A 57,671-nucleotide genomic window follows, 5' to 3' on the forward strand; every position below is an offset into this window, starting at 1 on the left:
ATAGAAACCAGAAGACAGATAAGAAAAAATATTATTTTCCTTAAAGTCACTATCTTTAAAGTAGTTTTGTACATAATTTACAGTAGGTATTTCAAATAATAAATTGGGGCGAAATAATAAAATAAAACAACATTTTTTTTCGTACAAAAAGCACAATACAAAATGAAGGAATTTTATTAACAATATTTTGTGCAAAACTAAAAAAATAAAAATGAAAAAAAATTAAATTCCTTAAAATACATATATACTCGATTAAATGTAAATAAAAGCAGGTATTTGATTACACGCAAAATAGCAATTAATACGGGACTAACTCATTATTAACTTTCTTACAAAAAACCGACCTGAGAATTCCTTAAAATTTATGCCTTTATAATGCAAATACAATAAAAATATCCGTATTAAAAAACTGAATTTTGTAAGAAAAAAAGCTAAGAATTCATTACAATCCCTTACATTTTACATTATTCCATCTTAACTTACCATCATCTGTTAAATTAAAAAGCCAAAAATAAAAATTCGAGTCGCTATTACCTTTCATTTCCTAAAACACTAATCCCAAATGACTGCTTCCTTAATCATTTGGTAATATTTAAATCAATTCAGAAGTAATTCACTTTATGTACCTTTAAAAAAGCAAATAAAATGATTTTAAAAAATGATTGACTACTCTTCAGCTTCCCATAAAACAATATTAATCACACCTCTAAATTGGGGTTTAGGACACGCATCAAGGTGTATACCAATTATAAAAGCGCTGCAAGAAAACAACTATATCCCAATTATCGCTTCAGATGGGGCAGCATTGCACTTATTACGTAAAGAATTTCCCTATTTAAAAATACTTGAACTACCTTCTTACCAGATAGAATACCCTAAGAATAGTACTTATTTTAAATGGAAGCTTTTTCTTAATTCTCCAAAAATGATCCTCGCCATTTGGAATGAAAAAAAAATAGTGGCTAAATGGATAGATCAATACGAAATTGATGGCATTCTATCAGATAATAGATTAGGATGTTATTCGAAAAGAATACCATCTGTTTACATTACACACCAAATAAATGTATTGACAGGCAAAACAACTTGGATAACTAGTAAACTGCATCAAAAAATAATCAAAAAATATTCAGAATGTTGGATTCCAGATGTAGAAAAAATACCAAATTTAGCAAGTAAATTAAGTCATTTAAAAAAATCAAATCTAAATTTGAAATATATTGGCCCACTTAGCCGAATGATAAAAAAAGAGCTTCCAACTAAATATGATTTAATGGTGATCCTTTCTGGTCCTGAACCTCAAAGAAGTATATTGGAAGAAAAAATAAAAGTCGAACTTAAACGATATAAAGGAGAAGTTATATTCATTAAGGGAATTATTGAAAAGGAACAAACAAAGGAGAAGATTAAAAACATACTCTTTTATAATTTCATGAATAGTCGCCAATTAGAGCAAGCTTTCAATGAAAGTGAGATCATTCTTTGTCGTTCTGGCTACACAACAATTATGGATTTAGTAAAACTTGGAAAGAAAGCTTTTTTTATTCCAACACCAGGACAATACGAACAAGTTTATCTAGCACAAAAATTAAAAGAGGAAGGGCTCGCTCCATTTGCCAATCAAGACGAATTCAAAATCGAAAACTTATTCGAATTAAACAAATATAGCGGACTTCAAACTATTAATAATAAAATAGATTGGGAGAACTTATTTGAAGTTTTTCAATAAAAAAAGCTGACTTTTACATCTAAGATAGATACAAAAGTCAGCTTTCAATTATAAAAATAAATTATTTTTTGTCGTTTAATTTTTCATGCTTAATGGTTTTAGCATTAATCATAAAGTAAACAGACTCAGCAATATTAGTACAATGATCTGCAATTCTTTCAAGATGTTTTAAAGCCATGATAAGATTGGTCCCAGATACAACTGTTTTAGAATTGTTCTTCATTTCACCAATAATATTTTCAATAGCTTCCCCACTTTTATCTTTAATACTATTATTCAAGAAGAATATATCATCAATTTTAGACTCATCCAAAACTTCAAAACATTGATTCGTTTTCAGTATTATCATTTCAACTTCACCAGTAATTTCAGCAATATTAAATTTAGATATTAATTCATGCTTTTCCTTTATACTTTTTGACAACTTAATGATACTCATCGACAAATCACCAATTCGTTCAATCTGATTGCTCATTTGCATTGCAGACATAATAAATCTTAAATCAGAAGCAACTGGTTGTTGTAACGCAAAAACACTTTGACAAATATCATCAATTTTGACATCTAGTTTATCAATTTTACTTTCCGTTTTTTTTACTTCTTTACTTTCAGAACCTGGTTCAGATAGTAATGATTTTACAGCTTCACTCACTTGAGACTCCGCTAAATTTCCAATTTTTATTATGATGCTTTTAAGCTTACCTAATTCTGTTTCTAAGTGTGATGCCATTTTTTAAAGATTTAAAGATTTAAAGTTAAACGATTCTGAAATCAAATCAAAATCAATCTTATCCAAATCTTCCTGTTATATAATCTTCTGTTTGCTTAATTGCTGGTTTAGTGAAGATTGTCTTTGTTTTATCATACTCAATCAATTTACCCATATAGAAAAAAGCAGTATTATCACTAACACGACCTGCTTGTTGCATGTTATGGGTAACAATAACTATAGTATATTTATTTTTTAATTCATAAATAAGCTCCTCAATTTTTGAAGTCGAAATTGGATCTAATGCAGACGTAGGTTCATCCATTAACAAAACCGAAGGTTGAATAGCTAAAGCTCTAGCAATACAAAGGCGCTGTTGTTGTCCTCCTGAAAGTTCAAAAGCAGACTTTTTAAGTTTATCTTTCACTTCATCCCAAAGTGCTACTTGCTCAATAGATGTAATTACTCTTTCTTCAATTATTTTTTTATCCGTAATACCATTAACTCGTAATCCATAAGCAACATTTTCAAAAATTGTTTTTGGAAAAGGGTTTGGTTTTTGAAAAACCATTCCAACATTTTTACGCAAATCATCTACGTTTGTTTGTTTTTCATAAATATCAACTCCATCAATAAGAATACTCCCTGTCATATGAGTATTATCAATCAAGTCATTCATTCTATTTAATAGACGTAAATAGGTAGATTTCCCACAACCTGAAGGACCGATTAATGCTGTAACGGTATTTTCCTTCATTGAAATTGTAATGTCGTGCAACGCTTGAAATTCCCCGTAATTAAAATTTACGTTTTTTGATTCTATTTTATGCATGTTAATTCGTTTTTACTTTTTTTCCATAATATTTACGAAGTGCATTCGCTAATAAATTAGAAATTAATACAATTATAATTAAAACAAGTGCTGTACCATATGCCATAGCTCTTGAAGCTTCTATATTAGTTCCACTAGTTGAAATCACATATAAATGATAAGGCAAAGCCATTGCTTGGTCAAAAATTGACGTTGGTAATTTTGGTAAAAAATAGGCTGCTACTGTAAATAAAATTGGAGCAGTTTCTCCAGAAACTCTTCCAACAGATAAAATTAATCCAGTAATAATGTTTGGGAATGCTATAGGAAATACAATCTTACTTGTCGTTTCCCATTTACTTGCCCCTACTCCATAACTCGCTTGTCTAAAAGTATCTTCAACTGCTTTCAATGACTCCTCAGTAGTTCTAATAACAATTGGTAAAACTAACAATCCTAATGTTAATCCACCTGCTAAAATAGAATCCCCAAAACCCATTTTATTTACAAATAATGACATTCCAAAAAGTCCAAAAACGATTGACGGTACACCTGCAAGATTGTTTGTCATTTGTTTGATTATTTTCTTTATCCAGCCATCTTTTACATATTCATTCATATAAATTGCTGCCAAAAGACCAACTGGAAAAGCAAATACCATACTTACTAAAACTAAGCAAAGCGTACCAACTATTGCTGGAAAAATTCCGCCTTCTGTCATTCCATTTTTAGGCATTTCAGTAATAAACTCCCAACTGATTACACCAATGCCTTTTACCACAATAAAAGCTAATATTACGAATAAAAGAGCAACTATCGCATAACTAGTAACACTAAATATACCAAAAGCAATATTTTGATTTCTTCTTTTCCTCTTTGCTAAACTACTTTGTTGACTCATTTTAATGTTTTTTATGAGATTTTCTATTTGTAACAACCTCTACTAGCATATTTATTATAAAAGTGATAATAAATAAAATACAACCCAAAGCAAATAAAGCCTCATAATGCAAACCACCATTTGGAGCCTCACCTAATTCAGCAGCAATAGTTGCAGGGATAGTACGTACTGGTTCAAGAAGCGTATGAGGAATTACAGCTGCGTTACCTGTAACCATCAAAACAGCCATCGTTTCTCCAATGGCACGACCAATACCTAATATTGCGCCCGCAGTTATTCCCGAAGCGGAATTTGGAATTACAATTTTATAAATGGTTTGCCACTTGCTTGCACCCAAAGCTAAACTCGCTTCTTTCATAGCACGAGGCGTATTGCGCATAGCATCTTCAGAAATAGTAATAATAGTTGGCAAAGCCATAATAGCTAGAACTACACTACCTGCCAGTCCTGTTTCTCCAACAGGTAAATTAAAAGTACTTTGAATTAACGGAACAATGATTACCAACCCAAAAAAACCATAAACAACTGATGGAATCCCTGCAAGTAACTCAATAAGTGGCTTTAGAAGACTACGTGTTCTTTTCTTAGCAATTTCACTTAAGTAAATAGCTGCCGCTAATCCTATAGGCAAAGCCAATAAAATAGCACCAAAACTAACCCACAAAGTACCGTATATTAATGGCTTTACTCCCATTTGTGCTATAGGCTGTGCCGTAGGAAACCACTCTTCCCCTAATAAAAATTCAGAAACCTTAATTTTATCAATATCTAACTCTCTTCCCTTAAAATCTTTTGCTTTATACTTATCAGAAAAAAATGCAATTATACCTGGTGTTTTTGCTATAAGTTCATTGATTTTATCAGGAAAGAATTCAAAGTTTTTCCCTAATTCTTCATCAGTATAATAATCAGTTATATCTCCCGCTCTAAATAAAACAATTGGTTCATTCTTGCCTCCAAGCTGACTCCAATTGGTGATTTTTTGATCATAAATATCTTTTATCTCTGAAGGTTTTAGTTTTTTAACTGGATTATCAACTGACACTGCTAATAAAAATCCATCATCAATGGGTTTTTTACTAAAAACTCCAGCTCCTTCAATAAATAGAAAAAAGACAATCAAAATAACTGTAATACTAGTAGCAGCACTACTTAGCATTAAAATTGTTTCAATAACCTTTTCTTTAATCTGTTTAAAATTTGTTTTCAAATCAGTATATTTTATTTTTAGCAAAACTACGCTAGGTAAACGTCCCTAATGTTTTCACATCATTATCCTTATGTTAACTTAATGTTAAGCGATTGTAATGGCTTTTAAAAGTACAACTCTTTTTTTTAATAAAAAAAGGCCGTCTTAAATAAGACGGCCGTTCTTCATTTATAAATTAACCTTTATTAATTCAATGGTACATAACCTACTTCTGAAACCACTTTTTGTCCTTCAGGTGAAAGTGCAAAATCAACAACAGACTTTACTTTTGCAGCATTAGTTTTATCAAACATATAAAACAATGGTCTAGAAATTGGATATGATTTATCTTTCGCACTTGCTACAGATGGCTCAATAAAAGTTTTACCTTGGTCATAAGAAACAGCCAATTGTTTTACTTCTTTAGTCTCATAAGCTAATCCAATATACCCAATAGCTCCCTTAGTTTGACCAACCGCTTGAACGATAGCCCCAGTAGCTGGTAAACTTAAAATGTTTGTTGCGTAATTTTTCTTTTCCATTACTTCCTCCTTAAAGAACTCATACGTACCAGAAGAAGATTCTCTTGAATAAGCTACAATTTTCGCATCTTCACCACCTACTTCTTTCCAGTTTTTAATTTCACCTGTAAAGATTTTTTCTAATTGCTCACGTGTCAATTGAGAAACTTTGTTAGCTGGATTTACAATAACAGTTAATGCATCATAAGCAATAACCACTTCTTCAATATCTTTTTTTAATTCAGCGAATTTTAATTTCTCTTCTGTTTTCATGTCTCTTGAAGCCATTGCAATATCAGTAGTACCATCAATCAAAGCTGTCAAACCTACACCTGAACCACCACCTACTACAGTAACACTAACATCCGAATTTGATTTCATCAAATCTTCAACTTCTTTTTGAGCTAAAGGTAAAACAGTATCACTTCCTTTCATTGTAATAGACACACTAGCTGCTTTAGCTTCAGTTCCTTTATCTTCAGTTTTTGCTTTACCGCAACTTAACATCCCTATTAAAGGTAACATTAAAAATAATTTTGTGTTATTTTTCATAATGGTTTTTTTAAATTTTTGACAAATGTACTAACTCTATGTTAAGCTAATATTAAGTCAGTATTATCCAATCTTTATATTTTTTACCCTAAAAATACAATTGAAAACTAAAAAACCGCTTAAAAACGGTTCTTTAAATAAAATAGCTATATTCCTATCTCCACTTGTACACGAGCATACCAGCTACCAGAAGTATTTCCCGTATAAAACTTTTCATTTTCATATGAAAATTCAGTCTGAATTTTTAATTTGTGATCTAAAATATATTTAGACAAACTGACTGCATATTCATCTACATTTGGACTTATTGTTTCAATATCTGCACCCACTTTTTGAGTAGAATACCTACCTGCTAATGAATATTTAGAAGGAAACACATAACTTAATTGCGTATCAACTCCATGACCTACAAAAACTGCTTGTTTTTTAGTGACATCTAAAGGATTCACCGTAATAGCGTTATCCGTCATTCTAGACATATAAGCTGTTGATGCCGTCCATCCATTGTATTTAAACATCGCATCAAAAAATACTGATTGTAAAGTTCTCGCTTCGAATAGATCATTACCTAATTGACCTTGAGATCTACCCGCATTATTGTTTTGACTAAAAGCCCCAGACAGCATTAATTTTGGCGTTTTCTCTCTTAATAAATCCCCTTCAAAATGAGATCCGTTTTTTGTAAAAGAACCTAGAGGAAACAATTCAACTTTACCTGTTAAGGAAATACCATCATTTAAACTTTTAGTATAATTTCTACCTTCCCCTTTTGTAATAGCTCCTTTTAATGCATACGAAAAGTGATTTGCATCTTCTTTTGAATAATCAAGAAACAAACCAAAATCACGATCTATGTTAAACTTTGAATTGTTAATTGTACGATCTGTAAATTCCAAAGATCCTGAAGAAACTACCCTTTGATTGTTTCCTGGTAACTTTGTTTGTCCAAATCCAATTGTCCAATTTTTTGCAGGTTTGTAAAAAAGCACTCCATCAAGAATTACATTTCCACTATTTCCAGATAATGCCATGTCTCTTGCAGAAAATCCAAGTTCCACCTTATACCCGAACTTAGGATTATACACAAAACCATCTAGTTTTAATCTCATTCTTCTAATTTCTCCCTCAACAACACCCGTTTCTCCTTCACTTTTATGAAACCCTGCTCTACTTTGAATTCTAAAGCCTATATTCACCTGAAACAAACTATCTTTTGCGGTAAACCCTAGTTTTTTACCCGAATTTAGGTATTGTGTAGACTCTGTTTTTTTGTCTGTTATCTTTTTTTCAACTGTACCTTCCTGAGCTGATGCAATAAAAGAAAACACTAGCATGATACTTAATAAAAAATTTTTCATTTTAACAATTTGTTATTTTATTATTATTTTGGTGCAAAACTAATGTTAATTAAAGCCTCAGATATTAAGACAAAGTTATCTTAATGCAAACTAATCGTGACATAAGTGCTCAAAAACACTAAAAAAATAGCATTACGACAACTCCGCACCACAAAAAAACTTAGCGAAAACAGGACTTAACAAACTATATTTTAGTTAACAATATGTTAACATTGTAAAAAAAAACACTTGATTTACCTGTTTTTAATTATAAGTATTTTCTTTAATAAACCGCAAAAACAAGAAAAGTGTGTAGTTTTAAACAACTACACACTTTTTTAAAAGTAATAAAAACCTTATTAATCTATTGTTTCTATTAATTTGACAAAGGTCAATTTACACAACACTCCTTCTTTTTAAATAAATAGAATTTTAAATTTCTTTGCAACTTTTCCATTGCAGAAATAAATTTAAAAAGTCACCAACAGCATTTTATAAAATGCTGTTGGTGACTTTTATATAAAACTAAATTTAAGCAACACTGATTAAACAGCCTTAAAAAAAGAGATTTTTTATAAAAAATTATAAATTAAACTCTGCATTTATAAATACTTTTGATTGTGAAGGCGCACCAGATTGCTCAAAATTATACCCTTGATAATCTAATGCCAATTTCAATCCTTTAGAAGGAGCATATTGAAAACCCGTAATCATTAAATTACCATCTTTAGCTGCATTCCAAACCGTTGTTGCTCCAGATAACATATTTGATTTCTCGTGATCAAAACGACCAAATATTTCGATTTTCTTGTTTATTACATAAGTTGAATAAAAAGACACAACTCTTAATTCATGGTCAACAGCAGGAACTGCAAAAGATGTACCGTTTAACAATTGATTGTATTCCGCACCAAATCTAAATTTACCCGTATTATATCCTGCAAATAACGCCATTGTTGTAACTGCTTTAGATCCAGTTGCGCTTTGAGTATCGAAATATACTTTTGTTATCAAACCTTTTATCGGAGTATAAACTAAACTACTCCCAATTCTTTGATTACCATTAGTATCCTGTATGTTTCTAAAACCTTCACCATTAACAACAAGAACATTCCATTTCAAATTTTTAGTTAAAGTAAATTCAGCATTAACACCTAAATCAGCACTACTACCTATTCCGTCTAGATCATCAGAAACTCTATATATATAACGGTAACCCCAAAAATCTTCTTGATCATTAAATTGTTTCAAACCAATCATACCCATACTCAGTTTTACACCAGTGGCTACTTTCCAGTCTAATTGTGCTATTTTCAAAAACGCAGTATAAGCACTACCTGCTGTATTATTTCCTACATCAAATATAACTTTAGCAGCTATTTTATCGCTAAAATCATACTTATACCCCAAATAGGCTCTGTCTAATGCAAAGGCACTTTTTTTGACTGCATTAGGAGTAAAATCTTGGCTGTAATTCCAAAATACTTTGAAAATAGGTGCGCCACTTGGGACAAAATCTTTATCAGCAGTTTGAGCCATTAATGACAATGACGAAATAAAGAAAACACATAAAAATAACGAGATATTTTTCACAATAATTTTTTTTGATTTTATTGTGCAAATATCCTATTTTATGTTAAGCTAATTTAAAATTTATGTTATTTTATTACGTTCTAAATGTTATTAAATTGTTACCAAATTTTTATAACATACTTACGTACAAAAATTTAGCACACATTAAAAAATTTAGATCAAATAATAAAACCCAATGTTTATACTAATTAAGTGACTAAATATTTCATTATGAAAAGGGATTATTTAACCTGTTTTACTACTTTTTCAAGGGTAAAAGAAAATTCAGATCCAATACCAAATTCACTTTCCACATAAATTTTTTCTTTATGTGCTTCTATGATGTGTTTTACTATTGCTAAACCTAAACCAGAGCCACCCTCTGAACGAGAACCACTTTTATTCACTCTATAAAAACGTTCAAAAAGTCTAGGGATATTTTGTTTTTCAATACCTTCTCCATCATCACTAACACGAACCAACACTTTTTCTTTAGTCAAGTTCACTACTGCAACTTCGGTGGTACCATTTACTTTTCCGTATTTAATTGAATTAACAATTAAATTTTCAATGATTTGTTGAATTCGATCTTTGTCTCCTCTAACTAAGTTAGGTAAAATATGATAGTTTTCGAAAGCCAAAGTAATCTTCTTCTTTTCAGCTTTCATTTCTAATAAGTCAAAAACATTTTGAATTAATTCTACAATATCAAATTCAGAATATTCAAGATTAAGATCCCCAACTTCCAATTTGGTAATCATATCTAAATCTTCTACAATATATATAAGACGTTCCACTCCTTTTTCGGCACGCTTTAAATATTTTTTCCGAATCGCTTTATCATCCATCGCTCCATCCAGCAATGTAGATATATAACCCTGTACTGTAAATAATGGTGTTTTAAGCTCGTGCGATACATTTCCCAAAAATTCTCTTCGGTATTCCTCTCTCACTTGAAGTAATTCTATCTCCAATTTTTTATCGGTGGCAAATTTTCGTACCTCCCTAGTCAGGGTTTCCATATCTGTGGTGATAGGCTGATTGATAAAGCTGCTGGACTCTAATAATGACACTTCATCATAGATCTTTTTTACACGTCTATAAATAAAACGTTCTACCCTATATTGCAAAACAATAAATGAAAAAACATAAAGTATTAAGGTAAAAATAAAACCAAACAACCACAGCTTTTGTAACGTATAATTAAATATAGAAGTCACCAAAAGCATTACAAATCCTGTTGAAAAAAGACTGATATATAAAGCAGATTTTACGGCAAACTTATAGGTTTTTTTAAAACTTAATTTCATTTATTATTTGCATTGTTTTTTTAACTAAGAATAGAATTGAGATTACTACAATTAATAACCACTCTAACTATACTTCAAACTTGTATCCAACTCCTTTTATTGTTTTAAAAAGATCTTCTCCAATTTTTTCTCTAAGTTTTCTAATATGTACATCTATTGTTCTACCACCTACTACAACTTCATTTCCCCAGACTTTATCCAGAATTTCGTCGCGCTTAAATACTTTTCCAGGTTTAGAAGCTAATAAATAAAATAATTCAAATTCTTTTCTAGGCAAAGCAATTTCAATATTGTCTTTAACTATTTTATATTCTTCTCGATTTATTTCGATTCCACCTACATTAAGTGTTTCGCTATTTTGCTCTTTTTCTTTCAATCGACGCAATAAAGCTTTCACTTTACTAACCAATAACTTTGGTTTTATGGGTTTTGTTATATAATCATCAGCTCCTGCGTCAAATCCAGCAACCTGAGAATAATCTTCACTCCTTGCTGTTAAGAAAGTAATGATTACATTAGATAATTCTGGAATCTTTCTAATATTCTCACAAGCTTCCATTCCATCCATTTCAGGCATCATCACATCCATTATGATTAAGTCTGGTAATTCTTTTTTTGCTTTTGCAATTGCTTCTTTACCATTTGAAGCGGTAAAAATTTGATACCCTTCTTGATTCAGATTATATCCTACGATTTCTAAAATATCCGGTTCGTCATCAACCAATAAAATCTTTGTGTGTTTTTTCTTCATTTGAGCAAATTTACGCTTACGAATGTAAATATAACAATAAATGAATTGTTAAAAATAACTATTAACCGTAATTTAATTTGGTAACTATTTAGTAATACTCTGGAAACAAAATCTTAATAACCCAGTAACACGAACTTTACAAAGACACTATTACTTTGCAAAAAATTAAACACAATTATGAAACTGAAATTATTCATTTTAACGCTTTTTATCAGTACCCTAACTTTTGCACAAACTAAAGGTACTATTTCTGGAGTACTAACTGATAAAGATTCAAACAACGAAACATTACCTTTTGCTAACGTATTATTAAAAGGCACATCTATAAATGCAACGACCGACATTGATGGAAAATACACTGTAAATGCACCAGCAGGAAATTATGTAATACAATTTAGCTTCATTGGCTATGAATCTATAGAAATTCCAGTTATCGTTAAAAGTGGCGAAACTATTGCACTTAATCAAGCACTTGGTTCTTCTAGTTACAAATTAGACGATGTTGTTATTACAACAAATGTAAACAAGCAAAAAGAGACCGCTCTATTATTAGATCAAAAGAATGCTGTTGAGATAAAACAAAGTATTGGCTCTCAAGAACTAGCTAGAAAAGGCGTTAGTGATGTTGCTACAGCTGTCACAAAAACTACTGGAATAACTAAACAAGAAGGATCTGGAAATATTTTTGTAAGAGGATTAGGAGACCGTTACAATTCAACTACAATGAATGGATTACCTATACCATCAAACGATCCTGAAAAGAAAAACTTAAATCTTGAAATTTTCTCCACTGACATCGTTGAGTATATTTCAATAGACAAGGTATATAATGGTAAAATCTACGGAGATTTTGCGGGTGGAAACGTAGATATTATTTCAAAAGATTACAAAGGAAGTGGTTTTTTAAAATTAGACATTGGGACAAAAGTAAATACGAATGCTTTAGCCGAAAACAATTTTAAACTTCAAGGTGGAATGAGCAGAACGGGTTTTACAAAAAAAGGAATCCCTACCAATGCATTAACACAATATAACTACAGCTCTCTAAAAATGCAAGACTATACTCCAATTGCAAGTTCATTTGGAATTTCTGGAGGAAAATCATTTGATGTAGGTTCAGAAGGAAAACTTAGCTTTTTTGCAACAGCATCATTCAATAACGATTTCTCATCTAAAAGTAATGGAACTGCAAAGGCAAGTGTAAATGGTAACGGAATCGCTAATAAAAACTTCGAAAAATATAGCGAAATGAAATATGAAACCAATACTACTGGAATGGCTAATATTGGTTACAAAATAAACAATAATAACAAAGTAAGTTTCAATACACTTTATATCAATACTTCTACGCAGTCAAAAGAAGAGTATTATGGGTACATTGTAGATATCGCTAACGATGGAAACGGTTTAATTCGTCGTTTCAATTATGAGAAAAATAGTTTATGGATTAACCAAATATTAGGAGACCACAAGATTGGGGATCGTTCTCAATTAAATTGGGGTGTTTCATACAACATCATTGACGGAAGCATGCCAGACAGAGTTCAAAATATTTTCAGAAAAGAAGCTACTGGATATCAATTATCAAGTATTTCAGCTCCAGACAATCACAGGTATTTTCAAAAATTAAAAGAAGACGAACTAGCTGCAAACGCATCATATGATTATAAATTCAGTAAAAATGCATCAGGTGATTTTCTAGGAAAAATTACAGTGGGTGCAAATGAAAGAATTAAATCAAGAGGTTTTCAAGCAACTCAATTCAACTTTAAGGCTAACAATGGGTACACCAATACTGTTGTAGATCCAAATAACCTAGATTTGTTTTATAACCAAGATAATTTCAATAATGGCTATTTTTCTATAGCAACATTTCGTGGTAATTCACAAGTATTTAATGCATTAGATCCTCAAACTTACGGTGGCGACCAGATAATCCATGGTGCTTTCTTAAATACGGAATATAAATTCAATAAGTTAACTGCAATAGTAGGCTTGAGAGGAGAGCAAATTACTCAAAAAGTGAATTGGTACACTCAGTTAGGTGGTATTGGTAATGATAAATTGGAAAAAACAGCGTTTTTACCAAGTGTAATCATGAAGTATGAATTAAACGATAAACAAAATTTACGTTTAGGAGCAAGTAAAACGTACACTTTACCTCAGTTTAAAGAAAGAGCATTATTTGTTTACGAAGAAGTATTACAAGTAAAAGTAGGAAATCCATTCTTGTATGAATCTGATGATTATAACTTAGACCTTAAATGGGAAATGTTCCCTAAAAGTGATGAACTAATTTCGGTTACAGCTTTTGGAAAATATATTTTGAACCCAATGAATGAAGTAACAATTTCTTCTTCTTCAAATGATATCTCTTTTATCAATACAGGAGATTATGGCTACGTTGCTGGTGGAGAAATTGAGTACAGAAAACAACTTTTTAATTTCGATACTGAAAATTCTAAAAAACTATCCGCTGGTATTAACGCTTCTTATTTATATAGCAACCAAGAACTAAATGCTGGAAAGGTAAATAGTGAAACCAACTACCAAGTTGACTTTACAAATAAGAAAAGTAAATTTACAGGAGCATCTGATTTACTATTAAATGCCGACTTAACTTTATTTAACGAGTGGAATAATAAAAACAGCAACCTAAACACAACATTAGCCTACTCTTACTTTTCAGACAGAGTAAATGCTATTGGAACAAATGGTAAGGGAGATTTAGTAGACAAAGCATTTGGTTCGCTAGACTTTATCGCAAAATCTAAACTTAGTGAAAAATTAGGACTAGGATTAGTAGTAAAAAACATTTTAGACCCGTCAATCAATAGAGTACAAGAAAATGCTACTGGTGATGTAAATGTACTTTCCTATAAAAAAGGGATGACATTAAGTCTAAGTCTGAACTATCAATTTTAATTAAAAAATCAAAATAAGGAACTTATAAAGAACAGCTAATTGCTGTTCTTTTTTTTTGCTCAATTCTTTAAGAAATCACAAAAGCAACAAACCATAAGGTTACTTAAATAACATTGGCTTAATGTTCAATTGTCCTTTTATTAAACAAACAATTACATTTAGATAACATCCAAAAAAAGTTCTTATTGCATCTTTGTACCAACAAAATAACTAAAATATTATTTAAAGAATCATGAAAAAAACAACTTTAAAATTATTCGGATTTTTAGCATTAACTGCAGGTTTAATGACTAGCTGTTCATCTAATGACACTCCTACACCTACTACACCTCCTTCTTCAACTTTTGTTGCTGACGCAACAAATTTCCAAGGAACGATATCTGACGGTGAAGTAACTTTAGACGCGACAAAAACATACAAATTAACAGGTAAAATTCAAGTAAACAGCGGAGCAACATTAATTATTCCTGCTGGAACAGTTATCGAAGGTACAGGTGGAACTTCTGCATATATAGCAATTGCTCAAGGTGGAAAACTAAATGTAAACGGTACAGCTGCTAAACCAGTTGTTATGACTAGTGGATTAACTACTAAAAAAGCTGGAGACTGGGGTGGATTAGTAATCTGTGGTAAAGCACCTATTAATCGTGTAACTGGTGGAACAAGTACTGCTCAATCAGAAGTAGCCGACTTAAGTTACGGTGGAACTGTTTCTAATGACAATTCAGGATCAATCAAATACCTTAGAATTGAATATGCTGGAGCTGCTTTTAACAGTGAAAAAGAATTTAACGGACTTTCATTATTTGGAGTTGGTTCAGGAACTACAATTGACTATGTAGAATTTTTCCAAGGAGCTGATGATGGAGTTGAATTTTTTGGAGGAACAGTAAATACTTCAAACTTAATCTCTATCGGTAACGAAGATGATCAATTTGACTGGACTGAAGGATGGTCTGGAACAAACACAAACTGGTACGGAAAATTAGATTTTGGAAAAGGGAATAGAGGAATCGAAGCAGATAACTTTGAATTAGGGTACTCTAACACACCTATTGCAAACCCATCTATCACTAACTTAACTCTTGTAGGTCCTGGAAGTGCTCCAACAACTGGAACATGGTTAGAAAATGATGCAATGAAATTAAGAAGAGGAACTAAAGGGATTTTTACAAACTTAGTATTTAGCGGATGGGCTGTAGGTTTCAACGTTGAAAATGACGAAACTATCGCTTGGATTCCTACTGCTTTAAAAGCAGTTAATGTTAACTTCATTGCAGATGTTGCTGTAAAAACTAAAGGAAAATTAAATGCTGTAGCACCTGCGACTAGCGGAGTTAGTGTTGATGTTTCTGCAATTGTCACTGCACAATCTACAACTGCAACTGGAGCTGGAAACGGAGTTGGAATGCCAGCTTGGGCTGCTGGATGGTCTGTAGGTTTCTAATCTAAAAAGAACCAAATTTATATTAAAAACACCTTTCAATATGAAAGGTGTTTTTTTTGGTATAGTATTTGTATTTTTTTAGTATATTTACTAATCAAAATTAAGCTGATGGCAAAAAATTACTTTTATACTATACTCTTATTGGTTTTTTTCTTTTCCATGAGCACTAACGCTCAAGAAGTAAAGCAACAACCAAAAACTCAAGAAACTTCAGTTATTGAGGGTTTAAACTTGTATCCAAACCCAGTGAGTAATGGTAAAGTATACATTTCTACAAAAAACGACCTAGAAAAAGAAGTTATCATTTTTGACCTCCTTGGAAAAAAAGTACTTCAAACGATGATTAGTTCAAGAGAATTAAACATACCTAACATTTCACCTGGTGTTTACATTATTAAAATAAATGAAAATAATGCTTCGGCAACAAGAAAGCTCATCGTAAGATAAAAATTACTTTCTAAATATAATTTAAAAGCTTCAATTCAAATTGAAGCTTTTTTTATTTTACAGCCTTACCCATTTAGAATTATTAAAGCCTTTGTAAAATTTATACCTTTGTAAAAAAAAACTTGATTACAACTGACACTATATTTGCAATTTCTGGTCAAAAGCAATTTGAAAAAATAGCTTTAAAAGTATTTCGTTTTCAATATGAGAATAACTTGGTCTATACAGAATTTTGTAACTTATTGAATGTTGATGTTTCAAAAGTAAAATCAATACAACAAATTCCATTTTTACCTATTCAATTTTTCAAAAGCCACCAAGTTCTATCCAACACAAATGCTATTGAAGAAACATTTACAAGTAGTGGTACCACAGGAATGATAACTAGTAAACATTTAGTGACAGATGCTTCAGTATATGAAGAAAGTTATCGAAAAGCGTTTTCGGAATTTTATGGAAACATTGAAGACTATGTTGTCTTAGCTCTATTACCTTCTTACCTAGAAAGAGAAGGCTCTTCACTGATTTATATGGTCGAAGATTTAATTCAATTATCAAAACATCCTGAAAGCGGTTTTTACCTTCATAATCATGATGAATTAATCCAGAACCTCATCACATTAGATCAATCAGGTCAAAATGTCATCTTGATTGGTGTTACCTATGCATTATTAGACTTAATAGAAAAACAGTCCTTTCAATTACAGAATACAATTATCATGGAAACGGGCGGGATGAAAGGGAAACGCAAAGAAATGATTCGCGAGGAACTTCATGAACAACTGTGCAACGGATTTGGAGTACCTGCAATCCATTCTGAATATGGTATGACAGAATTACTCTCTCAAGCTTATTCGTTGGGTAACGGAGTCTTTGAATGCCCTTCTTGGATGCAAATCCACATTCGTGATACCGAAGATGCTCTGACTTATATTGAAAACGGAAAAACTGGCGGAATCAACGTCATTGATTTGGCTAACATTAATTCCTGTTCCTTTATTGCCACACAAGATTTAGGCAAAAAAAATCCCAACAACTCTTTCGAGGTATTGGGACGTTTTGACAATTCAGATATTAGAGGTTGCAATTTAATGGTTTTGTAAAAGTTGATTCGGTTATTTGTTTAATCGGTTAACTGAATAAACAGTTAAACAATCCTTACCACAAAATAATTTTTCTTCCCACTTTGCAACAATACAAATTGATTGTTAATTAAATCTTTTGAAGACAAAACAAAGTCCTCTTTTACTTTTTCTTTATTTACTGAAATTGAATTTGCCGTTAAAGCGCGTCTGGCTTCCCCATTCGATTTAAAAAACCCTGTTTTATCATTTAAAACAGTGATAATATCAATTCCAGCTTCCATTTCATTTCTCGCAATTTCAGCTTGAGGAACCCCATAAAAAACTTCCAAGAAAGTAGCTTCATCTAGTTCCTTCAAATCATCAGCAGTCGCGTTTCCAAATAAAATAGCCGATGCTTTTATCGCTTTCTCTAGGTCTTCTTGAGAATGAACAAAAACGGTTAACTCTTCAGCTAATTTGCGTTGTAATACTCTTAAATGAGGCGCTGTTTTATGTTCTTCAATTAAGCTATCGATTGTATCTTTATCTAAAAATGTGAAGATTTTAATATATTTCTCCGCATCAACATCAGTCGTGTTCAACCAAAATTGGTAGAATTTATAAACCGAAGTTTTATCAGTAGTCAACCAAACATTTCCACCTTCGGATTTTCCAAATTTAGAACCATCTGCTTTCGTAATTAAAGGGCAAGTCATGGCGTATGCTTTAGCTTCCTCCCCTACATTCATGCGACGAACTAGCTCCGTTCCTGTAGTGATATTTCCCCATTGATCAGAACCTCCCATTTGTAACAAACAGTTGTACTCTTTATGTAAATGGTAAAAATCATACCCTTGAATCAATTGATACGTAAACTCCGTAAATGACATCCCTTCTCCTTCACCCGCTAATCTTTTCTTAACAGAATCCTTAGCCATCATGTAGTTTACTGTAATTCTTTTACCTACATCACGAGCAAAATTAATAAAGGATAAATTTTTCATCCAGTCGTAATTATTTACTAAAACTGGAGCATTTATTTCATTCGAATTAAAATCCAAAAAACGTGATAAAACATTTTTTATACCTTCAACATTATAATTTAACGTGGTTTCATCTAATAAGTTTCGCTCATCCGATTTTCCTGATGGATCTCCAATCATTCCAGTTGCGCCTCCAACTAAAGCAATAGGTTTATGTCCAAAGTTTTTTAAATGTACTAAAAGAATTATTGGAACCAAACTCCCTATATGCAATGAATCTGATGTAGGATCAAATCCGATGTAAGTCGTCGTCATTTCTTTCAAAAGTTGTTCTTCTGTTCCAGGCATGATATCGTGAACCAATCCACGCCATTGTAATTCGGAAATAATATTTTTCATTTTCTAAAAATCAATTTTCACAAAGATAGTTTTAATTGCATAATTTGAAAATCAATCGGTCTAAAAATCAAACAATCTATTTATCTTTACAAAATGGTATTAGTAACAGGAGGAACAGGGTTAGTAGGAGCGCATTTACTGCTGCATTTAATAGAATCTGGAAGCACAGACAATAAAAAAATACGCGCCACTTATCGTGAACTAAAAAGCATCCAAAAAACAAAATCTTTATTTGAAAGTTACAATAAAGCCCCTTTATTTGATGCTATCGAATGGATAAAAGCTGATATTATAGACGTTCCTTCGTTAGAAGAAGCCTTTCAAGAAATTGAATATGTATATCATTGTGCTGCCGTAATTTCATTTGACCCAAAAGACGAAGCCCTTTTACGAAAAACCAATATCGAGGGGACTGCAAATGTGGTTAACTTATGTCTTGTCAATAAAATTAAAAAATTATGTCATGTAAGTTCTACCGCTGCACTTGGTGATTTAACTGGAAATGAATTAATTATTACTGAAGAAACGGAATGGAATCCAGAAAAACCCCATAGCGATTATGCTATTTCTAAATATGGCGCCGAAATGGAAATTTGGCGTGGTCAACAAGAAGGACTAAACGTTATAATAGTTAATCCGGGCGTTATTATTGGCCCTGGATTTTTAAATCAAGGAAGCGGACAACTATTTGAAAAAATAAGAAACGGATTGTCATTTTACACCAACGGTTCCACTGGATTTGTCGCCGTAAGTGATGTGGTTAAAATCATGACACAATTGATGAAAAGTACTATTACAAACCAACGGTATACATTAATTTCTCAAAATATAATTTTTAGAGATCTACTAAATATGATTTCGGACGCTTTGAATACAAACAGACCTAAACATCATGCCAATCCTTTTTTATTAAGTCTTGCTTGGAGAGCAGATTGGTTTTTATCAAGTATTTTTCAGAGCAAAAGAAAAATCACTAAAGCAACTGCCAAAGCATCTTATTCCATAAATGAATATTCGAATGAAAAGGTAAAAACTGCCTTAGAATATCATTTTCAAGAAGTGGAAGAGTACATTAAAAAAATTACTCCTTTATTTTAAAATGTGATAATCCGTTAAAACAGTATCTCTTCGAGTGTTGTTTTTATTAACGGTACTGATTTTCTTTTTCAAGGAATCTCCTTTTTTAGACAAAGGATTCGTTATGCCTTTTATGGAATCTAATTTTATTTTATTCTTGTTCTCCACCTTTACTAGTGAATCTACAATTACTTTCCTACTGTCAATTCGCTTAATTACTTGATCAAACATCCCTTTATATTCCACATAATTTGAGGCATAATAGACATTACTTTGCGCAAATTGAAGACTGTCAATTTTATATTTTTTATAAATATAATCTGGAGCGTTTATTTTATTAGTGTTTAAAGACGTCGGGTTTTGGTACTTAATCGCTTCTAAAAGTGCCAAATCATACATAATATTCACCATCTTCCCTTTTTCAATAAGACCCTCCGGTTTAGTAATCACTTCCTCTTTACAACTCAGAAATGTGACTACAATTAATAAAAATGACAGCAGCTTTTTCATCTATTTTCTTTTAACGATCAAATAACAATCTTTTTCCAGCACGAATCTCTTTCACTTTAAAAGCGGCATAAACTAATCTTCCATTTACAAAAGTATGGGTAACTCTTGACTTAAAAGTAAAGCCCATAAACGGAGACCAACCACATTTAGCCAAAATATTTTCTTTCTTTACACTCCAAGGAAGGCCAGCATTTACAATAACTAAATCCGCATAATATCCTTCTTTTATAAATCCGCGTTTCTCAATTTTGAAAATTTTTGCCGGATTATGGCACATTTTTTCCACAATCTTCTCTACACTTATTTTTCCTTGATGAAACGCTTCAAACATAGCCACAACAGCATGTTGAACTAAAGGACCTCCCGAAGGTGCTTTTAAGTACGATTGTTTCTTCTCCTCCAATGTATGTGGTGCATGATCCGTAGCAATCACATCAATTCTATCATCGAGTAACGCTTCCCAAAGTACTTTTCTATCATTAGCAGTTTTTACTGCAGGATTCCATTTTATAAGATTTCCTTTGGTTGCATAATCATCATTGGTAAACCACAAATGATGCACACAAACTTCGGCAGTAATTTTCTTTTGTTCTAATGGAATTTTATTGGTAAATAAATCCATTTCTTTTGCAGTCGAAAGATGAAAAATATGCAAACGAGCACCCGTTTTCTTAGCTAAAGCAACTGCTTTAGAAGAAGAAATATAACAAGCCTCTTCTGATCGAATAAGGTGATGTGCCGTAACAGGTACATCGTCGCCATACTCTGCTATATATTTTTCCAAATTATTCTTAATTGTCGCCTCATCTTCACAATGAACAGCAATAAGCATCGGAGTACTTGAAAAAATCTTTTCTAAAGTAGCTTCGTTATCTACCAACATATTTCCTGTTGAAGAACCCAAAAATATTTTTATTCCAGCAACATTCTTAGGATTTGTTTTTAAAACTTCTTCCAAATTATCATTGGTAGCCCCCATCATAAACGAATAATTCGCATAGGACTTTTCAGCAGCAATTTGGTATTTTTGTTCTAATATTTCTTGAGTAACTGCATTAGGAACCGTATTAGGTTGCTCAATGTAAGAGGTGATTCCTCCCGCAACAGCTGCTCTGGATTCCGATTCAATATCCCCTTTATGAGTCAATCCTGGCTCTCTAAAATGAACTTGATCATCAATAGCTCCAGGCATCAAATAGTTGCCTTCAGCATCGATAATAACATAATCAGATGACTTGGCACTAATGCTTTCTGAAATCTCAACAATTAAGTCATTCTCAATTAAAACATCGCCTTCAAAAATTACCCCTTCATTTACTATTTTGGCATTCTTAATTAAAACCCTATTCATTGTATATTTTTCTTATAAACTATTAACTAATTTTTTTAATCGCAGAGAAATCACTCCAAACACAGCTTCAACAATAATTGAATTACTCATTTTGGATTCTCCTTTTGTTCTATCTGTAAAAATTATCGGCACTTCAACGATGCTGAATTTTTTACAAAAAGTACGGTATTTCATTTCAATTTGAAAGGCATAACCAACAAATCTTATCTTATTAAGATTAATTCCCTCAAGGACTTCTCTTTTATAACAGACAAAACCCGCAGTAGCATCATGAATTTTCATTCCCGTGATAATACGCACGTAAACAGAGGCAAAATAAGACATTAAAACTCGGTTTAAAGGCCAGTTAACCACATTTACTCCAGTAACATATCGAGATCCAATAGCTAAATCTGCGTTGCCAAAATGACAGGCATTATATAACTTTTCTAAATCATTTGGGTTATGAGAAAAATCAGCATCCATTTCAAAAATAAAGTTGTATTTTCTCTCCAATGCCCATCTAAAACCATGAACATAAGCAGTTCCTAAACCTGATTTCTTTTTTCTATTTTCCAAAAATAATCGACCATCAAACTCTTTTTGCAGTAAAACAACTTTGTCTGCAGTACGATCTGGAGAATTATCATCAACAATAAGAATATGAAAAGGCTTGTGCTGTGAAAGCACCGATCTGATAATGCTTTCGATATTTTCAATTTCGTTATAGGTTGGAATTATAACAATACAATCGTTCATATATCTCGTAATTTCACCGCAAAAGTAACCTTTTTATGCGATTTGATTCATAATAAATTTATAATAAAAAGATTGATATAAAAAATTAGTAATTTTGCACCATTATGATTGATCACTTACTTCATCCAAGGATAACTGAAAACAAAGATTGGGCAACTGCTTTGTTTGTTTTGGCTTTTGCTATAATTGCCTTTACCAAATCTGTTTACGAAAACCGTTTTGAGGATTTTATGAATTTAATCTTCTCTGATAAATACTCAAAGGTCTACAGAGATAGTAGCAACTTAAATAGCAGCTTTACCATTTCATTATTCTTTGTACAAGTAATTTCGTTTGCTTTTTTCATCCAGCTCTCACTAAGTGTTTTAGGCAATGCATCAAAGACGGATTGGCTCCTGTACATCCAAATAGTGACTTTTTTAATTTTCTTTATTTTAGCCAAATATTTAATTGAAAAAATCATTGCTACCGCATTCAATATTGAAGAGTTTGTCGAACAATTTAACTTGCAAAAAGTAACTTATAGGACCTATATTGGCTTAATTATACTTCCTATCAGTGTTATTCTGTTTTATTACGATACAATCTCTAGAAATATTTTACTAATAATAATGCTCATTTTCTTGATTTTCAATGTATTAGCTTATTTGATTTCAATAAAAAACTATCAAAATTTAATATTCGGTAAGTTGTTTTATTTTATTTTATATCTTTGCACTCTCGAAATAGCCCCTTATTTTTTTATGTATTATTGGTACACAAAAAGGGGCGCTTAGAAAACGTTAATATATGAAAGTGAAAACAATTTTGGTGTCACAACCCGAGCCTAAAGTAGAGAATTCTCCTTACTTTGAACTCCAACAAAAGCATAAAGTTAAAATTGATTTCAGACCTTTTATCCATATAGAAGGAGTTAATGCCAAAGAGATTAGACTTCAAAAAATCGATCTCAATCATTATACTGCAATTATTTTAACTAGTAGAAATGCGGTTGATCATTTTTTCAGAGTTGCTGATGAAATGCGTTACAAGGTACCTGAAGGATTGAAATATTTTTGTCAATCAGAAGCCGTTGCTTTTTACCTACAAAAATATGTCGTTTATAGAAAACGTAAAATTTATGTTGGACCTAAAGATTTCGCAGATTTATCTCCATTGATTAAAAAATATAAAGACGAAAAGTTTTTACTACCTGCTTCTGATCAATTGAATGCTGACGCGCCTATCACTTTAAACAATTTAAAAGTGGATTGGACTCAAGCTGTTTTTTACAAAACGGTAATGAGTGACTTATCTGATCTTGCTGATGTTTATTATGATGTATTGGCCTTTTTTAGTCCAACAGGAATTAAATCATTATATAAAAACTTTCCAAGCTTCGAGCAAAACAACACAAGAATTGCTGTTTTTGGTAGCACAACTCAAAAAGAAGCTTTGGATCACGGATTAAGAATTGATATTCTTGCTCCTACACCTGATACCCCTTCCATGACAATGGCCTTAGAAAAGTACATCATCGAAGCCAACAAAGGAAAATAAGATACTTTTATTTTACATACTACAAAAAGCCGCTACATTTGCGGCTTTTTGCATTTTAAATTAAAACCGAGCTAACACGAAACATATTCTTTTTTTATTTAATTTTGATTTACAATTATAACTAAAAATGACTTTTTGATTATAAAATTAAACTTATGAAAATAAATTCCCTTCAAGTTGAAATAGACGGTATAGACAAAGAGATTCTTAGAGATTTAATGAATGACGCCCGCAAACCCATTCTTCAAATCGCTAATAAAATTGGGATTTCAGGAGCAGCCATTCATCAACGATTGCGAAAATTAGAGCAGTCTGGTGTAATATCTGGTTCTAAATTTACAGTGAACCACAAAATATTAGGATATAACACTATGGCCTTTGTCGGAATATACCTTGATAAAGCGGCACGCAATCCAGAAGCCGTAAAAGATTTAAAAAAAATTCCCGAAGTACTAGAATGTCATTACACGACAGGAAACTGGTCCATACTAATAAAAATGATTTGCAGAGATAACGAACACTTAATGCAATTATTAAATACTAAAATTCAAGCTATCGAAGGGGTTTCAAGAACAGAAACCTTCATTTCTTTAGACCAACAAATCGACAGACAGATTCAACTTTAAATTAAATTACAGCAAAAAGCGCCTTGTTTAATAAACAAGGCGCTTTTTTTATTTTCGAGAAAGACATTAATTCCTTCTACTTCCTCCCATATAAATGGAGACATAATATAATAAAGTTGCAATAGAACCTAAAGCTGCTACCACATACGTTCTCGCAGCCCATTTTAACGCATCTTTTGCCCCTGCTTGTTCTTGCTGTGTAAGCATTCGTTTGTTCTCCAACCAAGCCAAAGCTCTATTACTCGCATCATACTCAACTGGCAATGTAATTATCGAAAATACAGTAGTTGCCGCAAACAATACGATTCCAACCAATAATAATTGTGGAAAGGTTTTCATCATTAAAATCCCTCCTAGTAAAATCCACTGCATATAGCTTGATGCCACATTTACAAATGGAACCAATTTAGAGCGCATGGTTAACCATTGATATCCTACAGCATGTTGTACCGCATGCCCACATTCGTGAGCAGCAACAGCTGCCGCAGCGGCATTGCGCTGATTATAAACTGCTTCGCTTAGATTCACTGTTTTATCCATCGGGTTGTAATGATCTGTTAAACGACCCGAAACTGATATTACTCTCACATCGCGAATTCCGTTATCAGCTAGCATTTTCTCAGCAATTTCAGCACCTGACATTCCGTTTTGCAAATGCAATTTTGAATATTGTTCAAATTTACTCTTTAGTCTTGAACTTACTAACCAGCTGAAAAGCATAATAGCTCCTGCAAGAATTAAATAACCCATTCCCATATTTTAGTGTTTTAGTTTTTCATAATTTACAAATGAAATAGCAAAATCTGAACCAAATTTAAAAAATGTCAATTTGACATCCGTTAAATAAAATCTAAATAAAAAATCCAAATTCCAGCAGATGTGGAATTTGGATTTTAATATACAATCAATTTATGTAACGTAATAATAATTTACCCAACCAAATTAATAATTTTACCAGGAACAATAATCACCTTGTTTGGCGTTCTCCCTTCTAATTGCTTTATTGTTCTTTCGTCTTTCATAACGATTTCTTCAATTTGCTCCTTAGTTAAATCTAAAGGTAAGACGATTGTGAAACGCATTTTCCCATTGAAAGAAACGGGATATTCTTTTTCTGATTCTACTAAATATTTCGGCTCGAAAACAGGAAAAGGAACCGTAGCAATAGAACCTGTATTTCCTAATAATGACCATAATTCCTCAGCAATATGCGGCGCATAAGGCGAAATTACAATTGCTAATGGTTCTAGAATCGCACGAGAATGACATCCTTGAGTAGACAATTCATTCACACAAATCATAAATTGAGAAACCGAAGTGTTGAAAGAGAAATTCTCAATATCATCTGCTACTTTCTTGATGGTTTTATGCAATGTTTTTAAGTTGTCTTTCGTAGGTACTTCATCCGTCACAATCATTGTATGTTCATCAAAATACAAACGGCACAATTTTTTCAAGAAACCAAACACTCCCGAAATACCAGCTGCATTCCAAGGTTTCGCTTGTTCTAATGGTCCTAAGAACATTTCATACAAACGCAACGTATCCGCACCATATTCATTACAAATATCATCTGGAGTAACTACATTGTATTTCGATTTAGACATTTTCTCTACTTCGCGACCCACAATGTATTTGCCATTTTCATCACAAATAAACTCAGCATCTTTATAATCTTCTCTCCAAACTTTGAATTTTTCAATATCTAATTCATCTGAAGAATTAACAATTGAAACATCTGCATGGATTGGTTGCACATTTTGTCCTTCGATTTTATTTTTAGAAACAAAGGTATTCGTTCCCTCCACTCTATAAACAAACGCACTCGTACCCAAAATCATCCCCTGATTGATCAGTTTTTTGAACGGTTCTTCGGTTGGTGCAAAACCTTTGTCTTTTAAAAATTTATTCCAAAAACGAGAATATAACAAATGTCCTGTTGCATGTTCGCTTCCGCCTATGTATAAATCTACGCTTTCCCAGTAGGCTAATGCTTCCTTGCTTGCAAACTCCTTTTCATTGTGCGCATCCATATAACGCATCCAATAAAACGAACTTCCCGCCCAACCTGGCATCGTGTTCAATTCTAATGGGAATATCGTTTTATGATCTACTAAATCCGTATTAACCACTTCATTTGTTGCTGTATTCCAAGCCCAAACCAAAGCATTTCCTAAAGGTGGTAAACCATCTTCAGTTGGTAAATATTTCTCCACTTCTGGCAAAACAATAGGTAAATGTTGCGTGTCAATCATTTTCGGCAAGCCATTTACATAATAAACTGGGAATGGTTCTCCCCAATACCGTTGTCTAGAGAAAACAGCATCACGCAAGCGGTAATTGATTTTTCCGTATCCTTGATTTAATTTTTCTAAAGCTTCAATTGCTTTTTTAGTTCCTTCTTTATATCCCAATCCTGTTAAGAAATCAGAATCAACTAATTGAAAACCGTCTTTAGATCCAAATGCCGCTTCTGAAATATCTTTATCAAAAATATTTTTTATTTCCTGCATTCCGCTTTGACCTTTAAAGAAATTAGCAAAAGCATAATCTCTTTCGTCTCCACAAGGAACCGCCATTACAGCACCTGTTCCGTATCCTGCTAAAACGTAATCCCCAATCCAAACCGGAATGGCTTCTTTGGTAAATGGATGCTCTGCATAGGCACCAGTGAAAACTCCCGAAATGGTTTTCACATCCGCCATACGCTCTCTTTCGGAACGTTTTGATGATGCAAGAATATACTCATTTACTTTATTTAAATATTCTGGAGTGGTGATTTCTTGAACCAAAGGATGTTCTGGAGCTAATGTCATAAACGTAACTCCAAAAATAGTATCGGGACGTGTTGTAAAAACTTCAATCCCTCTTTCTTCTTGGCTCATGTCTCCCGCTATCACCTTGAAAGTAACCATTGCTCCAACCGATTTTCCAATCCAGTTGCGTTGGCTTTCTTTGATGCTTTCACTCCAATCGATATCATTTAATCCTTGTAACAAACGTTCCGCATAAGCTGAAATACGCATGCTCCATTGTGTCATTTTCTTACGCACCACAGTAAACCCACCACGCTCTGAAACACCATTTACAATTTCGTCATTAGCTAGAACTGTTCCTAATCCTGGACACCAGTTTACTTCGGTTTCTGCTAAATAAGTTAATCTATATTGTAATAGGATTTTTTCTTGTTCGCCTTTTGAAAAAGCATTCCATTCAATTGCAGAAAAAGGAACAATTTTATCATCACAAACGGCATTGACAGTTGCATTTCCTTCTTTTTCGAATATAGCAACCAAAGTCGAAATATCTTCTGCTTTATCTGAGTTTTTATTGTACCAAGAATTGAATAATTGGATAAAAATCCACTGGGTATGTTTGTAATAATCAGGATTTGAAGTTCGCACTTCTCTACTCCAATCGAATGAAAAACCTATTTTATCCAATTGTTTTCTATAACCCGAAATTTGGTTTCCTTCTTTATCAAATCCACCGTCAATATTAACGCGAGTGGTATCTTCTGGACGTTGACCAGTTTGAATTGCATATTGTTCCGCTGGTAATCCAAAACTATCATAACCCATTGGGTGCAATACATTAAAACCTTGATGTCTTTTGTATCTTGAATATACGTCAGAGGCAATATACCCCAAGGGATGCCCTACGTGTAATCCTGCACCAGATGGATAAGGAAACATGTCTAAAACGTAATGCTTTGGTTTTACAGAATTATTTGAAGCGGCAAAAGTTTGATTTTCTGCCCAATATTTTTGCCATTTGGCTTCTATTTCGTTCGGATTGTATTTCATACTAGGAATTACTGAGTTACAAAGTAACTGAGTTCTATTTTTTTGTTATTATGAATCTTTTCAGGTGCCAAATTTACGTTTATTGTACGAAAGTTGAAACTTTGGGCGTTATTAACTTCAAATAAAGAAATTCTTTATTATTTTTACCCCATAATTAAAGTAAACTATGAGTTCTTCATTTGATAAGTTTCAAAAACGCAGGTTAATTTCTTCTTATTTTTCGGTAGTACTAAGTGTATTCTTAGTTTTATTTCTACTAGGAATTTTAGGATTGTTCATTATAAATTCTCAAAAATTAGCCAATGATTTTAAGGAGAAAATTGCCATGACGGTCTTCTTTAAAAATGAAGCTAATGACAGTATCCTAAAATCTTTTGGAGGTGAACTGAAAAAAGCACCTTATGCAAAAACAACTGTTTATGTAACCAAAGAGCAAGCTGCAAAGCAACATACGGATATAATTGGCGAAGATTTCATGACATTCCTAGGTGAAAATCCTTTACAAAACTCGTATGACATTCACCTTAAAGCGGATTATGTAGAAAAAGATAGCATTGCTAAAATTGAAGCCAAACTGCGAAAAAATCCTATGATTTCTGATATTGTTTACGACAAACAGCTAGTAAACCTTGTTAATGACAATATTAAAAAAGTGAGTATGTGGATTTTAATAATCAGCGGATTCTTGACTTTTATTGCTGTGTTATTAATCAATAGTTCATTACGCCTTTCGATTCATTCTAATCGATTCATCATAAAAACCATGCAAATGGTAGGAGCTACAAAATCATTTATTAGAAAACCATTTGTGATGCGTAGCATTAAACTAGGTATGATAGGTGCAGTACTAGCCATTTTATCATTAATTGGTGTATTGATTTATGTAGAAACAAGTTTTCCAGATCTTGGAATTCTAGATAATAAAGTACTTATCGCACTTGTTTTATTAGGCGTTTTAGGAATTGGTATTTTAATTACTTGGCTAAGTACCCATTTTGCAACACAACGCTTCTTAAACTTAAGAACAGACGACCTTTATTAATTTTGGATTGCATCCTAGCTCTCCATTTAGGCTCGGCTACAGATTAACTATTTTGAATTTAGAATTTAAAAAAACAGCATGAAAGATAACAGCCCAAAACACGAATTCCTTTTTGATAAAATAAATTATAAAATTCTATTAATTGGAATTGGAGTAATTGCACTTGGATTCATACTAATGTCAGGTGGTGGAAGTGACGATCCAAATGTGTTCAGCGAAGCAATTTTTGATTTTAGAAGAATCCGTCTAGCGCCAACAACCGTTTTAATTGGTTTTGGAATTACTGTTTATGCCATATTAAAAAATCCAAAAAAAGCATAAATGAATACATTACAAGCTATTGTTCTTGCCATAATTGAGGGAATTACTGAGTTTTTGCCCGTTTCTTCTACAGGACACATGATTATCGCTTCTTCCTTTTTCGGGATTGCTCATGATGACTTTACTAAACTTTTTACTATTGTCATCCAGTTGGGAGCAATTCTTTCAGTAGTAGTTTTGTATTTCAAACGCTTTTTTCAAACTTTTGATTTTTATTTTAAACTTCTAGTTGCTTTTATACCTGCAGTAGTTTTAGGACTACTATTAAGCGACAAAATAGATGAATTATTAGAAAGCCCACTGACTGTTGCTATCTCCCTTTTGATTGGAGGAATCGTTCTTTTAAAAGTGGACGATTGGTTCAACAATTCTGAAGATACTGAAATCACTTACATGCGAGCATTAAAAATTGGGTTTTTCCAATGTTTAGCGATGGTTCCAGGAGTTTCACGCTCTGGAGCGAGTATTGTAGGTGGAATGTCACAAAAACTTGCTCGTACATCAGCAGCTGAATTTTCGTTCTTTTTAGCTGTTCCAACCATGCTAGGAGCTACTGCAAAAAAATGCTATGATTATTATAAAGCTGGCTTTGTACTAAGTCACGATCAAATTAATTTACTAATCATTGGGAATGTTATTGCTTTTATAGTAGCACTTTTGGCTATAAAAAGTTTTATTGATTTTTTAAGCAAAAAAGGATTTAAAATATTTGGCTACTATAGAATAGCAGCCGGAATTATTTTATTGATTATCCATTATTTCATACATCCCTTGACAATTATTTAATGACTGAAGAAGACTACTTAAACGGACAAATTTTATTGATTGACAAACCCTTGACATGGAGTTCTTTTCAGGCGGTGAATAAATTAAAATATGCTCTAATCAACAAACTAGGTCTTCCAAAAAAATTCAAAATTGGTCATGCTGGCACTTTAGATCCGTTAGCAACTGGATTATTATTAGTATGCACCGGAAAATTCACCAAACGAATTACGGAACTTCAAGGTCAAGCCAAAGAATATACTGGAACATTCTTTATAGGAGCTACTACTCCATCTTACGACTTAGAAACTGAAGTTGACGCCACTTTCCCAATAGAACATATTGACGAGGCTTTAATTCACGAAACTGTAAAACAGTTCCTTGGGGAGATTGACCAAAAACCACCCATTTATTCGGCTATAAAAAAAGACGGAGTTCGCTTATATGAACATGCTCGTGCTGGAGAAACAATTGAAATCGCCTCAAGAAAAACGACTATACACGAATTTGAAATTACTCGAATTGCGCTTCCTGAAATTGATTTTAGAGTAGTATGTAGTAAAGGAACTTACATACGTTCCTTGGCTTTTGATTTTGGTTATGCTATGCAATCTGGCTCTCACTTGACCGCTTTAAGAAGAACCAAAATTGGTGATTATAATGTGAATGATGCTATAGATGTCACTTTATTTGAAGAAAGCTTAGAATCCTAAATGTTATAAAAAGCAAAAACACATGACAAATACATAAAAGAATTTGCGATGTGTTTTTCTTAAAAGTAAAGTACTTTTATTCCATACTTTTTTTGTCTAAATGGCTTTCACCATTGGTTTAATAATTAGTTATATTTTCTCCACCAAAAAGTAAAGTTGACAAATAATCATAAAACCTTTCAAATAGCTTTTTCATAAGGATGTTTTTTAAATTGTGATACAATATTTAAACACCAATAAAAAAAGTAAATCAAATAATAGACCTGGGTTGGCACTGGCCAAAATACGAATTTTTTATTAAAACACAAAAAAAATAAAGTTAATTATTACCCTAAAATGATGTGTAAGTTCTTGTGCTTTAATTCATAATAAAAAAATTGATCAAGCTAATGTTTTCAAGTACTGTGAGAAAAATTACTTTGTAAAAAATAAAAAAAGATACTATTCTACATTATTTTAAGCTTATTTTCAACCCACAAAACTTTGTTTTTACTTTTAATACCATCACAAAAGTGTCGTCAACTTTCATTTAATAATTTTTTTTTCAAAATAAAACAGCAAGTATTGCTTTCAAAAATCTTATTGATCTAAATCTATCATCATATCAATAATTTCAGATTGAGTAGACAATCCCTTATCATGCAAATACCACAATTGCAAATCAGCTTTAGCAGTTTCATCTATTGCTCCATGTTCTTTTTTATAATTAGCGATTAAATCCGTGGCACCCTTAGGCCTTGGCCCCCAATGCGCAAGTGCCGAACCCGTTTCTCTATTTATCAAAATTAATTTTGGAATTGCTTTTGCTTTATTAGTTAAAAACAAATTCATTAACTCTTCATTTTCATCACGCAAAACGATTCTTAGCTCAACGTTCCCTTCGGAAGCTACTGCCATTTTATCAAAAATAGGAAGCAATTGTGCTGCATCACCGCACCAACCTTCGGATATAACCAACCAAAGGTATTCTCCTTTTAATTCTTTTAATTTAATCGAAACTTCTGTTGGTATTTTCAATGTTTTTTCTAATCGATTCATTCGAGTTTCATTCAAAATACTATAATGTGTCAATTCTTTGGATTGCTCATTACCTGTAGATTTTTCTTCTCGTAATAAATCAGTAACTAACTTTCTATATTCTAAATAAGAATGACTATTAAATAATGCTTTAGCTATTGTGGATTTCATAATTCTTTTGTTTACGTAAAGTTACCATAATTTACTTGTTATAAATAATACAATAAACCTTTTTTAAAAGGCAAAAAGTGTATTTTTATATCAAAGAAAAAAAGAATGAATTTAAAAACACAATCACTTGGTCTTGTCCTTTCTGGAGGCGGATCAAAAGGATTAGCACATGCTGGCGTTATTAAATTTTTGGAAGAAAAAAACATTCGACCTAATCGCATAGCAGGTACAAGCGCAGGATCTATCGTAGGGGCATTATACGCTTGGGGCAAAACACCCGAAGAAATACTAGAATTTTTCAAATCAATATACTTATTTCATTGGCGACACTTAACTTTTACAAAGCCCGGTTTCATAGACTCAGAATCTTTTAAATCTGATTTTCAAACCATCTTCGAGGACGCCGCTATTGGAGACATGAAAATTCCAATTCAGATTACGGCAACTGATATGGTAAAAGGAAGATTGAAAATTTTTGAACCAGAAACGAAAATTATTGATGCCATTTTAGCATCATCTGCATTTCCAGGAATAATATCACCTTACATCATCAAGGGAGAGCCGTATAGCGATGGCGGTATATTGAATCATTTTCCTTCAGACATTTTACAAGGGCAGTGCGAAACCATCATAGGTGTTTATGTGAGTCCTATTCAAAAAATCGTAGCTAGTGACCTTCATTCGATAAAAGCTGTTACTACAAGGGCTTTTGATATCCTTTCGGCAAATTCAAATGTTCATAAATTCAACAACTGTGATTGGGTCATAGAGCCCGAGGAATTAAGCCTGCATAGTACATTTGAAATGAATAAAATAAAAATGGATACTATTTTCAACATAGGATATGAAGCTGCAAAAAGTTCTTACGAGAAACTTAATTTATAAAATTTAAGCCACAGTATTTCAAAAAAAAAAGTATATGACTATATTTGCACTAAATAACTCAACAAACACATGAAATATAAAAGAATTCTTCTGAAATTAAGTGGCGAAGCATTAATGGGAGATAGACAATACGGAATTGATCCTGTAAGACTTGCTGAATATGCTGAAGAAATCAAAAAGATTCACGATAAAGGAGTGGAAATTGCCATTGTAATTGGTGGTGGAAATATTTTTAGAGGAGTTGCTGGAGCCAGTAACGGAATGGATAGAGTTCAAGGTGATTATATGGGAATGCTTGCTACTGTAATTAACGGAATGGCATTACAAGGCGCACTGGAAGACAAAGGAATGCTGACTCGTTTACAAACAGCATTAAAAATTGAAGCTATTGCAGAACCTTATATCAAAAGAAGAGCGGTACGTCACTTAGAAAAAGGCAGAATCGTAATTTTTGGAGCAGGAACTGGAAATCCGTATTTTACAACTGATACCGCTGCAGTACTTCGCGGTGTTGAAATTCATGCCGACGTAATCCTGAAAGGAACACGTGTGGATGGTGTTTATGATTCAGATCCTGAAAAAAATCCTACTGCAGTAAAATTTGACACTATCTCTTTTGTTGATGTAATCAAAAAAGGGTTAAATGTAATGGATTCGACAGCTTTCACTTTAAGTCAAGAAAATAAATTACCAATTGTAATTTTTGACATGAACAAAAGCGGGAATCTGGAAAAAATCTGTGAAGGCGAAAACATAGGAACCGAAGTAAATATATAAGTTAATGGTTCAACATTTTACTTTTAGAAAATCTAAATGCTAAAACTTGAATCCCAAAACCTAAAAAAATGACTGAAGAAATTGAATTTATATTAGATAGTGCCAAAGAATCCATGACGGGTTCTATTGCTCATTTAGAAAAAGAATTTTTGAATATCCGTGCTGGAAAAGCATCTCCAGCAATGCTTGGAAGTGTTTTTGTTGATTATTACGGATCAGCTACACCGCTTTCTCAAGTGTCAAAAATCAGTGTGCCTGATGCACGAACAATTACACTGCAGCCTTTTGAAAAAAACATGTTGCACCCCATTGAAAAAGCAATTATGATTGCTAACATTGGCTTTAACCCAATGAATAATGGTGATTTAATCATTATTAGCGTTCCGCCTTTAACAGAAGATAGAAGACGTGATCTAGCTAAACAAGCCAAAGTAGAGGCTGAAGATGCAAAAATTGGTATTAGAAATGCTCGTAAAGATGCCAACACCGATATTAAAAAATTAGAAAAAGACGGAACATCTGAAGACATTTGTAAAAGTGCTGAAGAAGAGGTTCAAAACATCACTAATAGTTTCATAAGAAAAGTAGACGAACTTCTTGTAACAAAAGAAGCTGAGATAATGAAGGTATAAGCTTACCTAATATTAAAAATTAAATCCGTCTTGTTTCTAGAAATAAGACGGATTTTTTATTACTACTTTTGCTCTAATAAAAAAGGATAATATCCGTTTTTAAATAAACCGTTTTTATGAGGCAAATTTGTTTTCTTTTTTTCTTTATTAGCATATCACTTCATGCGCAATTTCAAGCAAATGGAATTGTAAAAGACTTTTCAACAAACAAACCATTGCCATTTGCAACAATTACTACTAATGAGGAAATCAATTTTATTTCGGATGTAGATGGCAAATTTAGCATTTCATCGAAAAAAGAAATTAGTAGTTTTACCGTTTCTTATATTGGGTATTTAAAAACTTCGGTTGCAATTGTAAAAGATAAAAAATACTATGCAATCTCACTTTTGCAAAAAACAAATGACCTCAGTGAAGTAATTATAGGTTACGAAAACCCTGCACTAGCCATTATAAGAAAAGTCATTGCCAATAAAAGAAACAATAATCCCCAAGAAAAACTAAGCAGCTTTGAATTTAAATCTTACAACAAACTAGTTGTGACAGCAAATCCTGATTCTATTTCGGGGAAATTAGACTCTGTTTTTGTACAAAAATCAATTGGGAAAGAATTTACTAAAATCGATTCATCCAATTATAAATTTAAAGAACTGATAAATAAACAACACCTTTTTCAAACCGAAAAAGTATCACAATTACAATTTAATAACAATACACTAAAAGAAACGGTTTTAGGAACTAAAATGGCTGGTTTCAAACATCCAATTTATGAAATCCTTGCTTTCAACCTGCAATCTTTTTCTATCTACGACAATAGCTATGAACTATTTGAAACTAAATACAACAGTCCAATAGCAACTGATGCATTACTAGATTATAATTATAGACTATTAGATACTGTAGCTATAAATGGTCGACAATCCTACGTGGTTTATTTTAAAAATAAAAAAAGAAGTAAAGCTACTGGACTTGAAGGCGTATTGTACATTGACCAAAATAGTTTTGCCATATCTAAAGCCATTATGCGTATAAAAGGAGTTCTTGATATTAGTGGTATCCATGAATTTCAATATATTCCTGAAGAAAATATATGGTTTCCCATTCGTAAAACTTTTAAAATTGTAAAAGGAAAAAACGACGATGATATAAAAATCCTGGGAGGAACCATTCAATTTAATGGTGATGACGAGAAAGATTCCAAAGCTAGAAAAAAAGTAGCTTCAGACTATACGTACTTAATTTCAAATACTAATAATTTTGACATTAAATACAATGTTCCTATTACTATTACGAAGCCTTTTATTGCCGTTGAGATCAATGACGAAGCAATTCATAGACCTGAAACTTTTTGGGAAAATTACAGAAAAGACAGTTTAGACATTCGAAGCCAAAAAACATATTTAGCTTTAGATAGTATTGTAATAAAAAAGCGGATTGAAAGTCGCCTCCGTTTTGGTCGAAAAATCATTAATGGGTACCTGCCACTTGGTTTTTTTGATATGGATTTGCGAAAAATAATTAGCTATAACAACTACGAAGGATTCCGATTGGGGTTTGGAGGCATAACTAACGAACAGTTTTCTAAAAAATTCAGAATAGAAGGTTACTCTGCTTATGGAACTAAAGATGGAAATTTTAAATATAAAATAGGAATGGCTACGCGTGTTGATAAATCGTCGAATTCGTGGATTGGTGCGTCCTATACTGATGATGTAAAAGAAATTGCTAGCACTTCTTATTCTATTGAGAAAAGACCTTTTAAACTCTATGATCCCAGACCAATTAATATTAGTACTTTTTACAATTATGTGAGCTGGAAAACTTTTTTAGAAACAAACCTCCTTCCTAAAACCGAAAGTATATGGGAAATATCACATTCGGTTGTGGAACCAAAATTCAATTATGTTTATAATTTAAACAGCAATTTATATACTCAATATGTAATGACTACAGCTATGGTTTCCTTGCAATGGAATCCATTTAGTGATTACATGCAAACCCCTACCGGTAGAATTGAAATCGAAAAACGTTTTCCTAAATTCACTTTTCAATACACGCAAGCTTTACCGAAAATATGGGGAAATGATTTTGAATTTAGTAAGATTGATTTCAAAACAGAATTCGAAAAAAAATATCTGAATGGTCAAAAAACAAATTTACTTCTGGAAGCAGGATATGCCATGGGAGATGTACCGATTACTCATTTGTATAACACATCACCGAACAACATTACAAAAGAAACTATTATTCAACGAATTACTTTTGCAGGTAAAAATAGTTTTGAAACCATGTATTTTAACGAATTTTTCTCGAATGAATTTGTTTATTTTCAATTCAAACATGGATTTAACAGAGTAAAACTCTTTAAAAAAGTCAAACCTTCCTTAGTACTAGTCTCCAGAATGGCATGGGGAAATTTACAAAAACCTGAGCAACATGTTGGTTTAGACTATAAAACACTAAACAAAGGATATTTTGAATCAGGCATAGAACTCAACCAAATATTTAATGGACTTGGCCTTACTGCATTTTATCGTTATGGACCCAATCAACTTCCCAAATTTGAAGACAATATTGCCATAAAATTAAGCTTTGTATTGAATTTAGGACTATAACACCTAAGGTTTAATAATTAATACCGAAGGCACTCCAATTAACCAATCATGATCAGAATCCAATAGTGTTTTCCAACTTTCTAGACTAATAAGCATTAAATCCTGTTTGGCTAAAAACGCTAAACTAACCGTTCTTTCAATTAATACCTCAAGGTTATTTGTATGTTTTTCTTCTAAAGAATGAACAGCACTTTGAAGTACAAAATTATTTTGAACGTGGCCGTTGACATCCAGAATCGTGATCTTTGAATTATTATTCTTAATTAATTTTTGGGCATAATCAATTAAAAAGGAATCTTCGGATCTAAAAATAGGAATAAAAACTTGGTCGATATTTTGAAATTCTTTATCAATCAAAATTCCCAAAGGCATTCTTGTTTTTGAAACAATCTGCCTGGTTCTTTCATCAAAAGGAGAGTTTTCAAACAAACCTTCTTTACCTGTGAATTTATCAAGTAGACGGTCTGGATTAATAATTCGAGAGGTAAAACCAACCACTTTCCCTAATAATGTGCCTTCAAAAATAGACTTCCCCAAACCTACCAATAGTAAATCATAATCTCCTTGATTGGCTACATCAGCAATCTCCGTTTCTATATCATTAGTTACTTTAAAGATGGTTTCAATTTCCACATTTAACTGTTCCGATTCCTCAAAAATTGGCTCAAAACTATTTCTCTCTTTGTCTTCCATATTAAAAGAATGCAACTCATCACTTAGTGACAAATGCAGGGCTGTAATTGAGGAACTGTTTTTTTGTTTTTTTGTTAAGCTGTTTGCTAATCGCAAAAGAGATTTTCCTTTTTCATTATTACCAAAAGAAATCAGAATTCGGTATTTGGTGTGAAGAATCAGCTCCTCTTCTTCAGAAACATTTTTACTCTTAAAAAGAAAATCAATTAGATCTAATGCTGGTCCAGTCATAAAAGTAGTCACTAAAGCCATGATAACCATCATTGTAAATACTTCTGGAGTTAACACTTTTAATTCCAATCCAATATTTAAAACAATCAACTCCATCAACCCTCTTGTATTCATCAGTGCTCCAATAGTCAAACTGTCTTTCCAGTTTTGGCCCACAAATTTTGCAGCTAATGCACTTCCTAAAAATTTCCCGACAACAGCAACTAGAATAATCGCTCCAGTAACCTTCCATAAATAAGGATCATTGATTAAGCCTACTTCGGTTTTTAGACCTGTAAAAACAAAAAACAGAGGTAGTAATAGAATCACCGCAACATCCTCTACTTTATCAATAAAAATCATTCGGAATTTAGCAGCATCAGGCATAATAGAACCCATCATAAATGCACCAAAAAGGGCATGAATTCCAATAACCTCAGTTGCATACGACGACAGAATTAAAAAAAGAAAGAAAATAGCCATAACGGGCTTCCCAATATTATCTTTTGAACTGTATAAATCTCCTATCCTTTTCAAGAAAGGTTTTACAATAAAAATCATAACAATCACATAAACCGCTGCAAGAGAAATTACATATAATGAACCTACAAAGTCCCCAGCTTTAACTATGGCAATAACTACTGCAAGTAAACACCAAGCCGTAATATCATCTGCAGCAGCACAAGTTATGACTATGGCTCCAAGTTTCGTTTTATGAATTTCTCTTTCTTGAACAATTCGAGCCAGAACCGGAAATGCAGTAATGCTCATCGCAATTCCCATGAAGAGACTGAAAGACAAGAATTCTACTCCTTGAGGAGCAAATTTATTATATACAAAATAAGATAAGCCAATTCCTAAAGCAAATGGAATAACAATACTGGCATGACTAATTACAACCGCTTCACTGGCTTTGTTTTTTAACACTTTAATATCAAGCTCCATACCAATTACAAACATAAAAAGTATCAACCCTATTTGACTTAAAAATTTTAAATTCCCTAATGAAGCTTCTGGAAATAGTGCTGCAGAAAATTCTGGAAAATACATTCCTACTAATGAGGGGCCCAAAACAATACCTGCGATAATTTCCCCAATTACTGTAGGTTGTCCAATTTTTTTAAAAACCCATCCAAAAAGTCGCGCTACAAGAATGATCATTACAATCTGGGCCAAAAGAATTGCTAAAGGATCCTGAAAATTATGTTTCATAGAAACAATGAAGTCATTCCAAGAACTGTGTTTTTCATTTGGAGCAACTAGACTTTGTATTTTTTCTAGCTCTTTTCCTCTTTTAATTATCCAATAAATCAAAGCTGAAAACCCTCCAGTTACACCTAAATAAAATAAGCTGTTTTTGTATTTTTTTAAATCCATTTTACAGTACTATTTTCGTTCTTAAAATCACACAAAGATGTAAAATTCTACCATATGATTTACAAGACGAAAATTAATTTTTTGCAAAGAAAAAAAAGGAAAGAAATAACTTTAAAAATAGGATGTTACATTTAAAAAGATTTAAATAAACTTATTCTTTTACTGCGGTTTTCACTACATTTGCACCCATTTTTAATACATTTATGAAAAAGAAATTAAAAGTAGGTTTTTGGGAATTCATTGCTCGAATCGTACTTAAAAACAGACTCTTTATACTCGGTGTTATTCTTTTAATGACCGTCTTTTTAGCCTTGCAATGGAAAAATATTCGTTTTTCATTTACAGAAGCGAACTTACTTCCCGACAACAACATTATAAATACAGAATATAATGCGTTTTTAGAAAAGTTTGGCGAAGAGGGAAATTTAATTGTTGTCGGTGTAAAAGACGATGTCTTTTTTACTCCAAAAGCCTTTGCGGCTTGGGATAAATTAATGGCAGATTTTAAATCAAATAAAGAAGTAGATTTAGTTGTTTCAGTAAGTGACTTAAAAAAGCTTCAAAAAAACGACTCTATTCAGTCCTTTGAATTAGTTCCGTTTGTAGATCAAAAGAAAATTACAAGCCCAGAATATCTTAAATCAATTCAGAAAGATTTATTTCAAAACATGCCTTTTTATGAAGGGTTGCTTTTTAATAAAAAAAACGGAACTATTCGTTCAGCCATTTATTTAGATAAGAAAATAGTCAACACACCACACAGAAAAGATTATATTTTAAATGATTTTATTCCAAAAATAGAAGCGTTTGAAAAGGAAACCGGCATCGATTTAAGAGTTTCTGGTATGCCATATATCCGAACATTGAATGCCAAAAGTATAACGGACGAAATTAGTTTATTTATTGGAGCATCTCTTCTAATTACCTCACTAATTTTCTTTTTCTTTTTCCGTTCGTTCAGAGCAACATTAATATCAATTGTTATTGTTATTGTTGGTGTGATGTGGACTTTTGGACTCCTTGGATTATTTCATTATGAAATTACCGTATTAACAGCACTTGTTCCATCATTAGTTATTGTCATTGGTATTCCAAACTGTATTTTCTTGACGAATAAGTACCAACAGGAATACAGCTCTCATGGAAATAAAGCAAGAGCATTACAACGCGTAATTACCAAAGTGGGAACGGCAACCTTGATGACTAACTTAACTACAGCAGCTGGTTTTGCTACGTTTGTTATAACAAATAGTGAGTTACTAAAAGAATTTGGTATCATTTCCTCTTTGAGTATTATTTCCTTGTTTTTTCTATGTCTTATTGTAATTCCTATATACTACAGTTATCAACCCGTTCCAAAAGCAAAACATTTAGAGCACTTGAGTAGAAACTACACTCGTGTTTTCATGAGTTGGATTGAAAAAACAGTTAAATACAATCGACGTTACGTTTATTTAGTAGCAATCTTCTTGTTTTTAATAAGTAGTATCGGTGCTTTTAAAATAAAAACATCGGGAAGTTTGATTGAAGACATGCCTAAAAATACTGGATTCTATAAAGATATTCTTTTTTTCGAAAAAGAATTCGAAGGAATAATGCCCCTTGAGATAACCATAGATACGAAACGAAAAAAAGGAGTTATGAAACTGTCCACTTTGAGAAAAATGGATGATTTTCAAAAAACAATTGAGGAAATTCCAGAACTTTCAAAACCTATTTCCATTCTTAATTTGGTTAAATATTCGAAACAAGCCTACTACAATGGGAATCCTGAATATTATGACTTGCCAAGTTCACAAGAACAAAGTTTCATCTTGAGTTATGCTAAAAATGCAACAAAAAACTCAAAAAACAACTTGATGAAAAGCTATGTAGATAGCACGGGTCAAGTAGCTCGAATTACCACATTCATGAGGGACATTGGTACTGGAAACATGGCGAAAATCGAAACTAAACTTTGGGATAAAGCGAATAAAATATTTCCTAAAGACCGCTATAAAGTCGTGATGACAGGAAAAGCATTGGTTTTTGAAAAAGGAACAAAATACCTTTTAGATAACTTAGTAAGCTCCTTATTATTTGCAGTGTTGTTAATTTCTTTATTAATGATTTTTATGTTTCGTTCCTTCAAAATGGTCGTTATTTCATTAATTCCTAATTTACTACCATTAATGATTACAGCTGGGCTGATGGGTTATTTTGGAATACCGTTAAAACCTTCAACGATACTGGTCTTTAGTATTGCTTTTGGACTTTCAGTAGATGATACCATTCATTTCTTAGCTCAATACCGTCAAGAATTAACTAGAAATAACTGGAAGATAAAAAAATCGGTTTTTGCGACACTAAAAGAAGCTGGAATTAGTATGTTTTATACATCAGTAGTTTTATTTGCTGGATTCTCGGTATTTATGCTATCTGATTTTGGAGGTACAGTCGCTTTAGGTGGATTGGTTGCAATTACATTGGCATTTGGTATGCTATCTAACTTAATGTTATTGCCTTGTTTGGTATTGACTTTGAACAAATCATTGGCCAACAAACAAGAATTTATCGAACCAAAAATTGACGTTTTAAGTAACATGGAGGAAGAAGATGAAAATTTAGACAAATAAACTCTTCTTTTTATAACCTTGTTTTTAACTATACACTTAAAAAAATCCTGTCTTAAAAGACGGGATTTTTTTTGCTCCACCCCAGTATTTATTACGATTTATTTTAAAATATGTATATTTGAAAATACATGCTTTTTAAATTGAGCTAGTCTCAATCAATAAAGATTGAGTTCGAAATTTTATTTAAAATGAGATTTACCTATACTTTTAATAAACTTAGTAGACTCAACAAAAGAGTATCAATCCTAAAAGTGGAGCCCAGCAACCACTAAAATAAACGGGGCGAAATCGAAAAGCCTAATGAGTAGAAAAATAAAAAAGAATGAAAATGGAACAACAAGTTACGGTTGTAAACAATTACCTTGAAAAAATAACAGATTTTGGTTTTGAATATGCACCCAAGTTAATAGGTGGTATACTAGTCCTTTTAGTCGGGCTATGGGTTACCAAAATAATCACTAAAAGTGTTGGAAAATCATTAGGAAAATCAAAAATCGACCAATCTCTCGTCCCTTTTTTAAGAAGTTTAACAAACATCATATTAAAAGTATTAGTTGCCATTACAGTAATGGGAATGATCGGAATCCAAATGACTTCCTTTGTCGCTATCATTGGTGCGGCTGGTTTGGCAATTGGAATGGCCCTATCAGGAACACTTCAAAATTTTGCAGGAGGAGTAATTATTTTGATTTTAAAACCCTTTAAAATTGGAGATTTTATCGAAGCCCAAGGCTATGTAGGTACTGTAAAAGAAATTAGCATTTTTGCTACGATGCTGAACACACCTGACAAGAAATTAGTAATCATCCCTAATGGGCCCCTTTCAACAGGACCACTTACTAATTTTTCTGCGGAACCACTACGAAGAGTGGATTGGACTTTTGGAATAGCTTATGGAGATGACATTGAAAATTTCAAGAGAGCAATGAATGATTTTATTACCGAAGACACTAGAATTTTGAAAGATCCTGCTCCTTTTATAGGTCTTGCAGCTCTTGCTGACAGCTCTGTTAATTTCACCGTAAGAGTATGGGTGGATGGCCCTGATTATTGGAATGTGTTTTTTGAGATGAATGAAAAAGTATATACGAAATTTGCCGACTATAAACTTAATATTCCTTTCCCCCAAATGGATGTTCACGTTCACAATAATAATTAATTTGACTATAATTGACTACACAATCCTTAGTCTTTATAAAGCAATCAAAACTTCCGTCTTTCATGATGGAAGTTTTTTTTATAAACTAAGCCATAAATTTCAATGTGAGTTAGTCAATTAATATTATATTTTTTTACGAGAAACCAAAAGAATCCTGACAATAACCACAATTAAGCAATAGTACTTAATTGCGTACCTACTTATAAAAAATAAATCTTATTTTTACCAGTATTTTTTTAACGAAAAAAACAGCATTAGAATATTTTAAATAATCCAGCTGTTTGGGTTTAAATCTAAAATTAACTATTACACCACGATATATGACTCATAAAATTTCTGAGGCTGAAAAATTAGCCGTTTCTGATAACTATAGAAACTGGAAAAAATGGGGACCTTATTTAGCCGAAAGACAATGGGGAACCGTTCGCGAAGATTATAGCGATAACGGAAATGCATGGGAATTTATCAACCACGACAAAGCACGTAGTAATGCGTATCGATGGGGGGAAGAAGGTATTGGCGGTTTTTGCGACTCTCGTGAGATTTTATGCTTGGCTCCCGTTTTTTGGAATGGAAAAGATCCAATTTTAAAAGAACGCCTATTTGGCCTCACTAATAATCAAGGAAATCACGGAGAAGACGTTAAAGAACTTTATTTTCATCAAGTTTCCACTCCTACACACTCTTACAACAAATACCTCTACAAATACCCGCAAAACGAATTTCCGTATGAGGAAATAATAAGAATCAACAGTCATAGGAATAGAGAAGAATCAGAATTTGAACTATTAGATACTGATGCTTTTAAAGACAATGCTTATTTTGATTGTTATATCGAATATGCAAAAGCCGGTATTGATGATATCTTGATGAAAGTTACTGTAGTCAATCGAGGAAAAGATACCGCTGAAATTCATGTACTTCCGCATCTATGGTTTCGTAATTTCTGGAAACACAACAACAGACATCCACGCCCTAATATGGAATCTGTATCCGAAAACACTATTTTATCAAAAAGTACTAGAAATGACGACTATTACTTATATCATAATAAAGGCGAGCAATTATTTTGTGAAAACGAAACCAATAACGAACGAATTTACAACTCTCCAAATGATTATGATTACGTTAAGGACGGCATTAACAACTACGTTATAAATGGAGAACCTACAGTAAATCCAAAAAAACACGGTACAAAAGCAGCTATTTGGCATCAATTAGAATTAAAAGCTGGCGAAGAAAAAAGCATTAAAATACGCCTAAGCAATGTAGCATTAGAAAATCCTTGGGTCGATTTTGACGCTCAATTTGAGCAAAGAAAAAAGGAATGTGAAACGTTCTATAACGAAATCATAAATAAAGACATCCCTAAAGCCCAGCAAGCAATCGCTAAGAGTGCTTTTTCAGGTTTATTATGGACGAAGCAATTCTATTATTATGATGTTCACAAGTGGCTTTTTGGCGGTGTAGACGAAACGTCAACAACCTATAGAAGAAAGGACTCACGCAATTTTAACTGGCAACATCTTACTAATCGTCATGTAATATCCATGCCTGACAAATGGGAATATCCTTGGTACGCTGCTTGGGATCTTGCTTTTCACATGGCCTCTTTTGTAGAAATAGACCCTTATTTTGCTAAACAACAACTGCTATTAGTCTTGCAAGAAAGCTACATGCATCCCAATGGTCAAATTCCAGCATATGAATGGAATTTTAGTGATGTAAATCCGCCGGTTCACTCTTGGGCGGTTTGGACTGTTTATGACAAAGACAAAAAACGCACTGGCAAAGCTGATACTGAATTTCTGGAAAAAGCATTTCAAAAACTCCTCATCAATTTTACGTGGTGGGTGAACCAAAAAGACACTACTGGTACTGATTTATTTGAAGGAGGGTTTTTAGGTTTGGACAACATTGGTGTTTTTGACCGTAACCACATGCCAGAGGGAATTAAAAAAATGCAACAGGCAGATGCCACGAGTTGGATGGCAATGTTCTCTTTAAACATGTTGCGCATGTCACTGGAATTAGCGAAAACCAACAAAATTTACGAAGAAATATCGGCTAAGTTTTTCAGGCATTTTTTAAACATCGCTTGGGCAATGCACCATATTGGGAAAAAAGATATTTCACTTTGGGATGACCAAGACAATTTTTATTATGATGTTGTCGAAATGTCCGATGGAAGTGCTGAACGTTTAAAAGTACGTTCTTTAGTGGGTGTTATTCCAATGTTTGCTGTCGAAATCATGAATAAAGAATTATTTGAAGGATTAAAAGACTTTCAAAAAAGAGCAAATGAAATAATAAGAACACGACCCGATTTAGCATCCTTAATTTCAAATTTAGAGACTGCCAATAAAGATGGTAATTTTCTATTCTCCATTATGCGCGGTTTTAGATTAGAACATCTTCTAGTGCGCTTACTGGATGAAAAAGAGTTCCTATCTGATTATGGGATTCGTTCGCTATCTAAATACCATGAAGAACATCCTTTTGAATTTGGAAATAAAGGACATCATAAAATTCAATACGAACCTGGCGAAAGTCGTTCAGGAATGTTTGGAGGAAATTCAAACTGGCGTGGTCCTATATGGATGCCTTTGAATTATATGATCATCCAATCATTGCGTAAATACTATACTTTTTATGGACCTACTTATATATATGAATTTCCAACAGGCTCAAAAAACAAACTGAACTTAAACGAAATTGCGAATGAATTAACAAAAAGATTAATTAAACTTTTTGAACGAGATGCTGAAGGTAAATTCCAATACCATTCTGATGACTCTGAAAATCATTTTGCTAAGGACGAACATTTCAGAAACGAACATATGTTTTATGAGTTTTTTGATGGAGATAGTGGTAAAGGGCTTGGTGCCTCTCACCAAACAGGATGGACCGCTCTAATTGCCAATTTAATAATGGATATGGAGAATAACAAATAAAATTATCTTTACAGTTAAGTTATATTAAACTTCCCGTCTACAAAGGCGGGATTTTTTATATCCAATAGTATATAACAGTGAAGCAGGAAAAAAACACTACAATTGTACAATTTTATATTTATTCTCTACTAGCTTTCTCTAAACTAACTTCTAAACCAGCATAATTAGAAACCACTTTTTCCATAAACCCTTCTTTATTAATGATGATATGAGTAGGAAACGCATTAAGTTGCAAGGTTAAATTCATGTACGTTTTCATATTAGGAACAACGGAATAAGACAGCGGTTTTCTAGCTAAAAAAACGGTTAACTGTTCTGGAGTATCCTCAGCCAGACTTATAAAAACAATGTCTTTTCTATCTTTATATTTCTCCACTAATTTATTTACTTGTGGAAATTCTTTAATGCAAGCAGCACAATGAATGTACCAGCATTTTATGACAACAATTTTTCCTTTAAGATTTTCATTTGTAATCAAATTACCATTTAAATCTGAGAATGAAAATGCAGGAAATGGCTCCCCTTCTTTCTTTAGATTTTGAATTTCATTGAAAGCGGTTTCAACAATGGTGGCTTTTATACTTGTATCTGATGTTGGGTCAATCTTAAAAAGCTTGTAGTAAAATAGTGCTGAATCGGATTCTAATCGAATTGGGATGTAACTTCCTTCGCTTAATATTTGCAAAAAATCAACTTTAGGAATCTCCTTTGAATTGGAATCTAATGCAATAAAATCTCTAGAAAGCATGATGTTATTGTATTGATAGGTCCACCAATCCATAAACTGAGTTTGAATTTCAACTGGACTTACTTCTGGTTTCCCAAAAGGAGTTTGTCCAGAACAGGAGGTGAAGATCACAACTAAAAAAAGGGTATAAAACAGTTTTTTCATGACAACTAATTAAAGGTGCAAATAACGTTATAATTTACTGTTTATAAACATAATAACAATACTAAACAATAACAACTTATTTTATGAACGGGGCTTATTAAGACCTCTATCATAAAGAACAATACTTCCCGCAACAGATACGTTTAAGCTTTTTTCGGATTTGAATTTTACTAAATGATGACATTTTTCAATGGCTTTTTTTGAAAGACCATGATCTTCAGCACCTAATAAATACACGCAACGTCGTGGATGTTCGAATGTTTCTAAATCTATTGCATTGTCATCCAACTCTACGCCTACTAAGCGAGCACCTTTGGGGAGGTTTTTATAGAAATCTTCGAAGGTTTCATAATGAAAATAAGGTATCGATTTTACGGCATTATGGGTATCGCAAGCTTGTTTTGCATACCGATTCCCAATAGTGAAAATAAAGCTTGCGCCTAAGTTTTGTGCAGATCTCCATAAAACGCCTAAGTTCTCAGGGGTTTTACCGTTTTGTATCCCTATACCGAAATACTCTGTTATAAAATTATCATTCATCTGACAAAAATACAAACAGTTATGCCGTTTGTCAAATTTTTAAATTATTTAAAGTATCAAATTCCACTATTCCCTAGCCCCGATAATAGCGACATCCTTTTACTTTTTCCTTTAAAAAGTAAAAGATATAGCGAATAGCGGGAAATAGCTCCTAAATGCATCATTCCTCGCAATGACATTTAAAACAAATGATTTATATTTGCAGTTCGAATATGAGACAATTTTAAATTCAACTATACACCTAAAATGAGACATACAAAAGTTAAAGACTTACTAAACAGTACAACGACACTACATGAAGTAAATGCAAAAGGATGGGTAAGAACTTTTAGAAACAATCAATTTATTGCTTTGAATGATGGTTCAACCATCAATAATATACAATGTGTAGTCGATTTTGAGAATACTCCTGACGAAACTTTGAAAAGAATTACGACTGGAGCAGCGATATCTGTTACAGGAACTTTGGTTGAAAGTAAAGGTGCGGGACAACAATTTGAAATTCAAGTTAAAACATTGGAAATCCTAGGAGATTCTGATGCTGAGAAATTCCCAATACAACCTAAGAATAAACCGAGCTTGGATTTCTTGCGTGAAAATGCGCATTTAAGAGTGCGTACCAATATGTTTGGTGCTATTATGCGTGTTCGTTCTGTACTATCATACGCAGTACATAGCTATTTTCAAGAAAAAGGATTTGTGTATGTGAATACACCAATCATTACAGGATCGGATGCTGAAGGTGCTGGTGAAATGTTTAAAGTTACCGCTTTGCCATTTGATGGAACACCTAGAACCGAAGACGGAAAAGTAAATTATAAAGAAGATTTCTTTGGGAAAGAAACGAATCTAACGGTTTCTGGACAACTAGAAGGAGAGACTTTTGCTATGGCATTAGGACAGATTTATACTTTTGGACCTACGTTTAGAGCAGAAAATTCAAATACTTCTCGTCACCTTGCGGAGTTCTGGATGATTGAGCCAGAGGTTGCTTTTAATGACTTGAATGACAATATGGATCTTGCTGAAGATTTTATTCAGTACGTAATTAAATATACGCTTGACAAATGTCCTGAGGATTTAAAATTCTTAGAAGGACGATTATTGGACGAAGAGAAATCAAAACCACAGGCGGAAAGAAGCGAAATGGCTTTGCTCGACAAATTGAATTTTGTTTTAGAAAACAATTTCAAACGTGTATCCTACACGGAGGCAATTGATATCTTGAGAGACTGTACTCCAAATAAAAAGAAAAAATTCAACTATATCATAAACGAATGGGGAGCTGATTTACAGTCAGAACACGAGCGTTACTTGGTTGAAAAACACTTTAAATGCCCTGTAATCTTGTTTGATTACCCAGCCAATATCAAAGCGTTTTACATGCGTTTGAACGAAGACGGAAAAACGGTTCGCGCCATGGATATTCTTTTCCCAGGAATTGGAGAAATTGTAGGAGGATCTCAAAGAGAAGAGCGTTTTGATGTTTTAGTCGAAAAAATGAAAGCCTTAGGAATTGACGAAGAAGAATTGTGGTGGTATCTTGATACTAGACGATTTGGATCAGCAGTTCACTCTGGTTTTGGTCTTGGTTTTGAAAGATTAGTGCTGTTTGTAACTGGAATGACAAACATACGTGACGTAATTCCTTTTCCAAGAACGCCAATGAATGCTGAATTTTAGAAAAAAAGTTTAATCGGTTAATCGATTAAACAAATAAACAGTTAACCGATTAAACAAACAAATGCTAAAGCAATTCTTAAATTTAAAATTATCGCAGAAATTATCTCCTCAACAAATTCAGTTGATGAAGTTAATTCAATTGCCTACGCAAGCCTTTGAACAACGTTTACTGGAAGAGATGAATGAAAATCCAGCTTTAGAAGCAGGTAAGGAGGAAGACGATTATGAAAAGGATGAATTTGAAAACGAAGACTACGATGATTATGATGAGGCGGAATCTGACAGGAATGACGCCGAAGACATCAATATCGACGAATATTTAAATAGCGACGATAGCCCCGATTATAAAACACAAGCCAATAACTACAGTGATGACGATGACGATCGTGAATCACCATTAGCAGCACCTATTAGTTTTCACCAAGATTTAATTAATCAATTGAATACGTTTATTCTCAATGATGAAGAACGTGATATTGCTGAATTTCTGGTAGGAAGTATTGATGACATGGGTTATATCCGTAGAAGCATTCCTGATATTGTGGATGATATGGCGTTTACCCAAGCCTTATATACGGATGAAGCTACGGTAGAACGGATGCTGCATGTAATTCATGAACTAGAACCCTCTGGTGTAGGTGCGCGCGACTTACAAGAATGCTTGTTGTTGCAGTTGAAACACAAAACCCCTACGGAATACGTGGAACTAGCAACTGATATTATCGAAAATCAATTTGATGCTTTTACCAAAAAACATTACGATAAATTAATTCAGAAATACAATGTTTCAAATGAGCAACTCAAAAAAGCAGTTCATGAAATTGAAAGACTGAACCCAAAACCGGGAGGCTCTTTTACAGGAAATAATAAAATTACAGAGAACGTAGTTCCTGATTTTGCCATTAGAATTGTTGATGGCGAACTGGAATTAACTTTAAACGGTCGAAATGCTCCTACCCTGCACGTTTCCAAAGATTATCAGGAAATGATGCAAACCTATAAAGTTTCTACCGATAAATCAGGGCCACAAAAAGATGCGGTTCAGTTTATCAAACAAAAACTGGATTCGGCTAAGTGGTTTATTGATGCGATTCGTCAACGTCAAGAAACCTTATTTGTAACCATGAATGCTATTATGCATTATCAAGAAGAATATTTCTTAGATGGCGATGAAACCAAATTGAAACCAATGATCTTGAAAGACATTGCGGATATGGTAGGACTTGACATCTCAACGGTTTCCCGTGTAGCCAACAGTAAATATGTAGAAACACCTTACGGAACAAAACTGATTAAAGAATTCTTCTCAGAAGCCATGAAAAACGATCAAGGGGAAGATGTTTCCACGCTTGAAATCAAAAAAATATTACAAAATATTATTGAAGAAGAAGACAAGAAGAAACCTTTACCAGATGATCAATTAGCCGAATTGCTGAAAGAAAAAGGATACCCAATTGCAAGAAGAACTATCGCTAAATACAGAGAGCAACTGGATATTCCTGTAGCTAGAATGAGGAAAAAAATATAAGATTGTTGAAATCAGATTGCTGATTAACGATTTTTGATTTAAAAAGACAAAACCCTTTCTGATGGCTCAGAAAGGGTTTTGTCTTTTAAGAATCCTATTTCGTTTTGTCTCCCTCTCCTTTGGCTTGCTTCATTCTTCTCAATGACTGGCTGGGGACAGGATTTTATTTATTCTCCTGATCTTTTTTCATGGCGTGATAATAAGCTGCACGACTCAAGGGTTCGTATTCTTCGGTTTCGCCAAGCATTACTAGTTTATCACTGTCGGTTTTTCTAAAACTATAATTAGCCAGATTACCAGTACGAGTGCATACAGCATGCACTTTAGTCACATATTCTGCTGTCGCCATTAATGCAGGCATAGGTCCAAAAGGATTACCCTTAAAATCCATATCTAACCCAGCAACAATAACACGAATACCTTGGTTTGCTAAATCATTGCAAACCCTTACTATTTCGTCATCAAAAAACTGCGCTTCATCAATTCCCACCACATCACAACCTTGCGCCAAAATGGCGATATTGGCAGCAGCTGGAACTGGTGTAGAACGAATTTCATTAGCGTCATGCGACACTACCATATCTTCATGGTAGCGGGTGTCAATTTCTGGTTTAAAGATTTCTACTTTTTGTTTGGCAAATTGTGCTCTCTTGAGACGACGAATTAGCTCTTCGGTTTTACCCGAAAACATTGAACCACATATGACTTCGATCCAACCAAACTGTTCTTTATGATTTACTGTATTTTCGAGAAACATTTTGTATTTTTCTAACTTAAAAAATGAATAGTTTTTATTACTTTGTACCGTAATAAACCAACATAAGATTTTATACTTTTACGTTGTCTCAAAAGTAGAAAAATTTTATCAATTCGAGGATTTGTAAACAGTTATTTAAAATTAAATCTTCTGCCCCTACAGCCCTTGAATTTCTTTTGGTAAAAAATAAAATGAGAAACACATACGCCATATATACTATAATTTAAACGTTATGAAAAAAAAATTGGAAGCCGATTTAATCAGCATTGCACATAGAATATTACAACTTAAGAACAAGTCTGATATCAATCAACTGTATTTGGAATCTCAAAAACTATACGAAAAGCTATCCGTTTTACGATTTATTGACGAACATTATGGTGATGTAAAACCAACAATTAGCCATGCTGAGATCGAAAAAGAAGTGCAAGCCTTTTACGACAAAAGTGCCGAATTGCCAGCTGAGACTATCATTGAAATAACTGAAAGTACGCTTCCCCAAGAAGGAACAACTTCTGAAACTATAAAAGAAGAGAAATCAGAACAAGAAATTGCATCTCCTCAAATAGTAGCACATTTGGACGAAGTGCTAGTAGAAGAAAATACAATCGAAGATTCTAAAACTGAGGAGAGCTCTCCAGAAGTAGAAGAAGAGGTTTCAGAAGACAATGCATTAGGCGATTTTGAAGCTGATATAAAAGAGCAACCGGTAACTGAGGAAATGCCAACAGACGATGTGGTCATTAGCGAAAATGAAGCTGAAGAAGAGATTCTTGTTGCTTCTGAAGAAAAAGAAGAAGAACCACAACATAAATTCAAAGCTGCTTTTGAATTAACTGACGATTCAGAAACAGAAGAAATCGAAATTGAAACACCTAAAAAACCGGAGGCCGTACAAATTTCTTTCGAAGATTTATTAGGTGGTAATTACAATGACACTCTTTTTGTCAAAGTAGATGATGTACCTGCATTACCTCCAGAAATTGTTTTTGAAGCCAAAGAAACTATAGTTGAAAAAGCTCCAGAACCGATAATAGAAGAAAAAAAGGAAAAAGCCGAACCCAAAATTGTATCCCTAAATGACAAATTATCCAAAGGCATTGATATTGATTTAAATGATCGAATTGCATTTGTAAAACACCTTTTTGGTAATAACAGTGAAGATTACAACCGCGTATTGAATCAATTAATCACATTTGACAATTTTCATGAAACACGAAACTTCATTGAAGAAATGGTAAAACCTGATTACAACAACTGGAAAGGGAAAGAAGATTATGAAGAGCGTTTTATGGATATCATCGAGAAAAAATTTCTTTAATAAACTATGTCAAAATTATATATTGTTCCCACGCCCATAGGTAATCTTGAAGACATGACTTTTAGAGCCATTCGGATTTTAAAAGAAGTCGATTTGATTCTGGCCGAAGATACCCGTACTAGTGGCAAACTCTTAAAGCATTTTGAGATTGGCACCCATATGTACAGTCATCACATGCACAATGAGCACAAAACCGTAGAGAATTTGATCTCCCGATTGAAAGCTGGGGAAAACATTGCCTTAATTTCGGATGCTGGTACTCCAGCCATATCTGATCCAGGCTTTTTATTAACTCGCGCTTGTGTTGAGAATGGAGTTGAAGTAGAATGTTTACCTGGTGCGACCGCTTTTGTTCCCGCCTTAGTAAATAGTGGTTTACCTAATGATAAATTTGTTTTTGAAGGATTCTTACCTGACAAAAAAGGGAAACAAACCCGTTATTTGGCTTTAGCCGAAGAAACACGTACTATGATTTTGTATGTTTCACCGCATAAATTACTAAAAACATTAACGGAGTTTATTACTTATTTTGGCGAAGACAGACCTATTTGTGTTTGCAGAGAATTATCAAAAATGCATGAAGAAAATGTTCGTGGAACGGTTCGTGAAGTGTTAACCCATTTTGAAAAAACAGCGCCAAGAGGTGAAATTGTTGTTGTCGTTGGCGGAAAACCATTCGTTAAAGAAGTTAAAAAAAATAAATTCTCAAAAGAAGAAGATCAAGAATAAAAACCATATTATGACGATAGCATCTTATATCTCTATATTAAAAAATACGCCACAAGAAATAACATTTCCAGAAACTATTGCTGTAATTGAAGCCAATTATACCTTTACTCCTACTACTTTTCAAAACGGAAATCAACATAATGCAGCGGGAGAAAACTCAGGTTCTTGTAAATTGTTTGCTTTCGCCAAATTGCAAAACTTAACTCCTGAAGAAACCTTATCATGTTTTGGAGCCTATTATTATGAAGACGTTTTGAAAAATCCTGAAGGAACGGATCATCAAAACATTCGTAATTTTATACTTCACGGTTGGGATGGAATCCAGTTTGAAGGCGAAGCATTGGAACTAAAATAAATTATATAGGATTGAAGATTAACAATTTTTGATTGCAGATATTAAATCACAAATCGTTAATCGACATTCATAAATCACAAATCAAATGCGTTGGACCATAAAACAAAAACCTTCTGAGGATAAGATTAGGCATTTAGCCACAACCTTGGGTGTAGAAGATTTTGTCGCCACTTTACTGGTGCAACGCGGTATTGAAACTTTTGACCAAGCTAAAGCTTTTTTTCGCCCTTCGCTAGACCATTTACATGATCCCTTCTTAATGAAAGACATGGCTAAAGCCGTGGAAAGAATCGAACGTGCCATTGCAAATCAAGAAAATATTTTGGTTTTTGGGGATTATGATGTGGATGGAACTACCGCTGTTTCCCTAGTTTCTTCTTACCTTAAATCCTATTATCCTAATATTGCTACTTATATTCCAGATCGTTATTTGGAAGGATATGGCGTTTCCTTTAAAGGAATTGACTATGCCGATGACAATGGGATTTCATTAATTATCGCTTTGGATTGTGGTATTAAGTCCATTGATCATGTCGCTTACGCAAAAGAAAGAAATATTGATTTCATCATTTGCGATCACCACAGACCGGGAGAATCTTTACCCGAAGCAGTCGCTGTCCTTGACCCCAAAAGATCTGATTGTTCATATCCATACGATGAATTGTGTGGATGTGGTGTGGGTTTCAAATTAATACAAGCTTTAGGAAGCAATAGAGGGCAAACCATTGATGATTTTATTCCGTATTTAGATTTAGTAGCAACTGCAATCGCCGCCGATATTGTACCTATGACCGGTGAAAATCGAGTGTTAGCTTATTTTGGTTTACAAGTTATTAATGAAAATCTAAGGCCTGGAATTAAGGCTTTAATTCACCAAATAAAGAAACAAACCCTTGACATCACCGATGTCGTTTTTATCATAGCGCCTCGAATCAATGCAGCTGGCAGAATAAAACACGGCAATCATGCGGTGGAATTATTAACCGAATTCAATTTTGAACAAGCACAACAATTTGCTTCCGAAATTGAACAATACAATTCCGACCGTAAGGATTTAGACAAACAAATTACCAAAGAAGCGCTTTCGCAAATAGAAGAAAATCAGGAAAAAGAGCGATTTACCTCTGTAGTCTTTCAAGAAGATTGGCACAAAGGTGTAATTGGGATTGTCGCTTCAAGACTGATAGAAACCTATTATCGCCCCACTTTAGTTTTTACAAAAAGTGGTGATAAATATGCAGCTTCGGCCCGTTCTGTAAAAGGGTTTGATGTGTATAATGCACTCGAAGCTTGCTCGGAACATTTGGAACAATTTGGTGGACATATGTATGCCGCAGGAATGACATTAGCCGCAGAAAACTATGCTGTTTTTAAACAAGCATTTGAGCAGCAAGTACAAGAAACGATACATCCAGATATGCGAACACCCGAAATTGAGATCGATGCCGAAATTAATTTTACTGACATTAGCCCAAAACTAACTCGGATTTTGAAACAATTTGAGCCTTTTGGACCACAAAATATGACTCCCATTTTTCTCACTAAAAACATAAAAGATACGGGTTACGGAAAACCAATGGGACAAGAAGACGAACATATAAAATTGTTTATCAAACAAAACAATTCCGAAGGAATTCCAGCCATTGGTTTTGGACTAGGAAATAAAATGGATTTAACAACACATCAAAAACCATTTCAAGCCGTGTACTGCATTGATGAAAACGAATGGAATGGTAAAGTAAGTTTACAGTTGCGATTAAGAGATATTAAATAATTGAGATTACCCAAATGAAAAAAACACACGACCCCTACGCAGCCTTACGTTATAAGGAATTCAACACTTTTTTATTATTGCGATTTGCTATGGTTTTTGCCTGGTCCATGCAATTTATTGTTATCGAATGGCAGGTTTATAGTTTAACGAAAGACCCACTTTCACTAGGAATTATAGGCTTAATGGAAATCATACCTGCGGTTGCTATGGCTTTATTTGCAGGACATATTGTGGATCAAAATGAGAAAAAAGGCCTTCTCGTTAAATGTATTTTAGGTTTTTCAGTAATTAGTTTTGGTTTGTTTTTATTGACCTGGCCCACCATTGTAAGTGACTATTCAACAAGAGCTATTTTGTATGGTATTTATTTTATGGTCTTCTTGGGCGGCATTGTACGTTCCTTTCTGGGGCCAACAATATTCTCCCTTTTATCCTTATTGGTTCCTAAAAAAGTATATCCAAACGCTGCCACTTGGAGCAGTTCCGTTTGGCAAATTGGGTCTGTTTTAGGGCCTGCAGTAGCCGGTTTTTCTATTACTTTGATTGGCGTGCACTGGTCGATGTGTTCTGTTTTTGCTTGTTCTGTTTTTGCACTGATTGCTTTAACTCAAATTGGTGCTAAGCCAATTTTGAACCCAAAAATTGGAGAACCTATTATGGAAAGTTTGAAAGAAGGAGTAAAATTTGTTTTCAATAATAAAACCGTTTTGGGCGCATTATCACTGGATATGGTGGCGGTTCTATTTGGTGGAGCGGTGGCACTTTTGCCTATTTTTGCTCAAGATATTTTAAAAGTGGGACCCGAAGGTTTTGGTGTGCTGAGAGCAGCACCAGCTGTAGGTTCTTTTTTGACATTAATAATTTCTGCTTATGTTCCCATGAATAAAAATGCGGGATTAAAGCTATTGGCAGCGATTTTTGGTTTTGGACTTTGTATCATTACTTTTGGACTTTCAACTATTTTTGCTTTATCCGTATTTGCTTTGTTTTTAAGTGGTGCTGTAGATGGAATTTCGGTAGTGATACGACAAACCATTTTACAATTAAAAACTCCCGATCACATGCGCGGCCGAGTTTCGGCAGTGAATTCTATTTTTGTAGGTTCTTCTAATGAATTAGGAGCTTTTGAAAGTGGATTGACTGCTAAATTGATGGGAACAGTAACATCTGTTGTATTTGGTGGATGTATGACTTTATTAATTGTTCTTGGAACTGGAATATTCTCTCCTTCTTTTAGAAAATTAGACTTACAAAAAGATATTGATGAACATGAAAAAAGTGAATAAATAGTAATTTTTTCAAAAAAACGCTTTAAATAATCAGTCGGTAAGCAATCTAAGGATTCATTACCGACTTTTTTGTGAAAATCATTTTAAAAAGAAAACAAAATATCACTAAAACTGGGTATTTCATTTGCACTAAATTAGCTGTAAGTTTGAAAACGATGTTTTTTATACGAAAAAACACTAATTTTAAATCATAATATGAAAGTAAAACTATTTACCCCCCCCCCACATTTTTAGGAATCTTCCTAGTTCTACTGCTCTTTTCTTGTACTAAAGATGAATTGCAGGACAGCACAACGAATCCAATCATAAATCAACTAAAAAACGATTTAAAACTGGAGCAATTTACCAATAAAAATATGGCTGCTAATTTAGTTGTAAATTGGGAAACGTTCTCCAAAATAGAGAAAGATGGATTCGAAATTTATGAAATTGAAGTTTCTGAAAAAAAAGCAAGCGAAATCGAATCCAATTTATTTCAAAATCAATTAAAATACGAATTGATTGCAATAAAAAAAGGAACAGAAATAAATTCCTACTTAGTGGAGGCGTATACAAGTTTAAAC

At 33.0% G+C, this 57,671-nt stretch carries 49 protein-coding genes (2 of these 49 only partly in view); 28 read left to right on the forward strand and 21 right to left on the reverse strand.

Features of this window, described 5'->3' with window-relative positions:
- On the reverse strand, positions 1 to 74 hold the beginning of the coding sequence (locus AB3G36_RS02295; protein WP_367755591.1) for a gliding motility-associated C-terminal domain-containing protein. The gene continues 17,419 nt to the left of window position 1, outside the view; 74 of the gene's 17,493 nt are visible here — the first part of the coding sequence; the start codon lies at positions 72 to 74; its stop codon lies beyond the left edge, outside the window.
- Between the two features lie 584 nt (positions 75 to 658).
- Between AB3G36_RS02295 and AB3G36_RS02300 the strand changes: the two genes are divergently transcribed.
- Positions 659 to 1,729 (forward strand): glycosyltransferase, encoded by a 1,071-nt coding sequence (locus AB3G36_RS02300; RefSeq protein ID WP_367755593.1) that lies wholly within the window; start codon positions 659 to 661, stop codon positions 1,727 to 1,729.
- A 61-nt stretch (positions 1,730 to 1,790) separates the two neighbouring features.
- Here the strand turns inward: AB3G36_RS02300 and phoU are convergent, their stop codons facing one another.
- The 9 genes from phoU to AB3G36_RS02345 form a co-directional block, all read right to left on the reverse strand.
- Positions 1,791 to 2,459 (reverse strand): phosphate signaling complex protein PhoU, encoded by a 669-nt coding sequence (gene phoU, locus AB3G36_RS02305; RefSeq protein WP_367755595.1) that lies wholly within the window; start codon positions 2,457 to 2,459, stop codon positions 1,791 to 1,793.
- Between the two features lie 58 nt (positions 2,460 to 2,517).
- A complete protein-coding gene (gene pstB / locus AB3G36_RS02310; protein WP_367755597.1) occupies positions 2,518 to 3,270 on the reverse strand; it encodes a phosphate ABC transporter ATP-binding protein PstB in 753 nt (250 codons plus the stop codon).
- A gap of 1 nt (position 3,271) precedes the next feature.
- Entirely contained in the window at positions 3,272 to 4,150 is an 879-nt protein-coding gene (gene pstA / locus AB3G36_RS02315) for a phosphate ABC transporter permease PstA (RefSeq protein WP_367755599.1), read from the reverse strand.
- 1 nt (position 4,151) lies between these two features.
- Positions 4,152 to 5,360 carry a phosphate ABC transporter permease subunit PstC gene (pstC, locus tag AB3G36_RS02320; RefSeq protein WP_367755601.1) on the reverse strand — a complete coding sequence of 403 codons (1,209 nt, stop codon included), beginning with the start codon at positions 5,358 to 5,360 and terminating at the stop codon, positions 4,152 to 4,154.
- 185 nt (positions 5,361 to 5,545) lie between these two features.
- Positions 5,546 to 6,412, reverse strand: a complete 867-nt coding sequence (locus AB3G36_RS02325; protein ID WP_367755603.1) for a PstS family phosphate ABC transporter substrate-binding protein — start codon at positions 6,410 to 6,412, stop codon at positions 5,546 to 5,548.
- A gap of 146 nt (positions 6,413 to 6,558) precedes the next feature.
- Entirely contained in the window at positions 6,559 to 7,770 is a 1,212-nt protein-coding gene (locus AB3G36_RS02330; RefSeq protein ID WP_367755605.1) for a porin, read from the reverse strand.
- 561 nt (positions 7,771 to 8,331) lie between these two features.
- Positions 8,332 to 9,342 carry a hypothetical protein gene (locus AB3G36_RS02335; protein ID WP_367755607.1) on the reverse strand — a complete coding sequence of 337 codons (1,011 nt, stop codon included), beginning with the start codon at positions 9,340 to 9,342 and terminating at the stop codon, positions 8,332 to 8,334.
- 221 nt (positions 9,343 to 9,563) lie between these two features.
- Positions 9,564 to 10,631 (reverse strand): sensor histidine kinase, encoded by a 1,068-nt coding sequence (locus tag AB3G36_RS02340; protein WP_367755609.1) that lies wholly within the window; start codon positions 10,629 to 10,631, stop codon positions 9,564 to 9,566.
- A 67-nt stretch (positions 10,632 to 10,698) separates the two neighbouring features.
- Positions 10,699 to 11,382, reverse strand: a complete 684-nt coding sequence (locus AB3G36_RS02345) for a response regulator transcription factor (protein ID WP_367755611.1) — start codon at positions 11,380 to 11,382, stop codon at positions 10,699 to 10,701.
- Between the two features lie 177 nt (positions 11,383 to 11,559).
- Between AB3G36_RS02345 and AB3G36_RS02350 the strand changes: the two genes are divergently transcribed.
- The 4 genes from AB3G36_RS02350 (at position 11,560) to AB3G36_RS02365 (ending at position 17,304) form a co-directional block, all read left to right on the forward strand.
- On the forward strand, positions 11,560 to 14,307 hold the full coding sequence (locus AB3G36_RS02350; RefSeq protein WP_367755613.1) for a TonB-dependent receptor: 2,748 nt from the start codon (positions 11,560 to 11,562) through the stop codon (positions 14,305 to 14,307).
- Between the two features lie 232 nt (positions 14,308 to 14,539).
- Positions 14,540 to 15,754: a hypothetical protein gene (locus tag AB3G36_RS02355; protein ID WP_367755615.1), complete on the forward strand. Its 1,215-nt coding sequence runs from the start codon at positions 14,540 to 14,542 to the stop codon at positions 15,752 to 15,754.
- Between the two features lie 108 nt (positions 15,755 to 15,862).
- Complete coding sequence (locus tag AB3G36_RS02360; RefSeq protein ID WP_367755617.1) at positions 15,863 to 16,201, forward strand: T9SS type A sorting domain-containing protein; 339 nt, start codon at positions 15,863 to 15,865, stop codon at positions 16,199 to 16,201.
- Between the two features lie 122 nt (positions 16,202 to 16,323).
- Entirely contained in the window at positions 16,324 to 17,304 is a 981-nt protein-coding gene (locus tag AB3G36_RS02365; protein ID WP_367755619.1) for an acyl transferase, read from the forward strand.
- Between the two features lie 44 nt (positions 17,305 to 17,348).
- Here AB3G36_RS02365 and tyrS read toward each other — a convergent pair whose 3' ends face one another.
- Positions 17,349 to 18,647, reverse strand: a complete 1,299-nt coding sequence (gene tyrS, locus AB3G36_RS02370; protein ID WP_367755621.1) for a tyrosine--tRNA ligase — start codon at positions 18,645 to 18,647, stop codon at positions 17,349 to 17,351.
- 93 nt (positions 18,648 to 18,740) lie between these two features.
- Here tyrS and AB3G36_RS02375 point away from each other — a divergent pair, with 93 nt between their 5' ends.
- The gene (locus AB3G36_RS02375) at positions 18,741 to 19,745 is read left to right on the forward strand and encodes an NAD-dependent epimerase/dehydratase family protein (protein WP_367755623.1); all 1,005 of its coding nucleotides are present in this window, start codon (positions 18,741 to 18,743) and stop codon (positions 19,743 to 19,745) included.
- Here AB3G36_RS02375 and AB3G36_RS02380 read toward each other — a convergent pair.
- Genes AB3G36_RS02380 through AB3G36_RS02390 form a run of 3 tightly spaced genes read right to left on the reverse strand, consistent with a single transcriptional unit; the run spans position 19,737 to position 22,323 of the window.
- Entirely contained in the window at positions 19,737 to 20,234 is a 498-nt protein-coding gene (locus AB3G36_RS02380) for a DUF4296 domain-containing protein (RefSeq protein WP_367755625.1), read from the reverse strand. The genes AB3G36_RS02375 and AB3G36_RS02380 overlap by 9 nt on opposite strands.
- A 10-nt stretch (positions 20,235 to 20,244) precedes the next feature.
- Entirely contained in the window at positions 20,245 to 21,585 is a 1,341-nt protein-coding gene (locus AB3G36_RS02385) for a dihydroorotase (protein ID WP_367755627.1), read from the reverse strand.
- A gap of 12 nt (positions 21,586 to 21,597) precedes the next feature.
- Positions 21,598 to 22,323 carry a polyprenol monophosphomannose synthase gene (locus AB3G36_RS02390; RefSeq protein ID WP_367755629.1) on the reverse strand — a complete coding sequence of 242 codons (726 nt, stop codon included), beginning with the start codon at positions 22,321 to 22,323 and terminating at the stop codon, positions 21,598 to 21,600.
- Between the two features lie 104 nt (positions 22,324 to 22,427).
- Between AB3G36_RS02390 and AB3G36_RS02395 the strand changes: the two genes are divergently transcribed.
- From AB3G36_RS02395 to AB3G36_RS02405, 3 genes are all read left to right on the forward strand, one after another.
- The gene (locus tag AB3G36_RS02395) at positions 22,428 to 23,099 is read left to right on the forward strand and encodes a DUF4271 domain-containing protein (RefSeq protein WP_367755631.1); all 672 of its coding nucleotides are present in this window, start codon (positions 22,428 to 22,430) and stop codon (positions 23,097 to 23,099) included.
- Positions 23,100 to 23,112: 13 nt separating this feature from the next.
- Complete coding sequence (locus tag AB3G36_RS02400) at positions 23,113 to 23,862, forward strand: uroporphyrinogen-III synthase (RefSeq protein ID WP_367755633.1); 750 nt, start codon at positions 23,113 to 23,115, stop codon at positions 23,860 to 23,862.
- Positions 23,863 to 24,017: 155 nt separating this feature from the next.
- Entirely contained in the window at positions 24,018 to 24,488 is a 471-nt protein-coding gene (locus AB3G36_RS02405) for an Lrp/AsnC family transcriptional regulator (protein WP_367755635.1), read from the forward strand.
- 66 nt (positions 24,489 to 24,554) lie between these two features.
- On the opposite strand, the gene AB3G36_RS02410 is transcribed toward AB3G36_RS02405, so the two are convergent.
- Positions 24,555 to 25,244, reverse strand: a complete 690-nt coding sequence (locus AB3G36_RS02410) for a zinc metallopeptidase (RefSeq protein ID WP_367755637.1) — start codon at positions 25,242 to 25,244, stop codon at positions 24,555 to 24,557.
- A 173-nt stretch (positions 25,245 to 25,417) separates the two neighbouring features.
- Positions 25,418 to 28,294: a leucine--tRNA ligase gene (gene leuS / locus AB3G36_RS02415; protein WP_367755639.1), complete on the reverse strand. Its 2,877-nt coding sequence runs from the start codon at positions 28,292 to 28,294 to the stop codon at positions 25,418 to 25,420.
- 166 nt (positions 28,295 to 28,460) lie between these two features.
- Here leuS and AB3G36_RS02420 point away from each other — a divergent pair, with 166 nt between their 5' ends.
- The 4 genes from AB3G36_RS02420 to truB all read left to right on the forward strand — a co-directional run bounded on the left by AB3G36_RS02420 (position 28,461) and on the right by truB (position 31,135).
- Positions 28,461 to 29,336 (forward strand): cell division protein FtsX, encoded by an 876-nt coding sequence (locus AB3G36_RS02420; protein ID WP_367755641.1) that lies wholly within the window; start codon positions 28,461 to 28,463, stop codon positions 29,334 to 29,336.
- Positions 29,337 to 29,414: 78 nt separating this feature from the next.
- Positions 29,415 to 29,657 (forward strand): DUF3098 domain-containing protein, encoded by a 243-nt coding sequence (locus AB3G36_RS02425; protein ID WP_367755643.1) that lies wholly within the window; start codon positions 29,415 to 29,417, stop codon positions 29,655 to 29,657.
- On the forward strand, positions 29,658 to 30,443 hold the full coding sequence (locus AB3G36_RS02430; RefSeq protein ID WP_367755644.1) for an undecaprenyl-diphosphate phosphatase: 786 nt from the start codon (positions 29,658 to 29,660) through the stop codon (positions 30,441 to 30,443). It abuts the gene before it with no gap.
- Positions 30,443 to 31,135 carry a tRNA pseudouridine(55) synthase TruB gene (truB, locus tag AB3G36_RS02435; RefSeq protein ID WP_367755646.1) on the forward strand — a complete coding sequence of 231 codons (693 nt, stop codon included), beginning with the start codon at positions 30,443 to 30,445 and terminating at the stop codon, positions 31,133 to 31,135. The genes AB3G36_RS02430 and truB overlap by 1 nt, the downstream gene beginning before the upstream one ends.
- Before the next feature lie 579 nt (positions 31,136 to 31,714).
- Here truB and AB3G36_RS02440 read toward each other — a convergent pair.
- Positions 31,715 to 32,323 (reverse strand): thioredoxin family protein, encoded by a 609-nt coding sequence (locus AB3G36_RS02440; protein ID WP_367755648.1) that lies wholly within the window; start codon positions 32,321 to 32,323, stop codon positions 31,715 to 31,717.
- Between the two features lie 105 nt (positions 32,324 to 32,428).
- Between AB3G36_RS02440 and AB3G36_RS02445 the strand changes: the two genes are divergently transcribed.
- From AB3G36_RS02445 to AB3G36_RS02460, 4 genes are all read left to right on the forward strand, one after another.
- Entirely contained in the window at positions 32,429 to 33,208 is a 780-nt protein-coding gene (locus AB3G36_RS02445; protein ID WP_367755650.1) for a patatin-like phospholipase family protein, read from the forward strand.
- A 69-nt stretch (positions 33,209 to 33,277) separates the two neighbouring features.
- Positions 33,278 to 33,985, forward strand: a complete 708-nt coding sequence (gene pyrH / locus AB3G36_RS02450; protein WP_367755652.1) for a UMP kinase — start codon at positions 33,278 to 33,280, stop codon at positions 33,983 to 33,985.
- 68 nt (positions 33,986 to 34,053) lie between these two features.
- Positions 34,054 to 34,617: a ribosome recycling factor gene (frr, locus tag AB3G36_RS02455; RefSeq protein ID WP_367755654.1), complete on the forward strand. Its 564-nt coding sequence runs from the start codon at positions 34,054 to 34,056 to the stop codon at positions 34,615 to 34,617.
- A 116-nt stretch (positions 34,618 to 34,733) separates the two neighbouring features.
- Complete coding sequence (locus AB3G36_RS02460; RefSeq protein WP_367755656.1) at positions 34,734 to 37,232, forward strand: DUF5686 family protein; 2,499 nt, start codon at positions 34,734 to 34,736, stop codon at positions 37,230 to 37,232.
- Positions 37,233 to 37,235: 3 nt separating this feature from the next.
- Here AB3G36_RS02460 and AB3G36_RS02465 read toward each other — a convergent pair whose 3' ends face one another.
- Positions 37,236 to 39,512, reverse strand: a complete 2,277-nt coding sequence (locus AB3G36_RS02465; RefSeq protein ID WP_367755658.1) for a cation:proton antiporter — start codon at positions 39,510 to 39,512, stop codon at positions 37,236 to 37,238.
- A gap of 203 nt (positions 39,513 to 39,715) precedes the next feature.
- Between AB3G36_RS02465 and AB3G36_RS02470 the strand changes: the two genes are divergently transcribed.
- The 3 genes from AB3G36_RS02470 to AB3G36_RS02480 all read left to right on the forward strand — a co-directional run bounded on the left by AB3G36_RS02470 (position 39,716) and on the right by AB3G36_RS02480 (position 46,240).
- On the forward strand, positions 39,716 to 42,127 hold the full coding sequence (locus AB3G36_RS02470; protein ID WP_367755660.1) for an RND family transporter: 2,412 nt from the start codon (positions 39,716 to 39,718) through the stop codon (positions 42,125 to 42,127).
- A gap of 328 nt (positions 42,128 to 42,455) precedes the next feature.
- Positions 42,456 to 43,286, forward strand: a complete 831-nt coding sequence (locus AB3G36_RS02475) for a mechanosensitive ion channel family protein (protein ID WP_367755662.1) — start codon at positions 42,456 to 42,458, stop codon at positions 43,284 to 43,286.
- A 320-nt stretch (positions 43,287 to 43,606) separates the two neighbouring features.
- Positions 43,607 to 46,240: a glucosidase gene (locus AB3G36_RS02480; RefSeq protein WP_367755664.1), complete on the forward strand. Its 2,634-nt coding sequence runs from the start codon at positions 43,607 to 43,609 to the stop codon at positions 46,238 to 46,240.
- A 118-nt stretch (positions 46,241 to 46,358) separates the two neighbouring features.
- Here the strand turns inward: AB3G36_RS02480 and AB3G36_RS02485 are convergent, their stop codons facing one another.
- Together AB3G36_RS02485 and AB3G36_RS02490 are read right to left on the reverse strand one after the other, a co-directional pair.
- On the reverse strand, positions 46,359 to 47,132 hold the full coding sequence (locus AB3G36_RS02485; protein ID WP_367755666.1) for a TlpA family protein disulfide reductase: 774 nt from the start codon (positions 47,130 to 47,132) through the stop codon (positions 46,359 to 46,361).
- 81 nt (positions 47,133 to 47,213) lie between these two features.
- Entirely contained in the window at positions 47,214 to 47,672 is a 459-nt protein-coding gene (locus AB3G36_RS02490; RefSeq protein ID WP_367755668.1) for an RNA methyltransferase, read from the reverse strand.
- Positions 47,673 to 47,918: 246 nt separating this feature from the next.
- On the opposite strand from AB3G36_RS02490, the gene asnS reads away from it, so the two are divergent.
- Positions 47,919 to 49,355 carry an asparagine--tRNA ligase gene (gene asnS, locus AB3G36_RS02495; protein WP_367755670.1) on the forward strand — a complete coding sequence of 479 codons (1,437 nt, stop codon included), beginning with the start codon at positions 47,919 to 47,921 and terminating at the stop codon, positions 49,353 to 49,355.
- Positions 49,356 to 49,416: 61 nt separating this feature from the next.
- Positions 49,417 to 50,883 carry an RNA polymerase factor sigma-54 gene (rpoN, locus tag AB3G36_RS02500; RefSeq protein ID WP_367755672.1) on the forward strand — a complete coding sequence of 489 codons (1,467 nt, stop codon included), beginning with the start codon at positions 49,417 to 49,419 and terminating at the stop codon, positions 50,881 to 50,883.
- A 163-nt stretch (positions 50,884 to 51,046) separates the two neighbouring features.
- Here rpoN and AB3G36_RS02505 read toward each other — a convergent pair whose 3' ends face one another.
- On the reverse strand, positions 51,047 to 51,640 hold the full coding sequence (locus AB3G36_RS02505; RefSeq protein ID WP_367755674.1) for a thymidine kinase: 594 nt from the start codon (positions 51,638 to 51,640) through the stop codon (positions 51,047 to 51,049).
- 232 nt (positions 51,641 to 51,872) lie between these two features.
- Here AB3G36_RS02505 and AB3G36_RS02510 point away from each other — a divergent pair, with 232 nt between their 5' ends.
- From AB3G36_RS02510 to AB3G36_RS02535, 6 genes are all read left to right on the forward strand, one after another.
- A complete protein-coding gene (locus AB3G36_RS02510) occupies positions 51,873 to 52,961 on the forward strand; it encodes a hypothetical protein (RefSeq protein WP_367755676.1) in 1,089 nt (362 codons plus the stop codon).
- A 6-nt stretch (positions 52,962 to 52,967) separates the two neighbouring features.
- Complete coding sequence (rsmI, locus tag AB3G36_RS02515) at positions 52,968 to 53,690, forward strand: 16S rRNA (cytidine(1402)-2'-O)-methyltransferase (RefSeq protein ID WP_367755678.1); 723 nt, start codon at positions 52,968 to 52,970, stop codon at positions 53,688 to 53,690.
- Positions 53,691 to 53,700: 10 nt separating this feature from the next.
- Positions 53,701 to 54,045: a HopJ type III effector protein gene (locus tag AB3G36_RS02520; protein ID WP_367755680.1), complete on the forward strand. Its 345-nt coding sequence runs from the start codon at positions 53,701 to 53,703 to the stop codon at positions 54,043 to 54,045.
- Positions 54,046 to 54,130: 85 nt separating this feature from the next.
- Complete coding sequence (gene recJ / locus AB3G36_RS02525) at positions 54,131 to 55,819, forward strand: single-stranded-DNA-specific exonuclease RecJ (protein WP_367755682.1); 1,689 nt, start codon at positions 54,131 to 54,133, stop codon at positions 55,817 to 55,819.
- Between the two features lie 14 nt (positions 55,820 to 55,833).
- Positions 55,834 to 57,105, forward strand: a complete 1,272-nt coding sequence (locus AB3G36_RS02530) for an MFS transporter (RefSeq protein ID WP_367755684.1) — start codon at positions 55,834 to 55,836, stop codon at positions 57,103 to 57,105.
- 359 nt (positions 57,106 to 57,464) lie between these two features.
- Positions 57,465 to 57,671 carry the beginning of a hypothetical protein gene (locus AB3G36_RS02535; protein WP_367755686.1) on the forward strand. Its footprint extends 426 nt past the window's final position, so 207 of the gene's 633 nt are visible here — the first part of the coding sequence; the start codon lies at positions 57,465 to 57,467; its stop codon lies off the right edge, out of view.

Source organism: Flavobacterium sp. WC2430 (assembly GCF_040822075.1).
Lineage (GTDB): Bacteria > Bacteroidota > Bacteroidia > Flavobacteriales > Flavobacteriaceae > Flavobacterium.

Bases quoted from the DNA above. Each gene is read 5' to 3' on its own strand.
- AB3G36_RS02300 (WP_367755593.1), top strand. From the start codon at position 659: ATGATTGACTACTCTTCAGCTTCCCATAAAACAATATTAATCACACCT.
- phoU (WP_367755595.1), bottom strand. From the start codon at position 2,459: ATGGCATCACACTTAGAAACAGAATTAGGTAAGCTTAAAAGCATCATA.
- pstB (WP_367755597.1), bottom strand. From the start codon at position 3,270: ATGCATAAAATAGAATCAAAAAACGTAAATTTTAATTACGGGGAATTT.
- pstA (WP_367755599.1), bottom strand. From the start codon at position 4,150: ATGAGTCAACAAAGTAGTTTAGCAAAGAGGAAAAGAAGAAATCAAAAT.
- AB3G36_RS02325 (WP_367755603.1), bottom strand. From the start codon at position 6,412: ATGAAAAATAACACAAAATTATTTTTAATGTTACCTTTAATAGGGATG.
- AB3G36_RS02330 (WP_367755605.1), bottom strand. From the start codon at position 7,770: ATGAAAAATTTTTTATTAAGTATCATGCTAGTGTTTTCTTTTATTGCA.
- AB3G36_RS02340 (WP_367755609.1), bottom strand. From the start codon at position 10,631: ATGAAATTAAGTTTTAAAAAAACCTATAAGTTTGCCGTAAAATCTGCT.
- AB3G36_RS02345 (WP_367755611.1), bottom strand. From the start codon at position 11,382: ATGAAGAAAAAACACACAAAGATTTTATTGGTTGATGACGAACCGGAT.
- AB3G36_RS02350 (WP_367755613.1), top strand. From the start codon at position 11,560: ATGAAACTGAAATTATTCATTTTAACGCTTTTTATCAGTACCCTAACT.
- AB3G36_RS02355 (WP_367755615.1), top strand. From the start codon at position 14,540: ATGAAAAAAACAACTTTAAAATTATTCGGATTTTTAGCATTAACTGCA.
- AB3G36_RS02360 (WP_367755617.1), top strand. From the start codon at position 15,863: ATGGCAAAAAATTACTTTTATACTATACTCTTATTGGTTTTTTTCTTT.
- tyrS (WP_367755621.1), bottom strand. From the start codon at position 18,647: ATGAAAAATATTATTTCCGAATTACAATGGCGTGGATTGGTTCACGAT.
- AB3G36_RS02375 (WP_367755623.1), top strand. From the start codon at position 18,741: ATGGTATTAGTAACAGGAGGAACAGGGTTAGTAGGAGCGCATTTACTG.
- AB3G36_RS02380 (WP_367755625.1), bottom strand. From the start codon at position 20,234: ATGAAAAAGCTGCTGTCATTTTTATTAATTGTAGTCACATTTCTGAGT.
- AB3G36_RS02385 (WP_367755627.1), bottom strand. From the start codon at position 21,585: ATGAATAGGGTTTTAATTAAGAATGCCAAAATAGTAAATGAAGGGGTA.
- AB3G36_RS02390 (WP_367755629.1), bottom strand. From the start codon at position 22,323: ATGAACGATTGTATTGTTATAATTCCAACCTATAACGAAATTGAAAAT.
- AB3G36_RS02395 (WP_367755631.1), top strand. From the start codon at position 22,428: ATGATTGATCACTTACTTCATCCAAGGATAACTGAAAACAAAGATTGG.
- AB3G36_RS02400 (WP_367755633.1), top strand. From the start codon at position 23,113: ATGAAAGTGAAAACAATTTTGGTGTCACAACCCGAGCCTAAAGTAGAG.
- AB3G36_RS02405 (WP_367755635.1), top strand. From the start codon at position 24,018: ATGAAAATAAATTCCCTTCAAGTTGAAATAGACGGTATAGACAAAGAG.
- AB3G36_RS02410 (WP_367755637.1), bottom strand. From the start codon at position 25,244: ATGGGAATGGGTTATTTAATTCTTGCAGGAGCTATTATGCTTTTCAGC.
- leuS (WP_367755639.1), bottom strand. From the start codon at position 28,294: ATGAAATACAATCCGAACGAAATAGAAGCCAAATGGCAAAAATATTGG.
- AB3G36_RS02420 (WP_367755641.1), top strand. From the start codon at position 28,461: ATGAGTTCTTCATTTGATAAGTTTCAAAAACGCAGGTTAATTTCTTCT.
- AB3G36_RS02425 (WP_367755643.1), top strand. From the start codon at position 29,415: ATGAAAGATAACAGCCCAAAACACGAATTCCTTTTTGATAAAATAAAT.
- AB3G36_RS02430 (WP_367755644.1), top strand. From the start codon at position 29,658: ATGAATACATTACAAGCTATTGTTCTTGCCATAATTGAGGGAATTACT.
- truB (WP_367755646.1), top strand. From the start codon at position 30,443: ATGACTGAAGAAGACTACTTAAACGGACAAATTTTATTGATTGACAAA.
- AB3G36_RS02440 (WP_367755648.1), bottom strand. From the start codon at position 32,323: ATGAAATCCACAATAGCTAAAGCATTATTTAATAGTCATTCTTATTTA.
- AB3G36_RS02445 (WP_367755650.1), top strand. From the start codon at position 32,429: ATGAATTTAAAAACACAATCACTTGGTCTTGTCCTTTCTGGAGGCGGA.
- pyrH (WP_367755652.1), top strand. From the start codon at position 33,278: ATGAAATATAAAAGAATTCTTCTGAAATTAAGTGGCGAAGCATTAATG.
- frr (WP_367755654.1), top strand. From the start codon at position 34,054: ATGACTGAAGAAATTGAATTTATATTAGATAGTGCCAAAGAATCCATG.
- AB3G36_RS02460 (WP_367755656.1), top strand. From the start codon at position 34,734: ATGAGGCAAATTTGTTTTCTTTTTTTCTTTATTAGCATATCACTTCAT.
- AB3G36_RS02465 (WP_367755658.1), bottom strand. From the start codon at position 39,512: ATGGATTTAAAAAAATACAAAAACAGCTTATTTTATTTAGGTGTAACT.
- AB3G36_RS02470 (WP_367755660.1), top strand. From the start codon at position 39,716: ATGAAAAAGAAATTAAAAGTAGGTTTTTGGGAATTCATTGCTCGAATC.
- AB3G36_RS02475 (WP_367755662.1), top strand. From the start codon at position 42,456: ATGGAACAACAAGTTACGGTTGTAAACAATTACCTTGAAAAAATAACA.
- AB3G36_RS02480 (WP_367755664.1), top strand. From the start codon at position 43,607: ATGACTCATAAAATTTCTGAGGCTGAAAAATTAGCCGTTTCTGATAAC.
- AB3G36_RS02485 (WP_367755666.1), bottom strand. From the start codon at position 47,132: ATGAAAAAACTGTTTTATACCCTTTTTTTAGTTGTGATCTTCACCTCC.
- AB3G36_RS02490 (WP_367755668.1), bottom strand. From the start codon at position 47,672: ATGAATGATAATTTTATAACAGAGTATTTCGGTATAGGGATACAAAAC.
- asnS (WP_367755670.1), top strand. From the start codon at position 47,919: ATGAGACATACAAAAGTTAAAGACTTACTAAACAGTACAACGACACTA.
- rpoN (WP_367755672.1), top strand. From the start codon at position 49,417: ATGCTAAAGCAATTCTTAAATTTAAAATTATCGCAGAAATTATCTCCT.
- AB3G36_RS02505 (WP_367755674.1), bottom strand. From the start codon at position 51,640: ATGTTTCTCGAAAATACAGTAAATCATAAAGAACAGTTTGGTTGGATC.
- AB3G36_RS02510 (WP_367755676.1), top strand. From the start codon at position 51,873: ATGAAAAAAAAATTGGAAGCCGATTTAATCAGCATTGCACATAGAATA.
- rsmI (WP_367755678.1), top strand. From the start codon at position 52,968: ATGTCAAAATTATATATTGTTCCCACGCCCATAGGTAATCTTGAAGAC.
- AB3G36_RS02520 (WP_367755680.1), top strand. From the start codon at position 53,701: ATGACGATAGCATCTTATATCTCTATATTAAAAAATACGCCACAAGAA.
- recJ (WP_367755682.1), top strand. From the start codon at position 54,131: ATGCGTTGGACCATAAAACAAAAACCTTCTGAGGATAAGATTAGGCAT.
- AB3G36_RS02530 (WP_367755684.1), top strand. From the start codon at position 55,834: ATGAAAAAAACACACGACCCCTACGCAGCCTTACGTTATAAGGAATTC.